Source organism: Rhodococcus sp. P4_C10 (assembly GCF_056402135.1).
Map to the genome: position 1 here is coordinate 226,577 of NZ_JBFUHZ010000016.1, position 55,387 is coordinate 281,963.

Here is a 55,387-nt window from a genome sequence, read left to right on the forward strand (position 1 = left end):
GTGACGAAGTCGAACGTGCCGCCCTGGACCACCGCGTCGGTCCCGGTGCCGCAGGCCGCGACCGACCCGAGCACGGCGAGCGTCACGAGAGCACGCAGGACCGGCGCGGCGCGAAAGCGAGTCATGCCCCGGTCACCCTCGGATCGGACGCCCCCGCGGGCTCCGAGTAGACGATGTCGACGAGGGTGTCGCCCTCGTAGACCAGGGAGGTCAGCGAGGCCAGCGCGCACTGCCGGTTCCGCGGGTCGTGCCAGAGCCGCTCACCCTGCAGGAACCGGCGCAGCGTCCACACCGGAAGCTGGTGGCTGACGCACACGGCCTCGTGCCCGACGGCGGCGACACGCGCGGTGTTGACCGCGGCCAGCATGCGGTGCGCGATCTGCAGGTAGGGCTCGCCCCAGGACGGGGTGAAGGGGTCGCGCAGCTTCCACCAGTGCCGGGGCCGGCTCAGCGCGCCGTCGCCGACGGAGACCTTGAGACCCTCGAAGTCGTTGGCCGCCTCGATCAGGTTGTCGTCGGTGGCCAGCGTCAGTCCGTGCTTGTCCGCGATCGGGGTGGCGGTCTGCTGGGCGCGCTGCAGCGGCGACGCCACCACGTGGGTGATGTCGTGGTTCGCCAGCACCGACGCGACGGTGCGGGCCTGCGCCTCCCCCGTCACCGACAGCCGGTACCCGGGGAGGCGGCCGTAGAGGATCCCCTTCGGGTTGTGGACCTCGCCGTGCCGGAGCACGTGCACGATCGTGCGGGTCGCGGCATGGTCGCTCGACGGCGTCTGGTTCGGGCTGGTCACGTGGTTGCTCCGTGATCTTCAGTGGCGGGGTGGCTGGCGGCGGCCGTGGAACAGCTGCCGGTGAGGCGTCTGGCGGGCGGAGCTACGGGGCGGTGGCCGCGGCCGCGGCCTTTGCGGCGGCCGGCAGCGCGGCCGCGATCCGGTCGAACGCAGCATCGTCGAGGGCCGACGAGACGAACCACGCCTCGAAGGCACTCGGCGGCGCGTACACACCCCGGGAGAGCAGTGCATGGAAGAAGGCCGGGAAGCGCCAGGTGTCGCTCGCCTTGGCCTCCGCGTAGTTGGTCACGGGGCGGTCGGCGAAGAACACGCTCACCATGGTGCCTGCAAACTGGACCTGGTGCCGGACCCCGGCCTCGGTGAGCGCCTCGCCGAGCAGTCGGCCGAGGGTCGCGGAGTTGCGTTCGAGGGCGTCGTACACGGCATCGTCGGTCGCGCGCAGGCTGGCCAGCCCGGCGGCGACGGCCACCGGGTTCCCGGACAGGGTGCCGGCCTGGTAGACCGGGCCGGCCGGGGCGAGGTGGTTCATCACGTCGGCGCGACCGCCGAACGCGGCGGCGGGCAGGCCGCCGCTCATCACCTTGCCGAAGGTGGTGAGGTCGCCGGCGACGCCGTCGAGGCCGTACCAACCGGCGGAGCTGACCCGGAACCCGGTCATCACCTCGTCCATGATCAGCAGGGCGTCGTGCGCGGTGCACAACCGGCGCAGGCCCTCGTTGAAACCGGGCAGCGGCGCGACGGCGCCCATGTTGCCGGCGGCGGCCTCGGTGATCACGCAGGCGATCTGGCCGGGGTTCGCGGCGAACGCCTGGGCGACGGCGTCGAGGTTGTTGTAGGGCAGCACGATGGTGTCCGAGGCCTGCGCGCCGGTGACGCCGGGCGAGGTGGGCAGCCCGAGGGTGGCGACGCCGGAGCCGGCGTCGGCGAGCAGCGCGTCGACGTGACCGTGGTAGCAGCCGGAGAACTTGACGATCTTGCTGCGGCCGGTGAAGCCGCGGGCCAACCGGACCGCGCTCATGGTGGCCTCGGTGCCGGAGTTGACCAGACGCACCTGGTCGACGGACCCGACCCGGTCCACGATCAGCTCGGCCAGCTCGATCTCGCCCTCCGTGGGGGCGCCGAAGGACAGTCCGGTGGTGGCGGCCTTCTGGACGGCCTCGACCACGGCCGGGTGCGCGTGGCCGAGGATCATCGGGCCCCACGAACAGATCAGGTCGACGTAGTCGTTGCCGTCCACGTCGGTGAGGGTGCAGCCGGACGCCTTCGCGATGAAGCGCGGGGTGCCGCCGACCGACTGGAACGCACGGACCGGCGAGTTGACGCCGCCCGGGATGACCGCGCCTGCCCGCTCGAAGAGTTGGGCGGAGGTGGTGGCGGGCCGCGCCGAAGCGCCGGTGGAAACAGTCACGACCCCCAGTGTCCCAGTTATTTCGATCTTGACAAAGGCAGGGTACGAAGCGGAGCCCGCGGAGCGACGCGGGTCACACAGGAGCGGAGCCCTCGGAGCGACCCGGTTCACCCAGGAGCGGAGCCTGCGGAGCGACCCGGTTCACCCAGGAGCGGAGCCTGCGGAGCGACCCGGTTCACCCAGGAGCGGAGCCCGCGGAGCGACCCGGTTCACCCAGGAGCGGAGCCCGCGGAGCGACCCGGTTCACCCAGGAGCGGAGCCCGCGGAGCTACCCGGGGGCACTGTCGCGAAACCCGTGGGAGGCCGGAAATCGTCGGACGGCCGGGTGGCGATGCCAGGATGTCGGCATGGAACCGATGCTTGACTCCTTGCAGTCGCACCGACACGAGCTCTACGACCACTTCGACGTGGCGCAGGTGGCCGCGTCGGCCGACGGCCGGGAGGTGGCCTTCATGGGGCCGATCGCCACCGGTGTCGAGATCGGCGGGTTCGCGGTGATCGAGTTCACGGGCGCACGCCGGGTCGTGGTGCAGGTGCGCGAGGTCCGCATGGTCGAACGGGAGGGCCCGCAGCTGGACTTCGCGGTGCGCGAGCAGATGACCGAGATGGGTGTCGTCTCGGCTCGTGCCCGCCCGCTGATGCGCGCGCTGACCGGGGCCGCGACCACCCTGGGCGAGTTCGACCGCGACGTCTTCGTCGCCCGGCAGGCGGTCGAGCCGTTCGGCGAGCACCCGCTGCGGCCGGCGACCGACGACGAGGTGGCCGCGATCGCCGAGGGACTGACGGGGACAGCCGCGACCATCGACATCGGCGTTCTTCGGCAGGCGCCGAGTGTCCCGGCCAGGCTTCGCGCGACGGGGTTCGCGCGGCACACCTTCATGTGCGGCCAGTCCGGGTCGGGCAAGACGTACACCACCGGGGGCCTCCTCGAACGCCTGCTCGGCCACACCGAGTTGCCGATCGTGGTGCTCGACCCGAACTCCGATCACGTGTTCCTCGGCGCATGTGACCCGGGGGACGATTCGCCGGCCGCCGCGCGCCACCGCCAGGTCGCGACGGGGGTGCACGTGGCGCGGGCACGGGGCTACGGCGGCGCGCACACGCTGTGCCTGGACTTCAGTGATCTCGACCTCGACGTGCAGGCGCTGCTGCTGCGGATGGACCCGATCCGCGACCTCGACGAGTTCCGCGCGTTCCGTCAGGTGTCCGCGACGCTGACCGCGCCGTACTCGATCGGCGACCTGGCGGCGGCCGCCGCGGCAGACCCCGAAACCGAGCGCCTCGCCGCCCGGATCGGCAACCTCCGGATCGGCGAGTGGGACCTGTGGCGGCGCGGCGACGAGCGTTCGGCGGTGGAGTTCGACGTGCGGGCCGCCCGGTGCCTCGTCGTCGACGTCGGGAGCCTGTCGCGGCAGGACGAGCGGACCGCGGTCGCGCTGGCGATGCTCGGCAGGCGGTGGGCCGGTCGCCGGGATCGCGAGCCGGTCCTGCTCGTCGTCGACGAGGCGCACAACGTGCTGCCCGCCGTCACCGAGGACCCGCTGCTGACGGCGACGGCCGAACTCGGCGTGCTGATCGCCGGGGAGGGACGCAAGTTCGGCCTGCACCTGTTCGTCGCCACCCAGCGCCCGGGGAAGGTGCACCCGAACGTGGTCTCGCAGTGCGACAACCTGGTGCTGATGCGGATGAACGGCACCGCCGACCTCGACGACCTGAGCACCCTGTTCTCGCACGTGCCCGCGCCGATGCTGCACCGGGCGACCGGCTTCGGTCTCGGTCAGGCGCTGTTCGCCGGGCCGATCGCGCCGGTGCCGCTGTTCGCCCAGGTGGGCACCCGGGTCAGCCCCGAGGGCGGCGGCGACGTGCCTACCACCTGGGCGTGAGGAGGTCCCGCGTCAGAAGACCGAGGTGGGGCCGTCGACGATGATGCCGTGGCAGGCGCCGGTGGGCAGGCAGAACTCGTTGATCCGCACCATGCCGATCCGGGTGCCGTCGACGACCCGGTAGAAGGAGAAGGTGCGGCCGTCGATGCTGTGTGCCCGCACGTCCGGCATCGTGGTGATGTCCTTGTCGGTGCTGAGCAGGTCGTCCTGGTTGAGGACCGGGTTGACCAGGTACTCGGTGTGGCCCCCGTCGGCGAGCGGGGTGTACTTCGCGACGGCGGGGGCGGCGGTCGCGATCGCGGCGGACGCGGCGAGGATCGCGACGGATCCGGCAGTGGCGGCGACGATGCGGGTGACTGAGCTCATAGTTCACAGATAGAACACGACCGGGGCACCATTCGCCAGCGCAACGAGTACCGATCGGGTCACGGCCCGGCTCGAGTGTGCATCTGCCAGGGGCATCGCCCGAGTGTGTCCGACGGGATCTGCACACTCGGTGCGCGCGGGTCACAGGTTCCCGCGCGCCGCCTGGTCCCGTTCGATGGACTCGAAGAGGGCCCGGAAGTTGCCCTTCCCGAAGCCCAGGGAGCCGTGCCGTTCGATCAGTTCGAAGAACACGGTCGGCCGGTCGCCCAGCGGCTTGGTGAAGATCTGCAGCAGGTAGCCGTCCTCGTCGCGGTCGACCAGGACACCGCGACGCTTGAGATCGTCGACGGGCACCCGCACGGCACCGATCCTGGCCCGCAACTGCGGGTCGTCGTAGTAGGCGTCGGGGGTGTCGAGGAACTCCACGCCCGCGGCGCGCAGCGCGTCGACGGCGCCGAGGATGTCTGCCGTGGCCAGGGCCAGGTGCTGGCAGCCGGGTTCTCCGTAGAACTGGAGGTACTCGTCGATCTGGGAGCGCCGACGTCCCACCGCGGGCTCGTTGAGCGGGAACTTCACGCGGTGGTTGCCGTTCGCGACGACCTTGCTCATCAGCGCCGAGTACTCCGTGGCGATGTCGTCGCCGACGAACTCGGCCATGTTCGTGAAGCCCATGACCTCGTTGTAGAACCGGACCCAGTGGTCCATCCGGCCCATCTCGACATTCCCGACGGCGTGGTCGAGGGCCTGGAACAGCGGCACCGGGACACCGGGGCGGGACACGAATCCGCTGCGGCGCGCGACGAACCCGGGCCGGTACGGCCCGTCGTAGCGGCTGCGGTCGACGAGGGTGTGCCGGGTGCTGCCGTAGGCCGCGAGCGCGGCGACCCGCACCACGCCGAACTCGTCTGCCTCGTCGTGGGGTTCGAGCAGGACGGTCGCCCCGTGCGCGCGGGCGTGCGCGACGCAGCGGTCCACGTCGAGGACCTCGAGGGCCAGGTCGGTCACGCCGTCGCCGTGCCTGCGGTGGTGGTCCGCGAGCGGGCTCGCCGGATCCACCGCGCCCTCGAGCACGAAGCGCACCGAACCGGACTCGAGGACGAAGGACTTGTGGTCGCGGCTGCCGGTCTCCGGGCCGGCGTAGGCGACGAGCGTCATGCCCCAGGTGGCGACGAAGTACTGCGCGCTCTGGGTGGCGTTGCCGCACGCGAACACCACCGCGTCGACGCCGACGACCGGGAACGGGTCCGCGGCGTCGTCGTGGTCCACCAACCCGACCAGCTGACGGAGTTGGTCGGCACCGAGACGCGCGGCGCGTTCGTGCGGGGTCAGCATGCGGTCCGCGAGGGTCATGCCTTCACTGTGATCCGTGCCGGGACGGCGGGCAACGACCGCGATTGACGCTGACCATTCTGTACAGAATGCTGAGAGTTGTCCGACTGTGACCGGACAAGTTGACCAGGGCGAGTGGCCGTGTGCGAGCGAGGTGCCGGGATGAGTATCGACCGACTCGACGCGGACCTGTTGGCGCTGCTGCACGCCGAGCCCCGGGTCGGGGTGCTCGAGGCCTCCCGGCGGCTCGGCGTTGCCCGTGGCACGGTGCAGGCCCGGCTCGAGCGCCTCGAACGCAGCGGCGTGATCGCCGACCTCTCCCCCACCCTCGACCCCGAGGCGCTCGGATTTCCCGTCACGGCCTTCGCCACCCTCGAGATCGTCCAGGGCCAGGGTCACGAGGCCGTGGTCGAGCACCTGACCGCGATCCCGGAAGTGCTCGAGGCTCTCACCATCACCGGCGCCGGCGACGTGCTGGTGCGGGTGGTCGCCCGCACGCATGCGGACCTGCAGCGGGTGATCAACCAGATCGTCGACGGACAGCACGTGCTGCGCTCGTCGACCGCGATCGCGCTGCAGACCCAGATCCCGTTGCGCCTGCTGCAGCTGGCGCAGGCCGCGGCCGGCGCCCGGGACCGCTGAGCCCAGGATGACCCGGGGTCCGCAGGTCGGCGGGGCACCGAGCCGAGCCGGACAGGCAACTGCCCTTGCCGATCCCGGCGCGCACTCCGGACGGCCACACCCCTCGAAGCGACCGTCGCAGACGCTGTCAGGGTAGTACTGACTGCTCGGTAAGTCTACCCAGAGGTAAGTTACGGCGCGGCGTTGCCGGCGGACCCCGCCGCCGGGTCGAACGGCGCGTGCCCGACGGTGCCGAGCCACTCCTCGCGGGTGCTCGGCATCCCGCTGCCGCCGCGGTCGCCGGGGCGCACCGCGAGCACCTGGTTGACGGTGATCCGCCCCCGTTCGAAGGACACGGCGCTGGCCGCCAGGTAGAGCAGCCAGATCCGGGCCTGCTCCGGCCCTGCCAACGCGGTCGCCTCGGCCCAGGACCCGCGCAGGTTGTCCACCCAGTGCCGCAACGTGACGCCGTAGTGCTCGCGCAACGACTCGCAGTCCCGGGTCTCGAGCCCCGAGCGTTCGACCGCACCCTGCACCCGGCTCAGCGGCAGCAGTTCCCCGTCCGGGAACACGTACCGGTCCACGAAGTTCGGCGGCTCGTGGGATGGATCCGCCAGTGGCGCAACGGATGCGATCGCCTGGTTGAGCAGTCGCCCCTCCGGCCGGAGCAGTCGCGCCATGCCCGCCAGGTAGGTGTCGAACTGGGCGTCGCCCACGTGTTCCGACATGCCGATGCTCGCGATCGCGTCGTAGGGGCCGTCGGTCACGTCGCGGTAGTCCTGCAGCCGGATCTCGACGCGGTCCGCGACCCCGGCCTCGGCGACGCGGGCCCGCGCCAGCGTGCACTGCTGCCCGCTCACCGTCACCCCCACCGCACGGACGCCGTAGTGCCGGGCGGCGTGGATGGCCAACGACCCCCAGCCGCAGCCGACGTCGAGCAGGCGCATGCCCGGCCGCAGCCCCAGCTTTCGGCAGACCAGGTCCAGCTTGTCGTGCTGCGCGTCCTCGAGTGTCCCCGCGGTGCCGCGCTCCCAGTAGCCGCAGGAGTAGACCATGCTCGGGCCGAGCAGCAACCGGTAGAAGTCGTTGCCGACGTCGTAGTGCCGGGAGACGACCTCCGCGTCACGCGCCTTGCCATGTTTGGCGCCGCGGCGCCGGATCAGCTCCTCGGCGGGAGGTTTCGGACGGGGGCCGAGCGCGCCGAGCCGCAGGAAGGTACCCGCGTGACCCGCCAGCTCGCGCCACCCGAGCGTGCGCAGGTCCCGTCGGGCCACCCGCCCGATGACGTCCGGGTCATCCAGCAGGGCGAACAGGTCGCCGGTGATCTCGAGGTCGCCCGCGACGTATGCGCGGCCCAGCCCCAGCTCGTTCGGCGACCAGAGGATTCGCCGCAGCGCCCGCCGGTTGCGGAAGGTCACGGTCACGGCGGCGGACTCGGGCCCCGCCACCGACCCGTCCCAGCAGCGGACCCGTACCGGCAGCGGTGCGCCCGCAACGGACTCGAAGACCGACAACAGTTGCGGTGCCGCACTTCTCGACGCGAACACCGACGACGACAACATGAATCGGCCTCCGTTCCGGGGCGAAGCCGAGCGGCGTCGGCAGGAGCGGCGCCGCGCCTGCAGGTGACCACCTCACGGTACCTCCGGACCCAGGACCGGGCCGGGGAACCGCGACGGAGAAAGAATTGCGAACGCGGATACTTCGCCGCGCATTGTCGGCATCCACTGGTCTAGCATCTCAAATCAACCGCATACGCGGATGACGGAGGGATCACATGTCAATTCGCGTGAAGGACGCCGCGGCACTGCTCGGCGTCAGCGACGACACGGTGCGGCGCTGGATCGACGCCGGCACGCTGGTCGCGGGCAAGGACGAGTCAGGACGCAAGGTCATCGACGGCGAGGTGCTCGCCGAGTTCGCCCGCGAGCACGCCACGCCACCACCGGACCCCCTCGGCACCGGCAGCTCCGCCCGCAACCGGTTCGTCGGGCTCGTGACCAAGGTGACGACCGACAAGGTGATGGCCGAGGTGCAGATGCAGTGCGGGCCCTTCACCGTCGTCTCGCTGATGAGCAGCACGTCGGCCGCCGAACTCGGGCTGGTGCCCGGCAAGGTCGCCGTCGCGATGGTCAAGGCCACCACTGTCGTCGTCGAAACACCCGGAGGTACATCGTGACCCGCACCGTTCCCGGCCTGCTGGCGGTGCTGGCCGCCACGGCCCTGGTGGCCGGCTGCGGGGGCTCGTCCGACGACCCGGCCGCCCCGACCACCGGCGCGGCGGTCACCGGTGACGTCACCGTCTTCGCCGCGGCCTCGCTGAAGCCCACGTTCACCGAACTCGGCGCGCAGTTCGAGGAGGCACACCCCGGCAGCCGGGTGCGGTTCAACTTCGCCGGCTCGTCCGACCTGGTGGCACAGCTGAGCCAGGGCGCGCCCGCCGACGTGTTCGCCTCCGCCGACACCGCGAACATGACCAAGTCCACCGACGGCGGGCTCGTCGCCGGAGTCCCCGTCAACTTCGCCACCAACACCCTCACCATCGTCACCGCCCCCGGAAACCCCCGGGGCATCACCTCGTTCGCCGACCTGGCCGAGCCCGGCAACCAGGTGGTGGTGTGCGCGCCGCAGGTGCCCTGCGGCGCGGCGACCGTCAAGGTCGAGCAGGCCACCGGCGTCTACCTCGCGCCGGTCAGCGAGGAGTCCTCGGTCGCCGACGTCCTCGGGAAGGTCACCTCCGGGCAGGCCGACGCGGGCCTGGTCTACGTCACCGACGCCGCCAACGCGGGCGAGAAGGTGACCGCGGTGGCGTTCCCGGAGGCGTCCCGCGCGGTGAACACCTACCCGATCGCCGTCCTGAACGAGTCACAGAACCACTCCGCCGCAGCAGAATTCGTCGAGCTGGTGATCGGACCGGACGGTCGGCAGGTGCTGGCCGAGGCCGGGTTCGCGGCGCCGTGACCAACCGGTCGGCGGGACCGGCTCGGTGACCGGCCTGCGCCGGGGCACCGCGGCGGGGGTGGGCCTGCCCACGTGGTCCTACCTGCCCGCAGCGATCGGCGCGGCCTTCCTGCTGCTGCCGCTGGTGGCGGTGCTGGTCGAGATCGACTGGGCGAACTTCGTCCCGCTGGTCACCTCCGAATCCTCCCGCACCGCACTGACGTTGAGCCTGAAGACCGCCGCCGCGAGCACGCTGCTGTGCATTGTGTTCGGGGTACCGATGGCCCTGGTGCTGGCCCGCGGCCACTTCCGCGGGCGCTCGCTGCTGCACGCCCTCGTGCTGCTGCCGCTGGTGCTGCCGCCGGTGGTCGGCGGCATCGCACTGCTGTACACCTTCGGACGCAACGGCCTGCTGGGCCAGCACCTCGAGGCCTTCGGCGTCCGGATCGCGTTCTCCACCACCGCCGTCGTGCTGGCGCAGACCTTCGTCTCGCTGCCGTTCCTCGTCGTCAGCCTCGAGGGCGCACTGCGCGTGGCCGGTCGCGACTTCGAGCGGGTCGCCGCCACCCTCGGCGCCCGCCCCACCACGGTGCTGCGCCGGGTGACGCTGCCGTTGGTGCTGCCCGGCCTGCTCTCCGGGGCGGTGCTCGCCTTCGCCCGGGCACTCGGCGAGTTCGGCGCCACCATCACCTTCGCCGGCTCGCTGCAGGGCGTCACCCGCACGCTGCCACTGGAGATCTACCTGCAACGCGAGACCGACCCGGACGCCGCGGTCGCGTTGTCACTGCTGCTCATCGTGGTCGCGGCCGTGATCGTGGCCGCGGTCCACGGCCGGCGTCTCACCAGTGGCGCGCCGTGAGGGGCCCGCGGTGAGCGCGCTGTCGGTGCGGGCCCGGATCGAGCGGCGCGGCGTCGACCTCGACCTCGACCTGGCGGACGGCGAGGTGCTGGCCGTCCTCGGCCCCAACGGGGCCGGCAAGTCCACGCTGCTGTCGCTGATCGCGGGTCTGGTGCGGCCCGACCACGGCACCGTCACGCTCGGCGACGCGACCCTCACCGACACGGCCGCCGGCGTGTTCGTCCCGCCGCACGCGCGCGGCGTGGCGCTGCTGTCCCAGCGGCCGCTGCTGTTCCCACACCTCAGCGCCGCCGCGAACGTCGCCTTCGCACCCCGCAGCCGCGGGACGGGCCGGGCGGCGTCCCGCGAACTGGCCCGGCAGTGGCTGCAGGCCGTCGGCGCCGAGGACCTGGCCCGCCGCCGGCCCGCCCGACTCTCGGGCGGCCAGGCCCAGCGGGTCGCGATCGCGCGGGCTCTCGCCGCCGAGCCGCGACTACTGCTGCTGGACGAGCCGATGTCCGCGCTGGACGTGACCGCCGCGCCCGCGGTGCGCCGGCTGTTGCGGACCGTCCTGCGTGAGCAGTCGCGGACCGCGGTGATCGTCACCCACGACCTCCTCGACGCGCTCGCCCTGGCCGACCGGGTGGCGATCGTCGACGCGGGCCGGATCGTCGAGTCCGGCACCGTGCGCTCGGTCCTCACCTCGCCGCGCAGCGCCTTCGGAGCCCGGATCGCCGGGGTCAACCTGCTCGCCGGCACCATGGCGGCAACCGGTTCACTCGAGACGCCCTGGGGCACTATCGTTTCCGGGATCGAGGAGCCCGGCGGCGACCTCCACCCCGGCGCGGCGGCGGTCGCCCTGTTCCGGCCGGCCGCGGTGGCGGTGCACCTCGAACCGCCGCATGCCAGCCCCCGCAACGCGCTCCCCGTGACCATCGCCGAGATGGAGGCACACGGGACGACCGTGCGGGTGCGCGGCGCCGAGAAACCGGACGGCAGCGCCGGTCTCGCGGCGGACGTCACCGCCGCGGCCGTCGCCGACCTCGACCTCGCACCGGGGCGGCGGGTGTACTTCGTGGTCAAGACCCAGGAGGTGGAGCTGCACCCGGCGCTGCCGGCACCCGCCGGCTGAGCCGGGCAACCGTCAGAACAGCTCGTGGTCGCGCCGCCGCACCCTCCGCGTACGCAGCCGGTACCGCCACGAGAAGCCCGGCCACAGTGAGTGATTGGTGCCGTCCGCGGTGACATACCAACTCGCGCATCCACCGGTACTCCAGACGGCGGACGCGAGCCGGTCGTGCAGGTCAGCGTGGTAGTCGGCCTGCGCGTCAGCGCGGACGTCGACCGCACGCGCCCCGTCCCGATCCACCAGGGCCATCGCCGCGAGCACGTGCCGGACCTGCGACTCGATCATGAACACCAGGGAGCTGTGCCCCAGGCCCGTGTTCGGCCCGGTGAGCAGGAACGCGTTGGGCAGGCCCGAGACCGTGATGCCGAGGTGCGTCGCGATCCCGTCCCGCCACCACAGCTCCTGCAGGGTGACGCCGCCCCGCCCGGCGAGCGGCAGCCGGGCCAGCGGGCCCGCCACCCGGAATCCGGTGGCGTAGACGATCACGTCCACCGGGCGCACCGTCCCGTCGGCGGTCACGACGGCGTCCGGGCGGATCTCGGCGATCGGGTCGGTGACCACCTCCGCGCCCGGCCGGCTCAGGGCCGGGTAGTAGTCGTCGGACCGGAGGATCCGCTTGCAGCCGATGCGGTAGTCCGGCGTCAGCGCCCGCCGGAGTTCGGGGTCCGGGACCTGACGGCGCAGATGCCCCCGTGCCCGACGTTCGAGGGGCCGGGTCAGCGCGGGCGGTCCGTTGAGCCCGAGCGCCAGCAGCTCCGCGTTCCAGTAGGTCAGCGCTCGGGCGATCCGCCCGGTCGCAGGCACCCGCGCGGCTGACAGGCGGGACCTGCGTCGCGGCAGCACCCACGGCGGCGTGCGCTGGTAGAGCTGCAGCGCGCCGGCGCGAGCGGCGAGCTCGGGCACCAGCTGGACCGCGCTCGCGCCGGTGCCGATCACCGCCACCGTCTTGCCGGTGAGGTCGACGGTGTGGTCCCACTGCGCCGAGTGGAAGGAAGGTCCGCCGAAGGTCCCGGCGCCGGGGATCCGGGGCAGCGCGGGCTGGTGCAGGGCGCCCGTCCCGACGACCAGGAACTGTGCGACGTACTCGCGGCCGTCCACGGTCCGGACGTGCCAACGCCGGGCGGCCTCGTCCCATCGTCCGCCGCCGACCTCGGCGCCGAATTCGATCTTCGCGCGGACGCCGTACTCGTCGCTCACCCGCCGGAGGTAGTCCAGGATCTCGGGCTGTGAGGCCCGGTCGCCGCCGCGGCGACGGTGCGGCGCGAACGAGTACGAGTACAGGACCGACGGCACGTCGCACTCGCAGCCCGGATAGGTGTTCTCCCGCCAGGTGCCACCGACCTCGTCGGCCTTCTCGAGCACCACGAACTCGCCCTCACCGGCCCGGGCCAGGCCCACCGCCATGCCGAGCCCGGCGAATCCCGCACCGATGACCAGCACCCGGGTGTGCCGGACCGTCCCCGCGCCGAGCCCTGCCTCGTCTGCCTGTGTCATCGAACTCCACCTCTCACCACCAACTTGAACAGTGTTCAAGTTGGGTACCGTTTAACGCAAATCGCCCTGTTCGCAGAGACAACGGCGGACCGGGCGACCGCGCCGCACCCGGCAGGTGCACCACGTGGTCGCTACGGTCGGGGCATGGCAACCACGGCGGATCACCTGCGGACCACCCTCGACGGCCGGTGGCGGGAGGTGCGGGAGAAGGTCCGGGTAGACCTCACCCGCCCCGAGTTCGCGCCGCACTTCACGCCGGACCTCGACGCCGCCCGGGCAAAGACGCTCGAGCAGATGCAGGTTCTCGCCGAATCCGGTTACGCCGCCAACGGTTTCAGCGTCGAGCACGGCGGCACCGGCGACGTCGGCGCGGCGGTCACAAGCATCGAGATGCTCGCGATGTCGGACCTGTCGCTGATGGTCAAGGCCGGGGTGCAGTGGGGCCTGTTCGGTGGCGCCGTCGAGAACCTGGGCACCGCCGCCCACCACGAGGCGTACGTCCGGCCGCTGATCGACCTGGACCTGCTCGGCTGCTTCGCGATGACCGAGACCGGGCACGGCAGCGACGTGCAGGAACTCGAGACCACCGCCACCTACGACGCCGCGACCGGGGAGTTCGTGATCGACTCCCCCACCCCGTCGGCCCGCAAGGACTACATCGGTGGCGCGGCCCAGCACGCCCGGATGGCGGCCGTGTTCGCGCAGCTGTTCACCGCCGGCCCCGGCGAGGAACCGGAGCCGAAGGGCGTGCACTGCTTCCTGGTCCCGATCCGGGACGAGCGGGGCGGCGACCTGCCCGGAGTCACCACCTCGGACTGCGGGTACAAGGGCGGCCTGCCCGGAGTCGACAACGGCCGGATCGTCTTCGACCGGGTGCGGGTACCGCGGGCGAACCTGCTCAACCGGTACGGCGACGTCGCCGCGGACGGCAGCTACAGCTCGCCGATCGAGAACCCGAACCGGCGGTTCTTCACCATGGTCGGCACCCTGGTGCGGGGCCGCGTCACCGTCGGCGGGGCGGCCGGCGCGGCGGCCCGGGTCGCCCTGTCCATCGCCACCCGGTATGCGTTGCAGCGCAGGCAGTTCGACAAACCCAAGAGTAGCGAGGAGGTCCTCATCATGGACTACCTCGTACACCAACGCCGACTGCTGCCGCTGATCGCGAAGTCCTACGCCCTGCACTTCGCGCAGAACGAGTTGGTCACCCGGCTGCACGAGATCCAGAGCGCGCGGGAGGTGGACCCGCAGGAACAGCGCGAGCTCGAGGCCCGCGCCGCCGGGCTCAAGGCCGCGAACACCTGGCACGCCACCCGGACGATCCAGGAGTGCCGCGAGGCCTGCGGGGGCGCCGGCTACCTCACCGAGAACCGGCTCGTCGCGCTCAAGGCCGACACCGACGTGTTCACCACCTTCGAGGGCGACAACCACGTGCTCACGCAACTGGTGGCGAAGGAACTGCTCACCGCCTACGCCGACGAGGTGCGCGGGATGGGTCCGGTGGACTGGATGCGGTTCGCCGCCACCACCGTCGGCGACGTGGTCAAGAAGCGCACCGCGGCGCAACAGATCATCCAGACCATCCTCGACACCCGGCAGGACAACGAGGAGGACGGCAGCCTGTTCAACCGCGGCACCCAGCTGAGGATGTTCTCCGACCGCGAGGAGTACCTGCTCTCCACCGCCGCCCGGCGACTGCAGGGCGCTCAGAAGCGCGAGGACGACCCGTTCGACGCGTTCAACTTCGTCCAGGACCACGTGCTCCGGGCCGCCGAGGCGCACATCGACCGGGTGGTGCTCGAGGCGTTCGTGGCGGGCATCGACTCGTGCCCCGACGGGGCGGCGGCGGACCTGCTCGGCGAGCTGTGCGACCTCTACGCCCTGACGGTGATCGAGGAGGACAAGGCCTGGTTCATGGAGCACCGGCACCTGTCTGTCGAGCGGGCCAAGGCCGTCACCCGCGGCGTCAACGAGCGCTGCCGCACGCTGCGCCCGCACGCGCTGGAACTGGTCGAGGGGTTCGCGGTGCCGGAGTCCACGCTGGGCGCGGCGATGCTCGAGGGCTGACCGTGGACCGGCCGGGCGCGGGCGGGGTTCACCCGAGCTCGCCCGGCCGCAGCGCCCGGGTCCGGACGTCGGAGAGCACGCACCGGACGAACACCTCCCGTTCGACGCTGCCCCGCTGTCCGGACGCGGGGACCACGGCACTGACCGTGCGGTTCTCCAGTTCCGCGTCGCCGACCACCGCGATGTACGGGTCGCGGCGTCGGCGAGACTCGCGGATGCGCGCGCCCAGCGAGCCCGCACCGAGGATCTCGGCGCGGATCTTGTTCTCCCGCAATTCGACCCGCAGCTTGTCCGCCTCGTCGTGGTGTCGCCCGGACACCGGCAGGACGGCCACCTGTCTGGGCGCCAGCCACGGCGGCATCCGGCCCCCGAAGCGCTCGACCAGCAGCGCCACCATCCGCTCCATGGACCCGAGCAGGCCCCGATGGATCATGACCGGGCGGTGCCTGGCGCCGTCCTCGCCGGTGTACTCGAGCCGGAAACGCTCGGGTTGGTTGAAGTCGAGTTGCACCGTCGACAGGGTCTCCTCGCGGCCCTGGCCGTCCACGACCTGGACGTCGATCTTCGGGCCGTAGAAGGCTGCCTCCCCGTCCGCCTCGACGAAGTCGAGGTCGAGCGCGGCGAGCGCACCGCGCAGCTGGTCCTGGGCGCGGGCCCACTGCTCGTCGGTGCCGAGGTACTGCCCGGCCGCGCCGCGGAGCGAGAGTCGGTAACGGCGCTCGGTGACACCGAGGATCCGGTAGCAGCGCTCGATCGCGCCGAGCGCGAGTTCGACCTCGTCACCGACCTGTTCCGGCGCGCAGAACACGTGCGCGTCGTCGAGATTGATCTGGCGCACCCTGCTCAATCCGCCCAGCACGCCGGACATTTCGCTGCGGAACATCGAACCCAGTTCGGAGAGCCGGAACGGCAGGTCGCGATAGCTGCGTCCGCGCGCGGCGAACACCTGCGCGTGGTGCGGACAGTTGGCCGGCCTCAGCAGGAAGCTCTCGCCGCCGATCCGCATCTCCGGGAACATGTCCGCGGCAAACTTGGACCAGTGGCCGGACCTCTCGAAGAGCTCCTTCTTGGCCAGCACCGGTGTGTAGACGCCGCGGCAGCCGGTGCGGGCCGCCTCCTCCGCCGCGAGCGCCTCGAGTTCGGCGCGAATGATCGCGCCGTCCGGCAGCCACAGCGGAAGGCCCGCGCCGACGACGGGTGCGGTGTCGAACAGTTCGAGCTCACGGCCCAGAACGCGATGATCGATTGTCATGGGGTGCCCACTCTCGTGACGCGAGAGGGAATCGATGCCCGAACACGAAAAAAGCCCCGGGACAATGACTCCCGGAGCTCGCTTGGTCGGTCAGCAGATGCTAGACGGCGCGCCGGAAGGTGTCCGGCGTCGTCGTCAGGTGCTGAATGCAAATCACGGTGGGAGCGTACATCCGACTCTCGCGTCGATCAATACCCGGCCGCGCTCGCGCTCACCCGCCCAGCCGGGACTCCAGCTCGGCGCTGGTCGCCAGGAACCACACCTGCCTGCCCCGATTCGACTCGCGCACGAAGTCCGCGAGGGCGCCGCTGCGCCCGATGTGTTCGTCGATGTCGCCGAGGATCACCACCCGCAACCGGTAGTTGACGAACTTCTGCAGCATCTCGCCCGCCAGTCTGGTTCGGAGGTCGAAGAAGTCCGCGGCCAACCGGGTCACGGGTAGCACGACGCACTCGACGTCGGTGCCGTACGTCTGCCCGATCACGTCGAGCGCGTCGGCCTCGGAGCCGATTTCGGGCCCCTCCGGCGGGCACACCCACGTCGACGTCCCCGCGATCACGGCGGCGCTCACGCGGCGCTTCCGAGCACCGCGTCGACCAGTCCGAGCACGTGCGCGGTCGCGCCGAGAGAACCGACCACGATGACCTTGAGTCGCTCGCCGGTCGGGTCGTAGACGGACTCGACCCGCAGCGGGACCTCGCCGTCGTCGCGCGGGCCGGCGGCCGCGGCGGTCACCAGCGTGCCCACCCGGTCCGCCGTCGCCGCATCCACCGACTCCACCTCGACGACGCTCACGGCCTCCGAACGGGCCGGCCGCGCCACGGCGGGCCCGGCCGACGACTGCCCGGTGAACGCCTCCAGATCGGCGCGCGCGATCCGGTACTGCTTGCCGATCCGGACGGCACCGAGGCTGCCGTCGCGGATGTATCCGCGGACCGTCCGCACGTGCAGACCCAGCCGGTCGGCGACCTCGTCCGCGGTGAACAACTCCTGCGCCATGGCTCCCCTCAAGATTACGAAAACAACCGTATCATCCCCTTCGGCAAGGGGCGATACGGTTGTTCAGGTAAGAAAAGGGAGTAAACCCCCGCACTCAGGCGGACAGCTGGTAGCCGGCCTCCTCGACAGCCTCGGCGACCGCCTGCCGCGCGAGCGGGGCGTCACTGGTCACCTCGAGCGCACCGGACGCCAGGTCCACCCGGACGTCGGTGACGCCGGCGATCGCGCCGACCTCCTCGGTGACCGCGGCGACGCAGTGCCCGCAGGTCATGCCGACGACGGCGAAGGTGCTCGGCATCGCCACCCCTCCCCTACGACCGGACCAGCCGGGCGATGGCGTCGGACGCCTCCTTGACCTTGGCGTCGGCCTCGGGCCCACCCTTCTTGGCGGCCTCGACGACGCAGCCGGCCAGGTGCGCATCCATCAGCTTCAACGAAACCGACTGCAGCGCCTTGGTTGCCGCCGACACCTGGGTGAGGATGTCGATGCAGTACCGGTCGTCGTCGACCATGCGCGAGATCCCGGCGACCTGCCCCTCGATGCGACGCAGTCGCTTGAGGAGGTCGTCCTTCTCGGGGGAGTAACCGTTCATGCCCCCAGGGTACCCCCCAAGGGTATTGTCCGCTACCGGCGGCGGACCACGTCGAGGAGCAGCAGTCCCGCGGCGATCACCAGCGCCGCCGCGCCGCCGATCCACGACCCGGAATAGCGGGTGCCCGTGAACGCGGGCGCCCCCTCGACCAGCGGCCCGAACTCCGTGGTGCTCACCCCTTGCCTCCAGCACCACACCGCCAGCGCCAGCGCCAGCACGGCCAGGAACCCCTCCGCGACCCTCAGCATGCGTCCGGTCACCGTCCGCTCCCCTCGTCCGCGGCGGTGCCAGGCACCGCACGCTCAAGCGCCGCCCGCAACCCGTCGCCGTCCCGGGCCCMGGCCCGGACGATTCCGCCGTCGCGCAGTCGCAGCCCGATCCCGGTCCGCCGCTTCGGCACCCCGGACAGCTCGCCGAGAGCGCGCGCCGTCTCCCAGGGTTCCAGGTCCGCGGCGAACGGGTCGCCCGCGGGCAGGATCGCCTCGATCTCGGCAAGCGCCAACGTCTCGGTCCCGCACCGCAGGTCGGTGTCGGTCAGCGCAACGCTCGCGTGCTCCCGGGCCGCCGCCACCTGCAACGCGACCAGACCCGCGAGCAGCGCCGCGCACACCGTCAGTGCCAGCCAGTGCACCCCGGCACCGAAGAAGAAGTCGCCGATCAGGACCACCAGGCACAGCACGGGCCCGACCGCGACCAGCCGCCAACTCCCGCCGGGCTCGGCGAACACCGCCGGCTCAGCCACGGTCGAACCACGCGGTCGCCGACGGCAGGTACACCAGCATGCCCGCCGCCAGCGTCACCACCGCCACCAGCAGCACCGGCGCCTGGCCCACCCCGGTGGGCAGCAGCGCGAGTTCGAGGAACGTGAACACCGCCGACAGCGCCACCAGCGCCCGGCGGAAGCGCCCGTCGCCTGCGCGGGCGGGACCGGCCATCAGCCCGACCGCGAGGCCCACCAGCAGCGCGACCGCGCCGGAGCCACGCAGCAGCAGGATCAGCGAGTCGAGGTCGTCGGGCGCCGCACCGTTTCCGAGCAGCTGATCGCGCAGCGCCGCACCGGAACTGGTGACGGCCAGCAACCCGAAGAGCACCAGCAACGCCGAGCAGGCCAGCCACAGCCAGTACGCCACGGTGACCGGTCGCGGCCGGGTGCGCTCGTCGGTCACCGGTGCTGCTGCGCCTTCACACCCGGCATGAAGTACCGGTTGGAGTCGGCCCGGTGCATCAGCACCACCGCGCCCACCGACAGCACCGCCTGCAGGATGCCGGCGCCGCCCGCGACGACGGCGGCCGCACCGCCCACCGCGCCGAGCCCGAACACCGTCGGGATCGCGACGAACACCGTCATCACACCGATCATGGTGACGAGCATCCTCGCCCAGTTTCGGCCGGCGCGCATCTTGAACACGAAGAGCAGGTACACCCCGGTCAGGATCAGCCCGAGCACCGCGGTCAGCCCGAAACCGATCAGCAGCAGGCCCTCCGCGGTCGAACGGGTGATCTCCACCGTCTCGTCCTGGGCACGGACGTCACGCACCAACTGGTCGGCGAAGTTCGCCCGGTCACCCAGCGCGGTCGCCAGCGTCGCGAAGAGGTTCACCACGCCGAGACCGGCGACGCCACAGAGCAACTGGAACGCGGTGACCACGTCCACGGGCGGCTGCGGCTTCGGCGGCACCGGCGGCGACTGGGGGTACGGGTACTGCTGCTGCGCCGGGTACGGCTGCGGGTACGGCGACTGCGCCGGATACTGCGGCTGCGGATCCTGCGGCGGCTGCGGCGACTGCTGCGGCTGCGGCGACTGCTGCGGCTGCTGCGGCTGCGGCGACTGCTGCGGGTCCTGCGGCGAGGGCGTCGTCACAACCGGGCCGCCACTTCGGCGGCCCAGTAGGTGAGCACGATGTCCGCCCCGGCCCGGCGGATGCACAGCAGCGACTCGTCGATGGCGGCGTCCCGGTCGATCCAGCCGTTCTGCGCCGCCGCGGTGATCATCGAGTACTCCCCCGAGATCTGGTACGCCGCAACGGGAACCGTGGAACGGTCGGCGGTCTCCCGGAGCACGTCGAGGTAGGACATGGCCGGCTTGACCATCACCATGTCCGCGCCCTCGGCCAGGTCCAGGTCCACCTCGCGAAGCGACTCGCGGCGGTTCGCGGCGTCCTGCTGGTAGGTGCGCCGGTCGCCGCTCAGCGACGACCCGACGGCCTCCCGGAACGGGCCGTAGAAGGCGGAGGCGTACTTCGCCGCATACGCGAGCATGCCGGTGTCGAGGTGGCCCGCGGCGTCGAGACCCGCACGGATCGCCGCGATCTGGCCGTCCATCATCCCGCTCGGGCCGAGCAGGTGCGCGCCCGCCTCGGCCTGCGACAGCGCCATGTCGACGTAGCGGACCAGGGTCGCGTCGTTGTCCACGGCGCCGTCCGCGGTGAGGACCCCGCAGTGGCCGTGCGCGGTGAACTCGTCGAGGCAGGTGTCGGCCATGATGACGGTGTCGTCACCGAGTTCGGTGCGCAGCGCCCGCAGACCGCGGTTGAGGATGCCGTCGGGATCGCTGGCCCCGGACCCGGTTGCGTCCTTGTCCTCGGGCCGCGGCACACCGAACAGCATCAGACCGCCGACGCCCGCGGCCACCGCCTCGGTGGCGGCGACGCGCAGCGAGTCCAGCGTGTGCTGGAAGACGCCGGGCATCGAGGAGATCTCACGCGGCGCGTCGATGCCGTCGGCGACGAACATCGGCAGCACCAGATGCCGTGGCTCCAGCGAGGTTTCGGCAACCAGGCGGCGCATCGCCGCGGTGCTGCGCAGGCGGCGGGGCCGCTCGGCGGGAAAGATCATGCCCTCCTTCGTCGGGCTCGTGCGCGGTTGACGGGTCCACCGACCCGGCAACGTCTCCGCGGTCTTCGGCCCGATGCACGCCACCAGGGTGCGCGCGTGCGGCTTGCCCGCGATACCGACCAGGTTCCGGACGGTGGACGACGAGGTGAAGCACACCGCGTCGAACCCGCCGGTCTTGATCATCTCGCGGGTCTCGGCCGGCGGCGGCGCCGCCCGGACGGTCCGGTAGGCGGTGACGTCGTCGATCTCCCAGCCGCGCTGACGCAGGCCCTCGGCGAGGGTCTCGGTGGCGATGTCCGCGCGCGGCAGCAGCACCCGGTTGACCGGGTCGAAAACGTCGTCGTACGGGGCGAACTCGGCCAGCAGGCCCTCGCTGGACTGCTCACCGGACGGCACCAGCTCGGGGTTGATGCCGAACGAGCGCACCTTGTCGGCGGTGGCCTGGCCGACGCAGGCGATCTTCACGCCGGAGAAGGCGCGGGCGTCCAGACCGAATTCCTCGAACTTCTCCCACACCGCGCGGACCGCGTTGGTGGAGGTGAACACCACCCACTGGTAGCGGCCGTCCACCAGGCCCTTGACCGAGCGCTCCATCTGCGCGGGGCTGCGCGGCGGCTCGACTGCGATGGTCGGCACCTCGATCGGGATGGCACCGTGGGTGACCAGCCGCTCGCTCATCTCGCCGGCCTGGTCCTTGGTGCGCGGCACCAGCACGGTCCAGCCGTACAGCGCCCGCGACTCCCACCAGGACATCTTGTTGCGCTGCGCGACGACCTTGCCGACCGTGACGATCAGCGAGCCGACCAGTTCGGAGCCCGCCTCGTTCAGGGTGGCGAGGGTGGCCTCGACGGTGCGCTGCTGGCGGGTGGTGCCGCGGACGGTGATCGCGGCCGGGGTCTGCGGGGCCAGGCCGTGCTCGACCAGAGCGCTCGCGGTCTCCGCCAGGTGCGCGGCACCGGCGTGCAGCACCAGCGGGCCGGGCGCGGCGGCCAGCGCCGCCCAGTCGACCTCGCCGCGGACGTCGGCCTCGGTGTGGCCGGAGCCCAGCGCCATGCCGGCGTAGCTGGGCACCGCCGAACCGGCGGGCAGCCCGGGCAGCACCTCGAAGACCACCTGGGTGCGGGCCACCGCGGTGACCTCGGCGATCACCGAGTCGGTGGTCAGCGGATCGCCGGAGACCAGGCGGACCACGTCGTGGCCGTTCTTGGCCTCGGCGACCAGGGTCTTCGCGACCTCGGCGGGCTCGCCGAGGGCGGGCCGCACCTCGGAGAGGGGGTGCTCCGGGTCGACCTCGACGCCCTTGACCAGCAGCGCCGTGCCGACCAGCGCGGCGACGCCCTTGTCGACGTCGGGATCGGTGAACGCGAGCGTCGCGTTGGCCAGGACGTCCCTGGCGCGGACGGTGAGCAGCGCGGGATCGCCGGGCCCGGAGCCCACGAACAGGATCCGTCCGGGAGTGTTCTTTCGGACTCGGCTCATCGGTTGTTCTCCAGTGCGTTCAAGTGTCGAGCAGTGTGGGGTCGTGCGATGTCAGGTGCTGTGACGGGGTGCTGCGGACCGGGGTGGTGCCTGGCCCGCCTGGGTTTCGACGATCTACACATCGGCGACACCCATCAACTCGCGGGCGCCGAGGTCGAGCAGTTCGCGGGCCAAGGCCCGGCCCAGCTCCTCGGCACGGTCGGGCGGGCCCACCACCGATGCCCGGATCGAGTCCGAGCCGTCCAGTGCGGCCGCGCAGCCGCGGACCGACAACTCGTCGAAGACCCGGCCGTCGTCGTCGATGGACTCGACGACCTCGGCGATCGCGCCGACCGGCGCGGTGCAGCCTGCCTCGAGTTCGGCGAGCAGGCTGCGCTCGGCGACGACGGCCGCACGGGCGTGGGCGTCGTCGAGCCGGGCCAGGATCGCGATCAGTTCCGGGTTGTCCGCCCGGCACTCGACGGCCAGCGCGCCCTGGGACGGCGCCGGCAGCATCTGCACCGGGTCGAGCGTCTCGGTGATCACGTCGAGGCGACCGATCCGGGACAGCCCGGCACGCGCGATGACGATCGCGTCGAGTTCGCCGGACTGGACCTTGCCGATGCGGGTGTCGATGTTGCCGCGCAGCTCCTGGATGTCGAGTCCCAGCCCGAGCGCGCGCAGCTGGGCCCGGCGGCGCGGGGCCGACGTCCCCACCTTCGAGCCGGCGGGCAGCTCACCGAGCACCAGTCCGTCGCGGGCCACCAGCGCGTCGCGCGGGTCCTCGCGGCCCGGCACCGCGGCGATGACCAGCCGCTCGTCGGGCGCGGTGGGCAGGTCCTTGTACGAGTGCACGGCGACATCCACGCGACCGGCGGCGAGCTCCTCGCGCAGTTCCGCGGTGAACACGCCGACGCCGATGCGCTGCACCGGACCCGGCGTGACGTCGCCCTTGGTCTTGACGATCACCAGTTCGGCGGGATGGCCGGCGGCGATCAACGCGTCCCGGACGGTGCCCGCCTGGGTGGTCGCGAGCAGGCTGCCGCGGGTGCCGATCCGCAGGGTCCGCACCCTGGTCTCGCCGGCCGGCTGGGCGGTCGCGGTCATGCCTGCATCCCCTTACGCCAAATCTCTGCACTGTCGGCCTCGTGGCCGGCGGTGAAATCGTCCGCGAGCTCGACGGCCCGGATCTCCATCGGCGCGGCCACGGCCTCCGCCGAACCCGGCGCCAGCTCGAACAGCTCCCGCAGCGCGGCCGCGTACTGGTCTCCGCCGGGCGCGGCGGCGAGCTGCTTGACCCGCACCGTCGGGGCGTGCAGCAGCTTGTCCACGACGCGCCGCACGGTGCGCGCGACCTCGTCGCGCTGCGGGTCGTCGAGGCCCGGCAGCCGGGACTCGAGCCGGAGCAGCTCCGCCTCGACGACGTCGGCCGCGCGCTGACGCAGCGCCGTCACCGTCGGGGTGACCTCCGCGAGCCTCTGACCGGCCAGGTAGGTGGCGAGCTCGCCCGCGACGATCTCGCGTGCGGCGTCGGCGTCGGAGGCCGCGGCCCCGGCGGCCGGGTCCCGCTGCAGCGACTCCATGTCGAACACGGTGACGCCCGGCAGCCCGGCGACGGGTGACTCCACGTCGCGCGGCAGGCCGAGGTCGCAGATCACCAGCGGGCGGTCCGCCTCGCGGCCGAGCTGGGCCAGCGCGCGGTGGGTGTCCGCGAGGGTCACCACGGCGCCGACCGCGCCGGTACAGGTCACCAGCACGTCCGACTGCGCCATCGCCGACGGCAGCTCGCTCAGCTCCACCGTCTCCGCCTCGATGCCGTTTCCGCGGGCGGTCTCGGCGAGGCGCTCGGCGCGGTCGCGGGTGCGGTTGACCACGAGGATGCGTCCGATGCCGGCCCGGGTCAGGTGCGCGACGGACAGCCCGCCCATCGCGCCCGCGCCGAGCACGACCGCGGTCCGGCCGGTCAGCGCGCCGCCGAGCAGCTCGGCGGCCCGGTCCAGCGCCACCGACACCACCGACGCGCCTGCCCGGTCGATGCCGGTCTCGGAGTGCACCCGCTTGCCGACGCGCAGCGCCTGCTGGGCCAGTTCGTGCAGCGTGCGGCCCGCGGCCTGCTGGCCGTCGGAAGTGGCGTAGGCCGTGCGGATCTGGCCGAGGATCTGCTGCTCGCCGATCACCATCGAGTCCAGGCCGCTCGCGACCGCGAACAGGTGCTCGGCCGCGGCCTCGCTGTAGCGGACGTAGGCGTGCTTGGTCAGGTCCGTCAGGTCCAGTCCGGCGTGCTCGGCCAGCAGTTCGCCGACGGCGCCGAGGGCGCCGTGGAACGCGTCGACCACCGCGTAGACCTCGACCCGGTTGCAGGTCGAGACGATCATCACCTCGGAGACGTGCGACGACTCGAGCATCTTGTCGATCAGCTTGGGCCGATCCGTGTCGCCGATTGCGACCCGCTCGAGGACGGACACGGGAGCGCTTCTATGCGAAATCCCGACCAGGAGAACACTCACGGAGCAGCCACCGATCCATTCGTTGTCGAAGTCGAGCTTGTCGCGTCCGGGTCCGTCTCGGCGTTGCGGGCGCTGTGGAACGAGAGAACCTGCATCTCGACGGCCAGGTCCACCCGACGGATCTCGACGTGTCGGGGCACCTCCAGCGGCGACGAGGCGAAGCTGAGGATGCATCGCAGACCGGCCTTCACCAGCTGGTCGCACACCTCCTGGGCCGAGTCGTCCGGGGTCGCGATGACCCCGATCGTCGCGCCGAGGGCGCGGCACGCCGACTCCAGTTCGGCGACGTCGCGCACGACGAGTCCGTCGACGGTACTGCCGATCCGCTCCGGATCCCGGTCGAACAGGCCCGCCATCGTGAAACCGCGGCGTCCGAATCCGCCGTACCGGGCCAGCGCCTGACCGAGGCTGCCGACGCCGACGAGCACCACCCGGTGGCCGCGGTCGAGCCCGAGGGCCTCCTCGATGCGGGCGCGCAGCCGGGACACGTCGTAGCCGACTCCGCGGACCCCGTTGGGGCCCAGGAAGGAAAGGTCCTTGCGCAGCTTCGCCGAACCGACGCCCGCGGCCGTCGAGAGTTCTTCGCTGGAGACGATCAGCGTGCCGTCGTCGGCCATCTGGCCGAGCACCCGGAGGTAGGTCGCGAGCCTGGTGACGGTGGCCTGCGGCAGGTCGCGCACGGTGGCGTCCGAGCGTGCCGCGTCGGCCGGCCGGGCCGCCCTGTCGGCACCGAGTCGAGCGCCCCCCTCAGCTCCCGCGACACCACGGGCAGCGAACCCATGCGGCTGGTGCTGTTCGGTCACTTCGATGGCTCCTCGTCCGGCCATGCACACGGCCGGTCATCAGGTTGATCCGGGGGGACTGGTGACACCACGGTAACTGCTTGTGAAGCTCTGCACAAAGTCGCCGGATCCCGGCAACACCCGCTGCGACCTGCGCAGCGACCGCCCACCGGGGTTCGCAGGTCGGCCTCAGATTGTCAAATCCGAGCGGAGCCTGACCTCGTCGACCTCCCAGTAGCTGTGCTCCCGATCGTCGAGCAGCACCACCGGCAGCCGATCCCCGTACTCCGCCCGCAGCTCGGGATCCGTCGCGGCCGCCTCGTCGACGTCGACGGATTCGAGGACAATGCCGAATTCCTCACACAACGGCAGCAGTTGCTCCCGCGCGGTCTCGCAGGAGCCGCAACCGGCCCGGGTGAGCAGGGTGATGGTGTGTGCCACGGCGGTCATGCGTCCACTGTGCCACCGGCCGCGGGCACCTCCTGCACCGATCTGCGGAGACGGATATCACAGCCGTCGGTTGCCGGTGCGTTCCGCCCGGTGCACCCTCGGTGCTGGGGATAGGGTTACCGCAGAATCGGCGATCACAGGAGGTGCGAGTGCCTGGGCTATCACGGCCGACGGGATCGGGGGTGAGCGCCGGCTGGCTCGGCGGAGCGGTGCCGTTCCGCAAGCGCGGCAGGGTCCCGCTCGGTCCCAGCGACGCACAACTACGGGCCAACCGGGCCGGCGAGGCGAGCGCGGACGCCGCGATCGCGCTGCACGCCGCCGAGACCGAGGCCGTCGCCGCCGAGGCGGGCGCCGGGACCCCGGACACCGCGCCCGCGGTGCCGCTGGACCTGACCGCCGCCGCATTCTTCGACGTCGACAACACCATGGTCCAGGGCGCGTCGATCATCCACTTCGCCCGCGGCCTGGCCGCCCGCAAGTACATCTCCTACGGCGACATGGCCCGGTTCGGCTGGCAGCAGGTCAAGTTCCGGGTCACCGGCAAGGAGAACAGCGGCGACGTCGCGAGCGGCAAGGAGAAGGCGCTGGCCTTCATCGCCGGACGCGAGACCGCAGAGTTCACCCGGCTCGGCGAGGACATCTACGACGAACTGATCGCCGACAAGATCTGGCCGGGCACCCGGGCGCTGGCCCAGATGCACCTCGACGCCGGGCAGCAGGTCTGGCTGGTCACCGCCACCCCGGTCGAGTTGGCGCAGGTGATCGCGAAGCGACTCGGCCTGACGGGCGCGCTGGGCACCGTCGTCGAGAGCGAGCAGGGCAAGTTCACCGGCCGCCTGGTCGGCGACATCCTGCACGGACCCGGCAAGGCGCACGCCGTGCGCACCCTGGCCGTGCGCGAGGGCCTGAACCTCAAGCGGTGCACGGCCTACTCGGACAGTCACAACGACGTGCCGATGCTCTCGCTGGTCGGCACCGCGGTCGCCATCAATCCCGACACCGATCTCAAGGAAGTCGCCAAGACCCGCGGCTGGGAGATCCGGGACTACCGCACCGGGCGCAAGGCCGCGAAGGTCGGCGTGCCGACCGCGCTGGCACTCGGTGCGCTCGGCGGCGCCCTGGCCTCGGTGATCGGTCGTCGCAAGCACTGACCGGCACCCGTGGCGATCCCTCCCCCGCAGGGCGGGGTCGCCACGGGCGGCGTGGCCGGGTCAGCCCATGAACACGTTGCGACGCTTGGCGAGCAACCGGTACAGCGTCTGCTGGATGTTCTCGCGGACGTGGTCGGTGACCTCGAAGAGCACCATCGGGTCCTCCGCGGCGACCGTGTCGTAGGAGTCCGTGACGATCGGCTCACCGAACTCGATGTACCACTTCGACGGCAGCGGGATCAGCCCGAGCGGACCGAGGTGCGGGAAGAACGGCGTCACCGGGAAGTACGGCATCCCCAGCAGCCGGGCCAGCGACTTGATGTCGCCGATCTTCGGGTAGATCTCCTCCGACCCGACGATGGAGCAGGGGATGATCGGGGCGCCGGTCCGGATCGCGGCGCTGACGAAGCCGCCCCGGCCGAAGCGCTGCAGCTTGTAGCGCTCGCTGAACGGCTTCCCGATCCCCTTGAAACCCTCCGGGAACACCGCCGCCACCTCGCCGCCGCGCAGCAGTCGCTCGGCGTCCGGATTGCAGGCCAGGGTGTGGCCCGCCTTGCGGGCGATGTTGCCGACCACCGGCATCTCGAATGCCATGTCCGCGGCCAGCATCCGCAACGGCCGGTGCGCCGGGTGGTGGTCGAACATCGCCACCGAGGTCATCAACCCGTCGATCGGCACCACGCCCGCGTGGTTGGCCACCACCAGCGCGCCGCCCTCGGCGGGCACGTTCTCGATGCCGCGGACCTCCACCCGGAACCACGAGTCGAACAGTGGGCGCAGCAGCGGCAGCCACACGTTCTCCGTGAAGTGCGGGTCGAAACCGAACTCGTCGACCTGGTAGTCGCCGGTGAGGCGGCGGCGGATGAACTCGGCCGTCGCCACCACCTGGTCCGCGACCATCCCCCGCGCGGAGTCGAGCAGCGCGCCGGCCAGCCCCGGTGCATCCGTGTCGGCCGACGCCGGCGGAACCGTGAACAGTTCGGTCGGCTCGGAGGGGGTGACCGGTACGCCGCTGTGCCGGGCACGCACCCGACGCGGCCCGGACTCGCTGTGCAGCGGAATGACCTTCGCCACCTCGTTCGCCTCGTTCGCCGCGTCACTCATCGCGTCGCCCCCGTAGCCCCGACCAGCCGGCCCACGCCGGATTCCACCGAGCGCAGCCATTCCTTGCTGATGACGGGACTGAAGCCCGCGCCCCGGATCGTGTCGTCCATCGCCTGCAGCGACGTCCAGCGCGGCTCGAATCCCAGCTCCGCGCGCATCCGGTGGGTGTCGAGGCCGCAGCCGAAGTGGTAGTAGTCCAGCTGCTCGTTGGTGAAGTCCCGCATCACCGATCCCATCACCGCCCGGCCGAGGGTCCGGAACAGCGGATACGGCACCGGCACCGCGACGCCGCCCGCGCGGCGGATCGCCTGGGAGAGCATCACGACGCCGTCGGCGGCCACGTTGAAGGTGCCGGCCGGCCCGGCCACCGTGGCCCGTTCCAGGGCCGCCAGCGCATCCTCCTCGTGCAGCAACTGCATCCGGGCGTCGCGCCCCATGATGATCGGGACGACCGGCGAGTTCAGGAACTGCGAGACCGTGCCGTGCAGTCGCGGGCCGACCAGCGGCGCCATCCGCAGCAGTGACACCGCGATCTCCGGGCGCCGCCGGCCCAGCCCGCGTGCGTACCCCTCGATCTCGATGGTGTCCTGGGCGAAGGCACCCCGCGGCGGCGTCCGGGCGCTCATCTCCTCGGTGAACTTGGCGGGGTCCTTCGCGCTGCAGCCGTAGACCGCGCTCGAGGACCGCACCACCACCTTGCGGACGTCCGGGGACTTCTGGCACACCGCGAACAGCTGCATGGCGCCGAGGACGTTCATGTCCTTCATCGCGGTCCGGTTGCCGGACTTGGGCGCCTTGTCGATGGTCGCCGCGTGGACGACCGTGTCGACCTTGGCGCCGCGGATCACCTTGCCGATGAGCGGGTTGCGAATGTCCGCGCGGACGAACTCGGCGCGCCCCATCCGGCGGAGCATGTCCTTGCTCGGGGAGACGGCGTCGACCGCGATCACTCGTTCGATGCTCGGATCCTGCGCGAGCCTGGTCACCAGGTAGCCGCCGAAGAACCTGCTCGCCCCTGTCACCAGCACTACCCCGGGGCGCTGCACCCCTCGATCGCCGCCTGCCACCACTCCCACACCCCGTTCGTGATCGACCAACTGTGGCTGACGCCACGACCCGCTCCCCTGCGAGCCTAACCCCGACGACGCCGGGTCCGAGAAAGATTAACGCTACTGAAACACGCCATCCACCTGCTGTTTTACTGACGAAGACGCATTATTTCCAAGGCCGGTCAGAATCGATCGAGACGAATACGACGATTCCGGCAGACCCACCCAGAGACCCGTCACACCGCGGCCGGGCACCCCCGAAACGCGGTAGCCCAGAAAACGCAGTACCGCAGAAACACCGCACCCCGAACGCAGCGATGCCCGCCACCTTACGGTGACGGGCATCGACGGGGCACACGGCCCACACGCCAGATCGGCGTGCCTGCAGCTCGGCGAACTACTTACCGAGCTTCCTACGCTGCACTCGCGTCCTACGAAGCAGCTTGCGGTGCTTCTTCTTCGACATGCGCTTGCGTCGCTTCTTGATAACTGAACCCATGGCGGGTGTCCCTCACGTTCTTCTCTAGCGTTCCTGCGCACGCCGGTTACGTACGCGTGCGTTACGAATCTGGCGCTGTAGCCACCATCCACTAGCCCAGCGCCTGACGACACCGGCTGGCACGACGATTATTCATCGTACCGGTGTCGCCCTGCTCCGCCGAAACCGAGCGTGGCTTACGAGACTTCAGCCCGCGTCGAAATACGACGTCTGCAGGTAGTCGTGCACTGCCTTCGCATGTACTCGAAACGAGCGACCGACCCGAACCGCAGGCAGTTCGCCGCTGTGCACCAACCTATACACCGTCATCTTGGAAACCCGCATCAGGGTCGCCACCTCGGCGACCGTGAGGAACTGCGTGCCACCGAGGACAGGCTGACCGTCTCCGGCCGATCCCTTCGACTTACTTGTAGACACCATTAACTTGTATACCTCCGGCACATGTCGCGCCGCCGGCTTCCCCTCCGGCGGTACAGACACGCACGTGCTAACCGCAGTTTACCGGGACAGATGGTGTTGATGCGACGGGTGTGAGCGAAAACGGGTGTGAATTCCGGATTCGACACCGGCCGGCCTCCCGCGCCTCGGCGAGCCACGGGAGGCCGAGGCCCTATTCGGCCGACACGCCCGCCTTCTCGGTCGGGGCGCCCAGGGCCGCCGACTTCACCTTCGCGGCCGTGAGCGCGTCGTAGAACGCCGTACGCAGCCCGCCCCGCTCGAGTTCACGCACCGCGGCGGCGGTGGTGCCGCCGGGCGAGGTGACCGCCGCGCGCAGCTCGGTCGCCGACTCACCGGACTCCGCCAGCATGGCCGCCGAGCCCACCATCGTCTGCACCACGAGCTCGGAAGCCGTCGCCCGGGTGAGCCCGAGGCTCACGCCCGCGTCGACCATCGCCTCCGCGACCAGGAAGAAGTAGGCCGGGCCGGAACCCGAGACCGCGGTGACGGCGTCGATCTGCGCCTCCGTCACGGTGACCACCTTGCCCACGGACCCGAGCAGCTCCCGCACCGTCTCCAGGTGCTCCGCCTTGGCGAAGCGGCCCGCGGCGATCGCGCTGACACCCTCACCCACCAACATGGGGGTGTTCGGCATCACCCGGACCACCGGGACGCCGGCGGGCAGCTTGTTCTCGTACCGCCAGGTCGGCAGGCCGGCGGCCAGCGTCACGATGAGCTGCTCGCGCTCGCCGTCGAGGTCACCGGCCGCCAGCTGCGCGACCACTGCGTCGACGTCGCCCGGCTTGACCGCGATGACCACCACGTCGGCGCCCTCGGCCGCGTCCGCGACGGTCGTCACCCGGATCGCGTACTGCTCCGCCAGCTCGGCTGCGCGGGCCGGGAACGACTCCGCGACAACCAGGTCCCGAGCCGCGCGCCCGGCCTTCAACAGCCCCGAGATCAGCGCCTCGCCGATCCGGCCGCCACCGATCACTGCAATTCTCGTCATGCCCGCCAGCCTGCCAGCCCACCCACGGGTGTGGCCACGCAGGTCCGCCCATCAGCCCTTCGGGATCATCGCGAGCTGACGGCTCTGAACGACCGTCTGCCCGGTCTGGTCGAGCACCACGTGGTCCTCCTCGAACCAGGTGTCGCCGAGGACGGTGGCGCTGGCCATCACCCGCAGCCATCCGGGTGCCGGGCGCCGGCGCAGGTAGGTGGTGAGCTGGACGGTCGGTGCCCAGCCGAACATGCCCCGGTTCATCGTCACCGGGGCGCTGATGTCGCCGGTCATCAGCGCGAACAGCAGCGCGACGTCGGGATCGGCCTCGTCCTCGGCGAAGGGCCGGACCCACATCCGGTTCACCGGGTCGCCCTGCTCGCCCGCCAGGAACCGCGCGGCGGACGGGTCCACCCGCAGGTCGCATCCCTTGGCCACGTGCACGATCTGACCCATCGGGTGGTCCGGGACGATGTGGACGGCGTCCGCGGGCGGCTCTGCGGACAGGTCCGCCACCGCGAGCGGCACCTGGTGCCGGGGCTCGCCGACGTCCAGGACGCCGAGGGTCACGGCGGCCGAGACGGCGAGACGGTCCCCCTGGTACAGGTCCACGTCGACCAGGCAGACCTGCCGGCCGCGCTTGCGGACGGTGGTGGCCAGGCGTACCTCGCCCGGGTCCGGAGCGCTGACGTAGCTGGCGCTGACCGAGATCGGCTGCATCGCGCCGGCGTCGTCGCCCGACGCACGGATCGCGTCGCGGGCGGCGACGGCGCAGACGGCCATCATGCAGCCGCCGTGGACCTTGGGGCCGATCGTCCAGACCGCGTCGACGACGGCGCCGAAGTTGCCCTCCCCGAGGTCGGTGAGCGTGGTCAGGTCCGCGAACGGCCGGGTGGAGGTGAGGATGGAGGGAGCGCTCATGTGGTGTCCTCTCGGAGCTGTTGCGACGGCTCGGCCGTCAGGGTTCGGGACGCGATGTCCTGGTGGGCGAGGCGGCGCATGGCGGCGAGCACGGGTTCGTAGACCGCGGTCCCGAGCACCGCGTACTCGACCGCGGCCTCCGTGGACCCGACCGGCATGTGCGCGAGGTCGAACTCGGCGATCGCCTGGACGTGCCGGCCGTAGTTGTCGAGGCGTTCGACGGTCATCGGGATGCCGACCGCCTCGACCGCCGCGAGCGCCCGGTCGAGCTGCCCGACTGCCGGGAAACGCGGGTCGTAGACCTGGCCGAGGTGCTCGAGCGCCCACTGCGCCCGGGGGTTCTCCCGCGGGGCCGGGACGTCCGGGTCGGGGTACGGCGGAAGCGCCGCGACGGCCCGGCCGAGCGTCTCGAACAGGTCGTCTCCCGGATTCTCGGTCAGCCGGACGATGACGCGGATCTTGTGGATCGGCAGACCGGCGCCGGCCAGCGCCTTGATCAGCGACAGGCGGCGCAAGTGCCTCTCGTCGTACCGGGACTGGGTCGCGCTGGTCGCCTCGCCGGGCATCAGGACGCCCTCGCGGAGGTAGTACTTGATCGTCGCGAGCGGCAGCCCGGACCGCTCGACCAGCTCGGATACACGCATCGAACCTCCGGACGGGTGGTCGGATCGTCGGCCGTTGACGACCCTGTTGGACAGTTCTAGTATCCAATACTAGATACCGGAGCTATCCATTGCTACGCCGGGTCAATCTGCCACCGATCGAGGAGCCCTGTCATGGATCCCGTTCTCACCGTCGTCGCGGGTGTCACCGTGCTCACCGTCGTGGGCATCGCCTTCGGCGGCACGTTCATGCTCCGCATCGTCACCGGAAGCCGGGGCGCGAACGCCCTGCAGAAGACGATGTTCCGGGCTGGCCACGCGCACGCGGGTGTGCTGGTGACCCTCGGCCTGGTGGTCGCGCTGCTCACCCAGGCCGCCGGCGTGGCCGCGACGTGGTCCGCCGTCGGCTCGATCCTGGTGCTCTCCGCCGCGATCCTGGTGCCGGCGGGGTTCTTCCTGTCCGTGCTCGGCGAGGACCCGCAGCGCCCCAACGCGTGGATCCGCTCGGTGTGGGCCGGGTTCGCGGTGCTGGTGGCGGGACTGGTCGTCGCCGGCGTCGCGACAACCGTCGCCGGCGTCAGCGCACTGGGTTGAGCCGATACCCCCGCCGGGTCGACTGTCAGCACTCGCGCCGGGTTGACCGAATGCCTCCCCGACGCGAGATCGGACGTACCGCGAGGGTGCGTCAGGCGGTGGCGGGCCGCACCGCGAGGTGTTCGCGGGCGAAGCTCAACGACTGACCCAGCATGGATGCCCGCTCGGCGCGAGTCCGCGCGTTCTGGGTGTTGATCTCGAGCACCACCTGACCGTCGAACCCGCTCTCGGTCAGGTGCCGGCACACCTGCGCGCACGGCTGGGTCCCGTGCCCTGGGATGAGGTGTTCGTCCGCTGACGCGCCGCGACCGTCGGCGAGGTGCAGGTGCTTGAGGCCGCTCCCCATCCGCCCGGCCAACTCCAGCGCGTCCATGCCCGCGGTCGCGGTGTGCGAGAGGTCCAGCGTGTAGTGGGCGTGCCCGGTGTCGGTGGGGTCGTACGACGGCGCGAAGGCGGACACCCCGCGACCGGGGCCGCCGCGCTTCTCCAGACGCTGCGCCGAGGCCGTCTTGGTGCCCCAGAACCGGTCCGTGCGCATCGGGAACATGTTCTCCACCGCGACCACCACGTCGCTGCGCTCCTCCAGGTCACGCACCTGGTCCGCGAAGCCGTCCGCGTAACGCCGCTGCCACCGGAACGGCGGGTGCACCACCACGGTCCGCGCGCCGAGCGCCTCCGCTGCCCGCACCGAACGCTCGAGCTTGGCGACCGGGTCCGCTCCCCACACCCGCTGCGAGATGAGCAGGCAGGGCGCGTGGATGGCCTGCACCGGGACCGCGTACTTGCGGACCAGTCGCTTGACCGCGTTCATGTCCTGGCTGACGGACTCCGCCCAGACCATCAGCTCGATGCCGTCGTAGCCGAGCTCGGCCGCGAACTCGAAGGCGGCCTCGGTGTTCTGCGGGTAGGCAGAGGCGGTCGACAGCCCCACCAGAATTTGCCTGTTACCGTTCCGGCCGCCGTCTGTCGCCATGTCTACCCCGTCAACTCGAGCTGAGTACGAAGGCCAGTGGGCCGATCGTCACGAACACCCCGACGATCACCGCGATGAGCAGGCTCACCATGTCGTCGGTCTGGCGCAGGATCCGGACCACCGCGACCAGTCCGGCGATCACCAGCACTGCGAGCACCAGCGCCACCCAGGGCAGCATCTCCCACAGCGTCTCGAAGCCCTTGAACAGCAGTCCGCCCGCGACGACCGCGACCAGCGCCTGCCCGGCCAGCACCGCCCACTGGCGAGCCGGGCTGCCCTCGGCCGCCTCGCTTTCGTCGAACGCGGAGTCGTCCGCTGCGGTGTCCGCTTCGGCCTCCGGTGCGGCGTCGTCGGCAGACTTGCCGCGTCGTGACCTGTGGCCCCCGTCCGCGTCGGTGATTCGCGGGAACTCGCCGGTGGTGTGGACCTGCGCCCGGGCGTCGTCAAGCGTCTCGTTGCGCGCGGTGCGCCCTGCCCCGGATTTCCGCAGCGGTTCGTCCTGGGGCGAGGCCCCGGACAGCAAGGCCGGTTCGCTGCCGGCGAACGGCGTGAACGCGCCCGCCGTGCGGGCGGAGTTCCCGAGCGCCTTCGCCGCCGGCTTCTCTGTCGCGGCCTTCCCTGTCGCCGCCCCGCTCTTGGCCGGGCCGGACTTGCGCGCGGCATCCGCCTTGGCCAGGACGGCCTTGTCCAGAGCCGGGATCGCCTGCGTGTGGTCTTCCTCGGCCGGCGCCGTCGGGGTGGCCGCGCGGGACGCCGCGGGCGTGATCGTCCGCATCTGCGGCATGGCCGCCGTCAGCGGCATGGCCGCCGTCTCGGGCCTGGCCGCCGCCTCGCGCCTGGCCGCCGTCTCGGTCTTGGCCGGCGCCTCGACCTTGGGCGCCGCCTTCGAGTTCAGCGCCGCTTCGAACTTCAGGGCCGACTCGGACTTCGGCGCCGCCACCGGCTTCGCGACCACCTCCGGCTTCGGGGCCGCCACGGGCGGGGCCGGCACCGCGGGCGCCGGCGGCTCCGCCTTCGGGGCCGCGCCGGACCTCAGCGCCGCCTCGAACTTCAGAGCCGACTCGGACTTCGGGGCCGCCGCCGGCTTCGGGGCCGCCTCGGGCGTGGCCGGCAACTCGACCGCGACCGGCGACGCGGGCTCGACCACTGCCGGCGCGGGAGCCGGCTCCGGCACGGCCACCACCACCGGCGCGGGGGCAGGCGGTTCGGGAGGCTCCGGGCGGTCCCGCACCACGGGGATCTCGCCGGTCAGTTCCGCCACAGTGATGCCACCGGCGACGCCACGACGCCGCCGACCGCCACGAGACTCGACCTGCTGTCCGTTGCGGGCAAGAAGTTCCGCAACGGAGATCTGGCCCGTGTTCTCCGAACCCTCGCTCATCGCGCCACCACCAGTTCGCCGCCCATCTCAGTATCCAGTTTGCGCAGGATCAGTCCTTCGCGCAGCGCCCACGGACAAATCTCCAGTTCGTCCACCGACAGTGCCCGCATGGTCGCCTCCGCGATCAGTGCGCCGGCCACGATCTGCTGCGACCTGTCGGCGCTCACTCCCTCCAGTTCGGCGCGGTCGGCGGTCGTCATCCGCGAGATGAACGCGATCAGCTGCCGCAAACCACTCGAAGTCAGTGTCCTACGCACACGCGGTCCGGCGGCGGAGGGCGCGGCGCCGGTGAGTCGGGCCAGCGACCGGAAGGTCTTGGACGTCCCGACCACGCGGTCCGGCGTCCCCGCGGCCCGCAGCTCCTTCGCCGGCTCCACCAGTTCCGCGTCCAGCCAGTCCCGCAGCACCGCGATCCGACGCTTGCCCGGCGGGTCGGCGGACAGCCAGTCCCGGGTCAGGCGGCCGGCACCGAGCTGCAGCGAGAAGGCGACGTCCGGGTCCTCGTCGCCGCCGCTGGTGAGCTCGAGCGAACCGCCGCCGATGTCGAAGTTCATGATCCGGCCGGCGCTCCAGCCGTACCAGCGGCGCACCGCGAGGAAGGTCAGCCGGGCCTCGTCGACGCCCGAGAGCACCTCGAGCCGCACCCCCGTCTCCTCTCGGACCCGCGCCAGCACGGCCTCCGAGTTGTTCGCGTCCCGCACCGCCGAGGTGGCAAAGGCCATCAGCTCGCCGCACCCCGAGGTGGACGCGATGCTGGCGAAGTCGCCGACCGCGGCGACCAGGCGGTCGGCACCGGCCTCGGTGATGTCGCCACGGTCGTCGGTGTTCTCCGCGAGCCGCAGCGTGGACTTGGTTGAGCTCATCGGCGTGGGATGGGCGCCCCTGTGGGCATCCACCACGAGCAGGTGAACTGTGTTGCTTCCGACGTCGAGCACCCCTAAACGCACGTGACCACGGTACTGGGTCTACCGTCGGGCACTGTGACAGCAGGCAATACCGTGCCCTCGGACAAGATGGTGCCGACCCCCGAAGTCGACCTCGACTTCCCCCGCGAGTGGATCGAGTTCGTCGATCCGTCGAACGCGGAGCACGTCGTCGTCGCGGACCTGACCTGGCTGCTTTCCCGCTGGACCTGCGTCTTCGGCACCCCCGCGTGCCAGGGCACGGTGGCCGACCGGCCGGACGACGGTTGCTGCTCGCACGGCGCCTTCCTCTCCGACGCCGAGGACCGGGACAAGCTCGACAAGTCAGTGAAGTTGCTCACCGCGCAGGACTGGCAGTTCATCGACAAGGGCCTGGGCAAGAAGGGCTACGTCGAAGAGGACGACCTCGACGACGAGCCGGCCGTGCGGACCCGGCGCTACAAGGGCGCCTGCATCTTCCTCAACCGACCCGGCTTCGAAGGCGGTATCGGCTGCGCGCTTCACTCGATGGCGCTGCGCAAGGGCATCGAGCCGCTCGAGGTGAAGCCGGACGTGTGCTGGCAGCTCCCGATCCGCCGCACCCAGGAGTGGGTGGACCGGCCGAACGGCGAGCAGGTGCTCAAGACCACCATCACCGAGTACGACCGGCGCGGCTGGGGCGAGGGCGGCGAGGACCTGAGCTGGTACTGCTCCGGTTCGCCCGACGCACACGTGGGCGCGAAGCCGGTGTGGCAGTCCTACGCCCCGGAGCTGACCGAACTGCTCGGCGACGAGGTGTACCAGGAACTGGCCAAGCACTGCCGCCGCCGGGCCGGCCTCGGGTTGATCGCGGTGCACCCCGCGACGACGGCCGCCCGCGAGGCCCGCGGTCGCTGAGCCGGCAAAACCGCGCGCAGCCGGCACCGGGCCGGTAACGCCCACCTCGTCGCCGTCCGACATACCCTGCGAGGGGCACGCCGGTGTTCCCGGTGAGGGGACATCATGTTCAAGCACGTAGTCGCCGTCGCGGCCCTGGCCGCAGGCGCCGCACTGACGCTGGCGCCCGCCGCGTCCGCGGTCAGTCCGGACGACCCGTACGGCTGGAACACCTACAACGACAAGACCAGCACATTCGTCGCGCCGCTGGATCCCGGTGCCTTCACCGACAAGGCAGACAAGGCGATCGTGCTGAGCCCGTTCGGCACCACCCGGACCATCGAGTGCAAGGGCGACGGCCACTATGTGGGTGTCGCCTGCCGGCAGTCGGACCCCGCCGGCGTCCGACACGACCTGGTCCCGGTGATGAAGGCCCCGATGCGCGCCGTGTGGGTCTACAACCCGTTCGACGCCCCCAGCAGCTGACCGCCTGCCGGTCCTGGTCCGCCAGATCCAGCGCGCGGGCCCGGACCGGCCATGACGGGGCACGGGGTCTTGCCGCCCGCGGCCGGCCACGCGACGCCGGAAAGGTCGCCACGCTCGCGTCGAGAGCTTTATCGGTCGGCCTCCGTCCTGTCGGTGAGCCGTGTCGCCTCGCCCGCCGCGGCGTCGAGGTAGTCGCCGAGCGCCGCGAGGTCGTCGAACATCGTCAGCGGGTCCGGGGTTCCCCGTGTCCCCCAGATCGCCCAGGTCCCCCAGCTCCCCGAGCGCTGCTGCCACGCCGAACCCGGTCAGCAGGTCGTCGACGGGCAACTCGTCCGCTGTGTCCGGCTCCTGCGGCGCCGCGCAGCGCTCGCCCGAAACGGGTCGGGCAGGGCCGGGCGGACCGGCCGCCGCACTATGCTCGACCGGTGGAACTTCACCTGGTCAACTACTTCGTAGCGGTGGTAGACCATGGCAGCGTCACCGCGGCGGCGCGGTCGCTCTACATCACGCAGCCGTCGCTCTCGCAGGCCATCCGCACCCTGGAGAGGAACCTCGGCAGCCCCCTCTTCGAACGGGTCGGCAGGCGGCTCGTGCTCACTCCCGCGGGCCGGGACTTCGACGCCGCCGCCCGCCGCCTGCTCGCCGACCTCGGTGCCGCCCGCGACAAGGTCGACGCCGTCCGCGAATTGCGTGCGGGTTCACTGGAACTGGTGACGTACTCGACCTTCGCGATCGACCCGACGGTGGACCTGGTGCGACGCTTCCGCGAGCGGCATCCCCGCATCACCGTGACCATCTTCGACACCGCCGGACCCGAGGGCGTGTTCACCGCGCTCCGGCAGGGGCGGGCCGAGGTCGGCATCAGCAGCCTCGTCGGCGACCACAGCCCCCTGCAGGCGGTGTCGCTCGGCGAACAGGAACTGATGCTCGCACTGCCCGAGGCCCTCGCCGCAACACTGCCGGATCCCGTTCCGCGAGAAGCGGTCCGGTCGGTACCCCTGATCGTCGACCTGGGCAGTGTGCCCGGCAACGGACTCACCCCCGACCTGCTGGCCGAGAACGCGGAGAACGTCGTGGTGGACTCCACCCGCCCCAGCCTGACCTGGGACCTGGTCCGCCTCGGCGCCGGCGCCACCATCGTCTCGCGCGCGGTGGCCGCCAGCCAGTTGCCCGCCGTCACAGTGCGATCCGTGGACCCTCCGCTGACCCAGACGGTCGCATTGCTGACGCGCAAACCGCCGCTGTCGCCGGCCGCGGAGGCGTTCCTGCAACTGGCCGGCGCCCAGGACTGGGGCGAATGACGTGGACCTGAAACAGATCGAGTACTTCCTGGCCGTCGTCGACCACGGCGGGATCGCCGGCGCGGCCCTGACCCTGGGCGTCGCACAGCCGACGATCTCGACCGGCATCCGGAGCCTCGAGCGGGCACTCGGCGTCCCGCTGTTTCACCGACTGGGCCGGGGCATGGTCCTCAGCTCCGCCGGTCGTGCGCTGCTCGGACCCGGGCGTCAGATCCTGCGTGACACGGCCGCGGCCAAGTACAACCTCGCCTCGACCAGTGCGTCGCTGGTCGGACGCCTCGACATCATGGCGATGCCGATGCTGGGCCTGACCGCGCTGGCCGAGACGATCGCCGCGTTCCGCGCCCTGCACCCGCGGGTCATCGTGCACATCAAGGAGTTTCGCGACGACACCGCGCCGGTCGAACTGATCCGGGACGGCCACTGCGAGTTCGTTGCGAGCCACATCCCGCTGCCCGAGGCCGAGGCCCTGCAGTCCCTCACCTTGACCGTGCACGAGTACTGGTTGGCCTACCCGCCCGGCACCGTGCTGCCGCCGGGCCCGGTTCCACTCGCGGTGCTCCCCCGGATCCCGATGGTCTGGTTGTCGGACGACCGTACCGTCGTCGCCCGACGGGTCCAGCACGAGATCCAGAAGGTCGGTGAGGCGCCGCCGAGCGCCGCGATGGTCGAGCACCGCGAGTCCCGGCTTCCGCTCGTCGTCGCGGGAGTCGGTGGCGCCGTGGTCGAACGGTCGACCGCCGAGTCGATGGCCGAGCAGGCGGTCGTGCGGCCCATCGCGCCGCCGCTGAACCGGGCCATGGGCCTCACGTTCGACCCGGACCGACTCTCCGTCGTCGCCCGAGAGTTCCTGGCGGTGGTCCGGGAGCGTTCGCCGTTCTCCGGCCCACCCGGTTAGCCGGCGCCCCCGGCCGCCGGTTGCTGCCGGCCGGACGGCCCCCGGGTCAGACCGCGACCTGCTCGCGCAGTCGCTCGCGCAGCGCAGCCTTGACGATCTTGCCCGTGGGCGTGATCGGAAGCTCGTCCAACAGCACCACCTCACGGAGCTTCTTGTACGGAAGCACCTGTGCGGCAACAAAGTCCATCAGCTCTTCGGGTGTCACCCGTGAGCCGGGCGCCGGTACGACGAAGCCGACCGGCTCCTCCCCGACCCCCGCCGTCGCGCGGCCCACCACAGCGGCCGAGTGCACACCCGGATGCGTGAGAAGCACCTCTTCGATCTCGCGGGGATAGACGTTGTACCCCTTGTAGATCAGCATGTCCTTGATCCGGTCGGAGATGAAGACGAAACCGTCCTCGTCGATGTGCCCGACGTCGCCGGTGTCGAGCCAGCCGTCCACGAACTGCTGGGCGGTCTCGTCCGGCCGGTTCAGGTAGCCGGCGGCCACCTGTGGTCCGCGGACCCACAGCGTGCCAGGCTCGTTCGCGCCCAGCACCGCTCCCGAGCCGTCCAGGGCCCGGACCTGGACCTCGGTGTCGAACATCGGGACCCCGACGCTGCCGTCCTTGGCCGGGTATCGCCCGATCATCGGCGACCCCGTCACCAGCGCGGTCGCCTCGGTCATCCCGTACCCCTCGCCCACCCGGGCCCGGGGGAAGGTGGCACGCAGCGCCGCGAGGGTCGACAGGTCGATCGGTGCCGCGCCGGAGGTGACCAGCCGCACGGAGGTCAGGTCGCGGCGGACGGCGTCCGGATGTGCGGTCAGCGCGTGCCACATCGCCGGGCTGCCGGCGATCGCAGTGACCCGGTGCCGGTCGATCAGCTCGAGCATCCCGGCCGGGGTGAACCTGCCGGCGAAGACGTTGGTGGCCCCCGCCAGCAACTGGGTGTTCATCCCGATCAGCGCATGCGCGTGGAAGAGCGGGGACACCACGATCGACACGTCGGTACCGAGGCCGAAGTCCCAGGACGGTTCGCGAACCCGGTCCGCGAACCCGATCAGCCCGTCGGGCTCGCGCACCAGCGTCAGACCCGACCTCGCCGTCATCGTCTGGGCCAGGTTCGCCACGATGTTGCGATGCAGCACCCGCACGCCCTTCGAGACGCCGGTGGTGCCGCCGGTGTAGGCGAGGTGCGCGACCTCGTCGCCCGTCACGTCGAGGCAGGTGTACTCCGCAGGCGCCCCCGACACGAACTCGTCGTAGTCGACGACGCCGCCCGAATGCGGGGACCGGGTCGCGGACGCACCGGCCAGCCGATGCACGATCGTCAACTCCACCGCGGTGCCCGCGGCGGCCGCGGCGGCGTTCTCGTACTGCGCGGCCTGCGTCACCACGGCGCGGGCGGCGGTGTCGCGCAGCTGGTGCCGCAGCCCGGCGACCGGCTGGATCGGGTTGACCAGGGACACCGTCGCACCGGCCCGCAGCGAGCCGTAGTACGCGACGACGAACTCGATGCCGTTGGTCAGGTGGATCAGCACCACGTCGCCTCGGCCGATCCCGGCGCCGTGCAACGCGGCGGCGAAACATCCGGTACGCGAACCGAACTCCGCGTAGGTCAGGGTCGTGTCGCCGAGCACGAATGCGACCCGGTCCCCGTAGCGCCGGGCCGCGGTCTCCGGCAGCCGGACCGTGGTGACCTCCGGGTAGTCGATGGACCCGGCGAAGAAGTCGGTTCTCGTAATCAGCATTGTTGCTCTCCAATCCCCCGGGGAACTCGGCGAACACGGCGGCCGCGGCTGGTCGGCAGCCGCCGCGGCGAACCGGTCAGGCGCGCTGGCGGTCTCGGGCCGGATTCGCCAGGATCAGGACGAGCACCGCACAGGCCGCGGCGATCGCGCCGAGGATCTGGAACGAGAGGGCGTACCCCTGTGCCGCGGTCGGGGCGTGGTCGACGATGACGCCGGTGGCGTACGGCGCAACCAGGCCACCGGTCGCCATGATCGCCAGGAAGAAGCCGAGCGTGCCTGCCGTCTGGCGCGGCGGGCACAGGTCCGAGATCATCGCGCTGAACAGCGGCATCACCGGGGTGCAGAAGCCGTACCCGACGGAGACCACGACGACCGCCAGCGGCGCCGAACCGATCGAGGGCAGCAGGAACAGCAGCAGTCCGCAGATGAAGACGCCGACGACGGGCATCACGATGCGAACCGTGCGGAGGGAGGCGCCGCGGACCAGCAGCCGGTCGCTGATCGTGGAGATCGAGAGCATCAGGACCAGGCCGACGGTGCTCGGGATCGCGAACATCAGGCCCGCCTGCAGCCGGCTGAAACCGAGACCCAGCTCGAAGTACGACGGCAGCCAGGTGAGGACCACCGCGACCATCGCGTAGCAACTGGTGATGAGGACCGCCGCAGAGATGAACGTCCGGTTGAGGAAGATCTTGCGCCACGGGACGGTGGGTTCGCTCGCCTCGGTCTCCGCCGGCTCGGCCTTCGCCGACTCCCGTCGGATGTACGGACCCTCGCGCCAGGTGAATATCCAAACGACGCACCAGATCAGGCCGGCCACGGCCAGGACGCTCAGCGCGGCGCGCCACCCCAATGTCGCGGTGACCACGGCCAGCGCCGGCGCGATCGCGATCTTCGCGATGGACTGCGCCCCCGCGATCAGCGCACCCGGCAGGCCACGCTTGGACGGCTCGTGCCAGGAGTACGCCGCGGTGAGGCTCAGCGCGGCGGCAGGACCCTCGAACAGTCCCAGCACCAGCCGACTGACGATGAGAACCACGAACGAAGCGGAGACGATCAGTGGCAGTACCGTCAGGGACCAGCCCAGCGCGAGGATCACCAGCGCCCAGCGCAGCGAGACAAGGCGATTGACGGTACCCGCGAAGAACCCGCCGATGGCGAAGGTCAGGAAGAAGAGGCTGCCGGCGAGGCCGATCTGGGACGCGGTGAGGCCCAGGTCCTTCGCCAGCGGCTGCGCGATGATGCCCAGCACTGCCTTGTCGGCGTTGTTGATCGTGCCGAGCGTGACCAGGAGCCCGGTCAGGCCCCAGGCCCGGCGTCGCGTGAACAGGCCACCGGCCTCACCTGGCCGGAAGTCCTGCTCGGCCGGAGTTGCCTCCGACTTGTCGAGCGCCGGGATAGACGTCATGTTGCCCCTCTTCGGTCGCGGGGTGAGCCAATCGCCCGACCCACCCCGTAGTGCCGTGGATCACATCACGTTCTATTCAACGGCCCGTTTCACGCCCGATCAATACGCAGTCGACGAAGCGACCGAACACGTCTGCCTATGGATCCGCGGCGGACGGGTCCGTCGGATCAGCCCTCGAGCTTGTACCCCAGCCCGCGCACCGTGACCAGGTGTTCCGGCTTGGCCGGGTCCGCCTCGATCTTCGAGCGCAGGCGCTTGACGTGCACGTCGAGGGTCTTGGTGTCGCCCACGTAGTCCGAGCCCCACACCCGGTCGATCAGCTGACCACGGGTGAGCACCCGGCCGGAGTTGCGCAGCAGGTACTCGAGCAGGTCGAACTCCTTGAGCGGCAGGGTGACGGCGTCCCCGTTGACCAGCACGGTGTGCCGGTCCACGTCCATCCGCACCGGACCGGCCTCGAGCACGCCGTCGGCGAGCGCCCCGTCCACGTCGTTGTCGGCGCCGCGGCGCAGCACCGCACGGATCCGCGCGATCAGCTCGCGCGCCGAGTAGGGCTTGGTGACGTAGTCGTCGGCGCCCAGCTCCAGCCCGACCACCTTGTCGATCTCGCTGTCGCGGGCGGTGACCATGATGACCGGCACCCCGGACCGGGCCCGCAACTGCTTGCAGACGTCGGTGCCGCTCATGCCCGGCAGCATCAGGTCGAGCAGGACGATGTCGGCACCGGCCCGGTCGAACTCGGCCAGCGCGGACGGGCCGTCGCCGACCACCGTCGCCTCGAAGCCCTCCCGCCGGAGCAGGAACGCCAACGGGTCGGCCAGCGACTCCTCGTCCTCCACGATCAGCACGTTCGTCACCGGTTGGCCTCCAAATTCGTTGCGGCCTGCGGCCGCACAGTGTTGTCGATCGATACGGTCTTGCCTGGTGTAACGGTGGGTTCGGGGATCTCGGGATGCACCGGCGGCTCGTCGTCGAGGAGTTCGTCGTCGACGGCCGTCTCCTGGTGGCCCGGGATGAACAGGGTGAACGTGGAACCGGTGCCCGGCTTGCTCCACAGCGTGATCGAGCCGTTGTGGTTGGCCGCGACGTGCTTGGCGATCGCCAGGCCCAGACCGGTGCCGCCGGTGGCCCGGGCCCGCGCCTTGTCCACCCGGAAGAAGCGTTCGAAGACCCGCTCCTGGTCCTCCTTGGCGATGCCGATGCCGCGGTCGGTGACGGCGATCGCCACCTCGTCGCCGCGGCGGGTGCGGCTGACCGACACCGGGGAGCCCTTGGGCGAGTAGGCGATGGCGTTCTCCACCAGGTTCGACAGCGCGGTGATCAGCAGGGTGCGATCGCCCAGCACCTCGAGCCCGCTCGGCCGGTCCGCGGTCACCTCGATGCCGGCGGCCTCGGCCGTCACCCGCGAGCGGCGCATCGCCTCCTCGACCACCTCGTCGACGTCGACGACGTCGAGGTCCGGCAGCTTCTCGGCGCCCTGCAGCCGGGACAGCGCGATCAGTTCGCCGACCATGTTGCCGAGCCGCTTCGACTCGGTGAGGACGCGCTCGCCGAAGTGTCGCACCGACTCGGGATCGTCGGCGGACTCGAGCAGCGCCTCGGCCAGCAGGCCCATCGCCCCGACCGGGGTCTTCAGTTCGTGGCTGACGTTCGCCACGAAATCGCGGCGGGTGGCCTCCATCCGGACCTGTTCGGAGTCGTCGTCGGCGAAGAGCACCACGAAGCGGCGGTCCTCCTCGCTGAGCAGGCGCGCGATCCCGCGGACGGCGATCTTGCCGCGTCCACGGCCGGAACCGCGCAGGCTCAGGTCGATCTCCACGGTCTCACCGGTGTCGAGGACCCGGTTCGCGGCGACCCAGGCCCGCTCGTCGACCAGCCGGTTGCGGACCAGTCCGAGTTCCTCGGCACGCGGGTTGAACAGGACCACGTCCTGGAAGGCGTCGACCACCGCGATGCCGCTGTGGGAGGCGAGGACGATCAGGTCGAGCACCTGGGACATGGTGAGGCCGGACTGTTCCGCCTCCCGGCGGGCGAAGCGCCGCCGCAGCCATGGGACCAGGACGCCACCGACCAGATAGCCACCGACACCGGCGGCCACGGCCAGCAACACGGCCTGAACGATGTTCACAATTGAATCGTACGGTTCGGTGAACCCCCGCCGAAGCCGGGTGCGGGCATTTCTCCGCACGTCACGGGCATGCCGAGCCCCGTTTCCCGGCTGTTCACCTGGCGTTCGCCCGGACCCTCCGCCGTCACGGGAGGGTCCGGGTCAGCAACATCGTCGGCTACTTCGCGCCCTGGCTGGCGACGGCCGCGGCACCGGCCGCGGCGGCCTCGGGATCGAGGTAGGTGCCGCCCTTGTTGATCGGCTTCAGGTTCTCGTCGAGGTCGTAGCGCAGCGGGATCCCGGTGGGGATGTTCACGCCGGCGATGTCCTCGTCGGAGATGCCGTCCAGATGCTTGACCAGCGCGCGCAGCGAGTTGCCGTGGGCGGTGACCAGGACGGTCTTACCGGCCCTGAGATCCTGGGAGATGGTGTCCTCCCAGTACGGGATGAGCCGCTTGACCACGTCGAGCAGGCACTCGGTCAGCGGGACCTCGCCGATGTCGGCGTACTGCGGGTCGGTGTCCTGGCTGTACTCGCTGCCCGCCTCGATGGCCGGCGGCGGGGTGTCGTAGCTGCGACGCCAGAGCATGAACTGGTCGTCGCCGTACTCCGCCTTGGTCTGGGCCTTGTTCTTGCCCTGCAGGGCGCCGTAGTGCCGCTCGTTCAGACGCCAGTCGCGCACGACCGGGATCCAGTGCCGGTCGGCGGCGTCGAGGGCCAGGTTGGCGGTGTTGATCGCGCGACGCAGCAGCGACGTGTACAGCACGTCCGGCAGCAGGTCGTGCTCCTTGAGGAGCTCGCCGGCCCGCTTGCCCTCCCCGATGCCCTTGTCGGTGAGGTGGACGTCCACCCAGCCGGTGAACAGGTTCAGCGCATTCCATTCGCTCTCGCCGTGGCGGAGCAGCACAAGGGTTCCGGTACTCATGCGGTCAATCCTGACATGGCCGCCGACGGCCACCGTCCGCGGCAGCGACTCCGTTCACGCCGACCGGGCAGCGTTCGAGCCGGCGGCGACTCGGCGGAGAATCAAGCTTGACTGCAATCGCTACTAATGTAGCGTTAAGGACACCGCCCGACCGGACTATCGCAATAGGAGTTGTCGTGGAGCCACAGAAGCGCCCCGGCGGCCGCAGCGCCCGGGTACGCGACACGGTCCGCACGGCCACCCTCGCCGAGCTCACCCTGAACGGCTACCAGGGTTTGACGATCGACAACGTCGCCCAGCGCTCCGGCGTCCACAAGACCACGGTCTACCGCCGTTGGGGCACCCCCGAAGGCCTGATCGCCGACGCCCTCGAACTCGCCGCGTCCGAACCGTGGCCCGTCCCCGACACCGGCGCCATCGAAGGCGATCTCCGCGGAATCACCGACCTTGTCCGCACCGGTTTCGGCGACCCCGAAGCCGGGCCCGTCGCGTCCGCATTCATCGCCGCGGCCACCCAGAATTCGGCGGCCGCGCAGGCTCTCCACCGCTTCTACGCCGCCCGCCATGCCCAATCCGCCGAGGTGGTCCGCCGCGCCGTCGCCCGCGGCGAACTCCCGGCCACCGTCGCCGCCGAGGACCTGATCAGATTCGCGGTGGCCCCGGTCTACTACCGACTCTTCATCGCCCACGAGCCGGTGACCGAACACGACGCGGTCCGCGCCGCCGACGCCGCCCTGGCCGCCGCGCGCGCAGGCCTCATCTGACGGCTCCTGTCACCACGACCGTTCCGACCCCAACCCGCTCGGCGAGTCCGATCGCCACAACAGCTCAGCTCAGGAGGAACACATGACCGGTCAGCAGATTGCCCGCACCATCGATGCCTCATTCGAGATCACCGAATGGGACGAGACCGTCTACGACGAGCCGGACGAGGGACCCAAACTGACCAGGGTGCGGATCAGCAAGCGCTACCACGGTGCGATCGAGGGCTCGGGCGTGGTGTCGGTGCTCACGGCCCAGGGAGATTCCGGCGCCGGCTACGTGGCCTCCGAACGGATCGAGGGCACCCTCGACGGGCGCGCGGGCACCTTCGTCATCCAACACGGCGGCCTGGCCTACGGCACCGAGCAGAGCAGCTTCGGGTCCATAGTCCCCGGTTCCGGCACCGGAGAGCTCGCGGGGATCTCGGGCCACGCGAAGGAAGCTCAGCAGGAGGTCCTCTCGTTGGTCTACACGCTGTAGCCCGCCGGGCGCTGCACCCACCCGCACTGCCGTGACCGGAACACCGGCCGACATCGAACGCATCGCCCTCGACCGCCAGGAGAAGGCCAGATGACCCACGTCTGCATCGACGAGCACGCCGTACCCGGCGGCCCCTACGCGATCACCGTCGGCCCGGACCGCGCGCTCTGGTTCACGCTGGTCCACAGCGGTCAGATCGGCCGCCTCGTCCCGGGCGAGCCACCCACCACCCACCAGCTCGACCCGGACAGTGGGCCGACGGTCATCGTCACCGGACCCGACGGCGCGCTCTGGTTCACGGAATACCGGTCGCACCGCATCGGACGGATCACCACCGACGGCGTTCTCGACGAGTTCGCACTGCCCACACCGGACTGCGGGCCGTTCGGCATCGCCGCCGGACCCGACGGCGCGCTCTGGTTCACCGAGACCGCAGCCGACCGAATCGGACGGATCACCACCGACGGCCAGGTCACCGAGTTCCCCCTCCCGACCGGCGGCGCGTTTCCCTCCGCGATCACCGCCGGCGCCGACGGCGGAACGTGGTTCACCATGAACCAGGCCAACGCGATCGGCCGCATCGGCACGGACGGCGATGTCGCCATCCACCCGCTCCCCACCGAAGCCGCGGGACCCGTGGGGATCACCGGCGGACAGGACGGGACTCTCTGGTTCGTCGAGATCAACGCCGGCCAGATCGGCCGGATCACCCCGGACGGAGCGATCGACGAGTTCCCGCTGCCCGACCGCACCGCCCGGCCGCACGCCATCACCGCCGACGACAACGGCGGCTACTGGTTCACCGAGTGGGGCGCCAACCGCATCGGCACAATCAGCCCGGGCGGTGCGATCGCGGTACACGAACTGCCCACCCCGGGATCCGAGCCTCACGGGATCGCCCTCGGCCCGGACGGTGCGCTGTGGGCAGCCCTCGAAATCGGCGCCCTCGCCCGCCTCACACGCTCGACTCGCACCAACGCCCAGACATCACTCGTCCCGAACGTCCTCCGGGCGCAGTAGCGGGTGATGGCGTGGCCGCGCTGGCAGCGGACGCCCTCGGCCCGCAGACTGGGTGAATGGGTGCCTCGCCGCGCGAGAAGTGGGTGCTACACGTCGACCTCGACCAGTTCGTCGCCGCGGTCGAGGTGCTGCGCCACCCCGAACTGCGCGGCCGGCCGGTGATCGTCGGCGGGCGGGGTGACCCCACCGAACGCGGCGTGGTCTCGACGGCGTCGTACGAGGCCCGCGAGTTCGGGATCGGGTCGGGGATGCCGCTGCGGGTCGCCGCCCGCCGGCTCGTCACCCGCGGCGTCACCGATGCGGTGTTCCTGCCCGTCGACGGCGAGGCGTACACGGCGGCGTCGGGGTCGGTGATGGACACGCTCCGCGATCTCGACGCGGTGGTCGAGGTGCTGGGCTGGGACGAGGCGTTTCTCGGCGTCACCACCGCGGACCCGGTGGCGTTCGCCCGCGAAGCCCAGGCCGCGGTGCTCGCGGCGACCTCGCTGCACTGTTCGGTGGGCATCGGCGACAACAAGCTGCGCGCCAAGATCGCGACCGGTTTCGGCAAGCCCCGCGGGGTGTACCTGCTGACCGCGGACAACTGGTTCGAGGTCATGGGCGAGCGCGGCACGGACGCACTGTGGGGCATCGGCGACAAGACGGCGAAGAAGCTTGCCGCCCTCGGCATCCACACCGTTCGCGAACTGGCCCGCGCCGCCGACGGCGAGCTGGCCGACGCACTCGGCCCCGCCATCGGACCGTGGCTGCACCGGCTCGGCCGCGGGATCGGCGACGAGGTGGTCACCGCCGAGCCCTGGGTGGCCCGCGGCCACGGCCGGGAGACGACCTTTCAGCACAATCTCACCGACCCCGATCAGGTGACGGCCGAGGTGCGCTCGCTGGCCGGGCGGGTCACCGAGGACCTGCGGGCCGAGGGGCGAGCGGCGGTGCGGGTGACGCTGAAGGTCCGGTACGCGCCGTTCGACACGCACACCACCGGCCGCCCGCTGGCCGAGCCGACACTGGACCCGGCGGTGATCGAGGACGCCGCCGCCGCGCTGACCGAGCGGCTGGACCACGACCGCGAGGTCCGCCTGCTGGGCGTACGACTCGACATGACGCCGCCCGACGCACCCGGTTGAGCGGGCGTTCGGTGGCAGCCGGGGAGCGGCCGTCAGTCGAGGCCGGGAACCGCGCCGGGCACGCGTTCGGGTGCGTCCTCGCCCACGGGTGCGCCGTCGGGCTGGACGCCCTCGCCGATCAGGTGCTCGAACGGCTTCAGGTTGGCCAGCGACTCGCCGCGCGAGACCCGCCAGGCCCACTCGCGCCGGATCGAGGAGGCGAACCCCAGCTCGAGCAGGATGTTGAAGTCGCCGTCGGCGGCCTCGAGGACCTGGCCGAGCACCCGGTCGAGTTCGTCAGCGGTGACGGCGTGGGTGGAGATCCGGCCGACCAGGTAGATGTCGCCGGACCGGTCGATCGTGTAGTGCACGCCGTAGAGCCGGCGGTTGCGGCGCAGCAGGTACTTGTAGACGCCCTCGAAGTTCTCGTCGGGGTTGCGGCAGACGAACGCCTCGACCCGCACACCGTGGTTGCCGACGCTGAGCAGGCAGGCCGTCTTGAGCTTGCGCTCCCCCGGCAGCTCGACGACGAACCGGTTCTCGCCCTGCCGGGTGTAGTCCAGTTCCCGCTCGGCCAGGGCGGCCTCGATCAGGCTGACGGTCTCGTTCACGCGCGCACTCCCAGTCGTCGCAGCTTCCACAGTCCGCGGCCGCGGCGCGACGCGAGGTCCGACTGCGGGCGGTAGGCGGCGACGGCCCGCCGGTAGCTCTCCAGCAGCCCGTCCGCGGTGTGCTCCCAGGAGAAGTTCGCGGCGTGCAGCGGCGCCCGGCGCGCCATCTCCGTCAGCCGGCCCGGATCGGTGAGCAGCGACTGCAACGCGTCGGCCCAGTCGTCGGTGCGGTGCCCGGGCACCAGCAGTCCGGTCTCCCCGCCGCGGACCGCGACGCCGAGACCGCCGACGTCGGCCGCCACCACCGGGGTCCCGCAGGCCTGGGCCTCGAGGGCCACCAGACCGAAGGACTCCGAGTAGCTGGGCACCGCGACGAGGTCCGAGGCCCGGTAGACCTGCGCGAGCCGGTCGGGCGGCTGCGGCGGCAGGAACGTCACCCGCGGGGCGATGCCGAGCGTGGCCGCGAGCTCGATCAGCGAGTCGGGGCGGTCGAGCCCGGTGCCCGACGGCCCGCCGACCACCACCACCCGCACCGGCAGCCCCGGTTGACGGGCCATCAGCTCCGCGGCGGCGCGCAGCAGCACGTCGGGAGCCTTCAGCGGCTGGATCCGGCCGACGAAGGTGACGATCAACTCGTCCGGGTCCAGGCCGACCTCGGCGCGGGCCGCGGCGCGGTCGCCCGGCCGGTAGCGCGAGAGGTCGGCGCCGGGCGCCACCACGTCGATCCGGCCGGGGTCGGCGCCGTAGACCTCGACCAGCTTGTCGGCCTCGTCGGCGGTGTTGGTGATCAGCCGGTCGGCCTCCGCGACCACCTGCTGCTCGCCGATCTGCCGGGCGGCCGGTTCCGGGGTGTCGCCCTCGGCGAGCGCCGCGTTCTTGACCGCGGCCAGGGTGTGCGCGGTGTGCACCAGCGGCACCCCCCACCGGTCGCGGGCGAGCCAGCCCACCTGCCCGGAGAGCCAGTAGTGCGAGTGCACCAGGTCGTAGTAGCCCGGCGGGTGGTGCGCCTCCTCGCGCAGCACCCCGGCCGTGAACGCGCACAGCTGCGTGGGCAGGTCGTGCTTGTCGAGGCCCTCGAACGGTCCGGCGACCACGTTGCGCACCAGGACGCCGGGCGCGGCCTCGACCACCGGGGCGTCCGCGGAGGACGTGGCCCGGGTGAAGATCTCCACCTCGACGCCTCGCTCGGCGAGTCGCAGGGCGCTCTGCAGGACGTAGACGTTCATCCCGCCCGCGTCCCCGGTCCCCGGTTGAGCCAATGGGGAGGTGTGGACCGACAGAACGGCCACCCTCCTCAACCGATGGTTATGCGCTGGCGTCACGACCCCATCTTGCCCCCTGCAATCGGGGCCGCCACACCCAGCACCGCACGGCCGCGCGCGGGGGTGCGGTGCTACCGACCGAACGACTGTGACCCAGCTCTCCCCCGGGACTGTCACACTCCAGGTCCCCGCGGTGTCTAGATGGTGAAGACCCACTCGTCGAGGAAGGAAGCGCCATGGCTGCGTCACACGGAATCCGATCCAGCGAAGTCCCACCCAGGCAGGTCGTGGTCGTCGGCGCGGGATACGCGGGTGTGATCGCCGCGAACCGGATCCAGGCCGCGCGCCGCCCCGGCGTCACCGTCACCGTGGTCAACCCGCGGTCCGAGTTCGTCGAACGCGTCCGGCTGCACCAGCACGCGACGGACGGGACGGGCGCCACCACCGCGCTGGCCGGACACCTGGATCCCGCCGTGCGGCTCCGGGTCGCGACCGTCGACCGGATCACCGATTCCGCGGTGGTCCTCGACGACGGCGGATCCCTCGACTTCGACCTCCTCGTCTACGCGGTGGGAAGCCGGTCCGTCCGCGGGGTCGGCGCCGAGCACACGTACACGGTCGGCGACCTCGAGGACGCCGACCGACTCCGGTCCCGGCTTCGGGAGCTGACCGACGACTCGAGCGTCGTGGTCGTGGGCGGCGGGCTGACCGGCATCGAGACCTCCGCCGAGATCGCGGAACGGTTCCCGGGCCTGGCGGTGCGACTGGTGTCCTCCGGTCCGGTGGCCGAGGGCCTGTCCGACCGCGGCCGACGCGGCGTCACCCGAACACTCGCCCGACTCGGCGTCGAGGTGCATGCGGGCCGCCGGATGCTCCGCGCCGAGCCCGGTCGCGTCGTGCTGGCGGACGGCACCGACCTGGCCAGCGACTGCACGATCTGGGCGGGTGCCTTCGGGGTGCCGGACCTGGCCCGGCGCAGCGGTCTGCCGGTCGACGGCGCCGGCCGGTTGCGGACCGACGAGAACCTGGTGTGCCTCGGCCACCCGAAGGTGATCGGCGTCGGCGACGCCGTCGCGCCGCCGGAGCGGGTCGCCGGGCACATCCGAATGAGCTGCCAGGCCGCCATCCCGCTCGGCGCGCACGGCGCCGACACCGTGCTCGCCCTGCTCGACGGCCGGGCGCCGCAGCCGCTGTCCCTGGGCTTCGCGTCGCAGTGCATCAGCCTGGGCCGGCGGGCGGGCGTGGTCCAGCTCGTCCACGCCGACGACAGCCCCCGCCGCGTCGCGCTCGGCGGACGCACCGCGGCGTTGGTCAAGGAACTGATCTGCCGTTCCGCTCGCTGGGGAGTGGGCACCCGCGGGTCCGCCGTCCGGTGGCCGGTCTCCGGTCCCACGCCGGCCCGGCAGACTCAGGACACGTCGGCGTGAGCCCCGCAGACGTGTTCACCGAGTACCGGCCGCTGCTGTTCACCATCGCCTACGAGATTCTCGGCAGCGCCGCGGACGCGGAGGATGTGTTGCAGGACAGCTACCTCCGGTGGTCGGAGGTGGATCCGGCCGGCATCGACAATCCGCGCGCCTACCTGGCGCAGGTCGTCACCCGGCAGGCGCTGAACCAGCTGCGGTCGGCGGGACGCCGGCGCGAGGACTACGTGGGGAGCTGGCTGCCGGAACCGATCCGCACCGGACCCGACGCGTCCGAGGACGCGCTCCTCGCCGAATCGGTGTCGATGGCGATGCTGCTGGTCCTCGAGACGCTCAGCCCCGACGAACGCGCGGTGTTCGTGCTGCGGGAGGTGTTCGGGTTCAGCCATCGCGAGGTGGCCGAGGCGGTCGGCAGATCGGAGGCGGCGGTGCGGCAGACCTCGCATCGCGCCCGGTCCCACGTCCAGTCCAGGCGCAAGCGGTTCGAGCCGAGTTCCGCGGCGGCGCAGAAGGTGGCCGGGCAGTTCCTCAGCGCCGCGGTCACCGGCGACATCCAGGCCCTGATGGACCTGATGGCGCCCGACGTCGTCGAGATCTCGGACGGCGGCGGGAAGATCAGCGCGGCGCGCAGGCCCGTGGTGGGCCGCGAGCGGGTGGCAAAGTTCATGGCCGGCCTCGCCCGGACCGGACCGGCCGACCTGAGGTTCGAGGTGGGACTGTTCAACTCCCTGCCGTCGGTGCTGATCTACTCGGGCGAGCACCTGGACACCGTGGCCATGTTCGAGGTCACCGACGCCCTGGTCTCGGGGATCTACCTGGTGCGCAACCCCGACAAGCTGGCGACTGTCACGCAGGCCCGAACCCTGACCCGCTGAGGACTGCCCGGGCGAACATCCGCACCCGGGTTGTACGCGTCGCACCGGCAATTGCGGGTGCGACGCGTACCTCCGCGGTGCGGATCAGCCCAACGCGTCGACGAACGCGCCGACCTCGGAGACGAACCGCTCCGGGTCCTCGACGAAGGGGCCGTGGTTGCAGCCCTCCCAGAACGACGCGGTGGCACGGGGCAGCAGGTCGACGGCGTGACGGGCCGCGGACACGTCGACCACCGTGTCCGAGGTGCCGTGCAGGACCAGTACCGGCAGGTCCAGCCCGGCCAGCAGTTCGTCGTGACCGACCGCGCGGCCGAACAGGGCCGCCCGCACCCGCGGCCGGGTGGACAGGCTCGCGCCGAACAGGGCCTGCGACTGCGCGCCCTTGCCGTCGGCCTGGCCGGTCAGCGCGGTGCCGAAGCTGCCGAGCGCGCGGATGGCCTCCCCTGGCTCCTCCGACATCGCGGCGGGGATGGCCTCGCGCATCGCCGACCCGACGCGTCCACCCTTCTGACCAGGACCGATGCTGGTGATCGCGCCGACCAGGACCAGCCCCGCCACCGCGTCGACACCGCACTCGGCGAGGTAGTCGCAGATCACCAGCCCGCCGTACGACCAGCCGAGCAGGACCGCGCCGGAGTCCACCGACTCGGCCGCGAGCACGGCGGCGACGTCGCCTGCCCAGACCTTCGAGTCGTCGTAGCCTGTCTCGGGCGCGCCCGAGTAGCCGTGACCGCGCAGGTCGACGGCGATCACCCGGTAATGCTGGGCGAGGGCGTCGAGGACCCTGTCGCCCCAGCAGTCCAGGGACTGCGCCCAGCCGTGCAGCAGCACGAGCGGGCGGGCGTCTTCGGATCCGGTGACGCGGTAGACGATGGACGTGCCGTCGATGCCGGCTGCCTCTCGGATGCTCATGCGTTGCACACTACGAGTGTCGGCGGGCAGACCCGGCACGCGGCACGCGCGTGGGGCAGATTCGTCGCAAATCGGACACCGGGGCTCGGCCCGTCGATGCGGTGCCTGGAGACGCGGCGTCGTCCCTCGTCAAGAACGTCACAGGTAGGGCTTGGTCAGCAACTCCAGGAAATGGCCGGCGGGGTCGAGCGTGTAGAGCCGCTGGCCGCCGTCCTCGTCGCTGATCTCGTTGGCCCTGGTGCGCTGAGGGTCCGCCCAGTAGTCCCGATCAGCGTCCACCAGCCACTCTCGCGCCTCGGCGAAATGACGGTCGGTCACGAGGAACGCGTAGTGCTGCGGAGGGAAGTCGATCGGCGGTTCGGCGAACTGAAGCAGCACGCCGTCGGCGATGGTCAGATTCGTGAACACACCCCAGGAGGGCGCGTCCGCGGCCTCGAGCAGGTGCTTGTAGTAGGCGGCCGATTCGGAAGCGTTCTTGGCCGCGATGATCGTGTGGTTGAAGCGTGCAGGCATGGGGTCTCCAAAGTAGTGAGCAGTGGACGGAGGGAAATCCACGCGCTTCGGAGGTGCCCGGGATCGGCAGTGCTGCGCCGATTGCGCCGTCAGGGATCGACCGGTTCGCCCGTCTGTGTACGGCTCGAAGCCTGACCGGTCATCACGAGTGAACGATAGCCCGGCGCGGCCTCAGTGTGAAGAGGTGGCGGGCAAGGTGATTCGGGCAGGTTCGGCAGCGTGGAACTCAGCCGAGCATCGCGACGATCTCGTCCACGTCGGCGTGCACCGCGCCGATCCGCCCCGCCTCCTCGAGGTGCCGGTCGTCGACGCCGGAGACAGCGTCGGCGGCGATCAGCAC

The 55,387-nt window shown here is 71.4% G+C and carries 60 protein-coding genes (2 of these 60 cut by a window edge); 19 read left to right on the top strand and 41 right to left on the bottom strand.

Translation table 11 applies throughout. From position 1 onward, the window contains the following. The 3 genes from AC1DWC_RS13855 to hemL form a co-directional block, all read right to left on the bottom strand. Positions 1-125, bottom strand: the beginning of a protein-coding gene (locus AC1DWC_RS13855) for a TlpA disulfide reductase family protein (RefSeq protein WP_072842641.1). It extends 481 nt beyond the left edge of the window; 125 of the gene's 606 nt are visible here — the first part of the coding sequence; the start codon lies at positions 123-125; its stop codon lies off the left edge, out of view. Then, entirely contained in the window at positions 122-790 is a 669-nt protein-coding gene (locus AC1DWC_RS13860; RefSeq protein ID WP_072842640.1) for a histidine phosphatase family protein, read from the bottom strand. Before AC1DWC_RS13860 ends, AC1DWC_RS13855 begins: the two co-directional genes overlap by 4 nt. 82 nt (positions 791-872) lie before the next feature. Beyond that, positions 873-2,198: a glutamate-1-semialdehyde 2,1-aminomutase gene (hemL, locus tag AC1DWC_RS13865; RefSeq protein WP_477908824.1), complete on the bottom strand. Its 1,326-nt coding sequence runs from the start codon at positions 2,196-2,198 to the stop codon at positions 873-875. Positions 2,199-2,545: 347 nt separating this feature from the next. Here hemL and AC1DWC_RS13870 point away from each other — a divergent pair, with 347 nt between their 5' ends. Next, a complete protein-coding gene (locus tag AC1DWC_RS13870; protein ID WP_477908826.1) occupies positions 2,546-4,081 on the top strand; it encodes an ATP-binding protein in 1,536 nt (511 codons plus the stop codon). Positions 4,082-4,093: 12 nt separating this feature from the next. Here the strand turns inward: AC1DWC_RS13870 and AC1DWC_RS13875 are convergent, their stop codons facing one another. Together AC1DWC_RS13875 and hppD are read right to left on the bottom strand one after the other, a co-directional pair. Further along, positions 4,094-4,447 (bottom strand): hypothetical protein, encoded by a 354-nt coding sequence (locus AC1DWC_RS13875; protein ID WP_477837884.1) that lies wholly within the window; start codon positions 4,445-4,447, stop codon positions 4,094-4,096. A gap of 141 nt (positions 4,448-4,588) precedes the next feature. Beyond that, a complete protein-coding gene (gene hppD, locus AC1DWC_RS13880) occupies positions 4,589-5,797 on the bottom strand; it encodes a 4-hydroxyphenylpyruvate dioxygenase (RefSeq protein WP_477908828.1) in 1,209 nt (402 codons plus the stop codon). A 141-nt stretch (positions 5,798-5,938) separates the two neighbouring features. On the opposite strand from hppD, the gene AC1DWC_RS13885 reads away from it, so the two are divergent. Beyond that, positions 5,939-6,418: an Lrp/AsnC family transcriptional regulator gene (locus AC1DWC_RS13885; protein WP_072842827.1), complete on the top strand. Its 480-nt coding sequence runs from the start codon at positions 5,939-5,941 to the stop codon at positions 6,416-6,418. 170 nt (positions 6,419-6,588) lie between these two features. Here AC1DWC_RS13885 and AC1DWC_RS13890 read toward each other — a convergent pair whose 3' ends face one another. Then, on the bottom strand, positions 6,589-7,959 hold the full coding sequence (locus AC1DWC_RS13890; protein ID WP_477908832.1) for a class I SAM-dependent methyltransferase: 1,371 nt from the start codon (positions 7,957-7,959) through the stop codon (positions 6,589-6,591). 215 nt (positions 7,960-8,174) lie between these two features. Between AC1DWC_RS13890 and AC1DWC_RS13895 the strand changes: the two genes are divergently transcribed. Genes AC1DWC_RS13895 through AC1DWC_RS13910 form a run of 4 tightly spaced genes read left to right on the top strand, consistent with a single transcriptional unit; the run spans position 8,175 to position 11,307 of the window. Next, positions 8,175-8,576: a TOBE domain-containing protein gene (locus tag AC1DWC_RS13895; protein WP_477837888.1), complete on the top strand. Its 402-nt coding sequence runs from the start codon at positions 8,175-8,177 to the stop codon at positions 8,574-8,576. Continuing rightward, positions 8,573-9,358, top strand: coding sequence for a molybdate ABC transporter substrate-binding protein (modA, locus tag AC1DWC_RS13900; RefSeq protein ID WP_477908833.1), 786 nt, complete (start codon positions 8,573-8,575; stop codon positions 9,356-9,358). The genes AC1DWC_RS13895 and modA overlap by 4 nt, the downstream gene beginning before the upstream one ends. A 25-nt stretch (positions 9,359-9,383) precedes the next feature. Next, positions 9,384-10,196 (top strand): ABC transporter permease, encoded by an 813-nt coding sequence (locus tag AC1DWC_RS13905; protein ID WP_477908835.1) that lies wholly within the window; start codon positions 9,384-9,386, stop codon positions 10,194-10,196. Between the two features lie 10 nt (positions 10,197-10,206). Continuing rightward, positions 10,207-11,307, top strand: coding sequence for a sulfate/molybdate ABC transporter ATP-binding protein (locus AC1DWC_RS13910; protein ID WP_477908837.1), 1,101 nt, complete (start codon positions 10,207-10,209; stop codon positions 11,305-11,307). 12 nt (positions 11,308-11,319) lie between these two features. Here the strand turns inward: AC1DWC_RS13910 and AC1DWC_RS13915 are convergent, their stop codons facing one another. Then, positions 11,320-12,798: a flavin-containing monooxygenase gene (locus AC1DWC_RS13915; protein WP_477908839.1), complete on the bottom strand. Its 1,479-nt coding sequence runs from the start codon at positions 12,796-12,798 to the stop codon at positions 11,320-11,322. A 144-nt stretch (positions 12,799-12,942) separates the two neighbouring features. Between AC1DWC_RS13915 and AC1DWC_RS13920 the strand changes: the two genes are divergently transcribed. Next, positions 12,943-14,862, top strand: coding sequence for an acyl-CoA dehydrogenase family protein (locus tag AC1DWC_RS13920; protein ID WP_477908841.1), 1,920 nt, complete (start codon positions 12,943-12,945; stop codon positions 14,860-14,862). Positions 14,863-14,890: 28 nt separating this feature from the next. Here AC1DWC_RS13920 and thrS read toward each other — a convergent pair whose 3' ends face one another. The 14 genes from thrS to AC1DWC_RS13990 form a co-directional block, all read right to left on the bottom strand. After that, positions 14,891-16,114 (bottom strand): threonine--tRNA ligase, encoded by a 1,224-nt coding sequence (thrS, locus tag AC1DWC_RS13925; RefSeq protein ID WP_477908843.1) that lies wholly within the window; start codon positions 16,112-16,114, stop codon positions 14,891-14,893. 211 nt (positions 16,115-16,325) lie between these two features. Further along, positions 16,326-16,685, bottom strand: coding sequence for a DUF4180 domain-containing protein (locus AC1DWC_RS13930; protein WP_477908845.1), 360 nt, complete (start codon positions 16,683-16,685; stop codon positions 16,326-16,328). Further along, a complete protein-coding gene (locus AC1DWC_RS13935) occupies positions 16,682-17,113 on the bottom strand; it encodes a helix-turn-helix domain-containing protein (protein ID WP_477908847.1) in 432 nt (143 codons plus the stop codon). Before AC1DWC_RS13935 ends, AC1DWC_RS13930 begins: the two co-directional genes overlap by 4 nt. A 94-nt stretch (positions 17,114-17,207) precedes the next feature. Further along, positions 17,208-17,411 carry a heavy-metal-associated domain-containing protein gene (locus AC1DWC_RS13940; protein ID WP_477908849.1) on the bottom strand — a complete coding sequence of 68 codons (204 nt, stop codon included), beginning with the start codon at positions 17,409-17,411 and terminating at the stop codon, positions 17,208-17,210. Positions 17,412-17,424: 13 nt separating this feature from the next. Continuing rightward, a complete protein-coding gene (locus AC1DWC_RS13945; protein WP_072842629.1) occupies positions 17,425-17,706 on the bottom strand; it encodes a metal-sensitive transcriptional regulator in 282 nt (93 codons plus the stop codon). Positions 17,707-17,738: 32 nt separating this feature from the next. Then, positions 17,739-17,966 (bottom strand): hypothetical protein, encoded by a 228-nt coding sequence (locus tag AC1DWC_RS13950; protein ID WP_477908851.1) that lies wholly within the window; start codon positions 17,964-17,966, stop codon positions 17,739-17,741. Next, entirely contained in the window at positions 17,963-18,448 is a 486-nt protein-coding gene (locus tag AC1DWC_RS13955; RefSeq protein WP_477908853.1) for a hypothetical protein, read from the bottom strand. The genes AC1DWC_RS13950 and AC1DWC_RS13955 overlap by 4 nt, the downstream gene beginning before the upstream one ends. Beyond that, positions 18,441-18,872: a hypothetical protein gene (locus AC1DWC_RS13960; RefSeq protein ID WP_477908855.1), complete on the bottom strand. Its 432-nt coding sequence runs from the start codon at positions 18,870-18,872 to the stop codon at positions 18,441-18,443. The genes AC1DWC_RS13955 and AC1DWC_RS13960 overlap by 8 nt, the downstream gene beginning before the upstream one ends. Then, a complete protein-coding gene (locus AC1DWC_RS13965) occupies positions 18,869-19,567 on the bottom strand; it encodes a hypothetical protein (protein ID WP_477908857.1) in 699 nt (232 codons plus the stop codon). The genes AC1DWC_RS13960 and AC1DWC_RS13965 overlap by 4 nt, the downstream gene beginning before the upstream one ends. Beyond that, positions 19,564-22,020 (bottom strand): porphobilinogen synthase, encoded by a 2,457-nt coding sequence (gene hemB, locus AC1DWC_RS13970; RefSeq protein ID WP_477908859.1) that lies wholly within the window; start codon positions 22,018-22,020, stop codon positions 19,564-19,566. The genes AC1DWC_RS13965 and hemB overlap by 4 nt, the downstream gene beginning before the upstream one ends. A gap of 114 nt (positions 22,021-22,134) precedes the next feature. After that, positions 22,135-23,106 (bottom strand): hydroxymethylbilane synthase, encoded by a 972-nt coding sequence (gene hemC / locus AC1DWC_RS13975; protein WP_072842624.1) that lies wholly within the window; start codon positions 23,104-23,106, stop codon positions 22,135-22,137. After that, on the bottom strand, positions 23,103-24,506 hold the full coding sequence (locus tag AC1DWC_RS13980) for a glutamyl-tRNA reductase (RefSeq protein ID WP_072842623.1): 1,404 nt from the start codon (positions 24,504-24,506) through the stop codon (positions 23,103-23,105). Before AC1DWC_RS13980 ends, hemC begins: the two co-directional genes overlap by 4 nt. Next, positions 24,503-25,309 (bottom strand): redox-sensing transcriptional repressor Rex, encoded by an 807-nt coding sequence (locus AC1DWC_RS13985; protein WP_477908861.1) that lies wholly within the window; start codon positions 25,307-25,309, stop codon positions 24,503-24,505. Before AC1DWC_RS13985 ends, AC1DWC_RS13980 begins: the two co-directional genes overlap by 4 nt. A 168-nt stretch (positions 25,310-25,477) precedes the next feature. Next, on the bottom strand, positions 25,478-25,738 hold the full coding sequence (locus tag AC1DWC_RS13990) for a glutaredoxin family protein (protein ID WP_072842621.1): 261 nt from the start codon (positions 25,736-25,738) through the stop codon (positions 25,478-25,480). A 149-nt stretch (positions 25,739-25,887) separates the two neighbouring features. Between AC1DWC_RS13990 and AC1DWC_RS13995 the strand changes: the two genes are divergently transcribed. Then, positions 25,888-26,889 carry an HAD family hydrolase gene (locus tag AC1DWC_RS13995; RefSeq protein WP_477908863.1) on the top strand — a complete coding sequence of 334 codons (1,002 nt, stop codon included), beginning with the start codon at positions 25,888-25,890 and terminating at the stop codon, positions 26,887-26,889. A gap of 60 nt (positions 26,890-26,949) precedes the next feature. Here the strand turns inward: AC1DWC_RS13995 and AC1DWC_RS14000 are convergent, their stop codons facing one another. The 7 genes from AC1DWC_RS14000 to AC1DWC_RS14030 all read right to left on the bottom strand — a co-directional run bounded on the left by AC1DWC_RS14000 (position 26,950) and on the right by AC1DWC_RS14030 (position 32,544). Then, positions 26,950-27,993: a lysophospholipid acyltransferase family protein gene (locus AC1DWC_RS14000; protein ID WP_477908865.1), complete on the bottom strand. Its 1,044-nt coding sequence runs from the start codon at positions 27,991-27,993 to the stop codon at positions 26,950-26,952. Continuing rightward, complete coding sequence (locus AC1DWC_RS14005) at positions 27,990-29,063, bottom strand: NAD-dependent epimerase/dehydratase family protein (RefSeq protein ID WP_477908950.1); 1,074 nt, start codon at positions 29,061-29,063, stop codon at positions 27,990-27,992. The genes AC1DWC_RS14000 and AC1DWC_RS14005 overlap by 4 nt, the downstream gene beginning before the upstream one ends. A gap of 376 nt (positions 29,064-29,439) precedes the next feature. Then, positions 29,440-29,541, bottom strand: a complete 102-nt coding sequence (locus AC1DWC_RS14010) for a 30S ribosomal protein bS22 (protein WP_003402602.1) — start codon at positions 29,539-29,541, stop codon at positions 29,440-29,442. Positions 29,542-29,727: 186 nt separating this feature from the next. Next, positions 29,728-29,961, bottom strand: coding sequence for a helix-turn-helix domain-containing protein (locus tag AC1DWC_RS14015; protein ID WP_072842822.1), 234 nt, complete (start codon positions 29,959-29,961; stop codon positions 29,728-29,730). 190 nt (positions 29,962-30,151) lie between these two features. Further along, a complete protein-coding gene (proC, locus tag AC1DWC_RS14020) occupies positions 30,152-30,988 on the bottom strand; it encodes a pyrroline-5-carboxylate reductase (protein WP_477908867.1) in 837 nt (278 codons plus the stop codon). Positions 30,989-31,039: 51 nt separating this feature from the next. After that, positions 31,040-31,900: a thioesterase family protein gene (locus tag AC1DWC_RS14025; protein WP_477908869.1), complete on the bottom strand. Its 861-nt coding sequence runs from the start codon at positions 31,898-31,900 to the stop codon at positions 31,040-31,042. Then, positions 31,897-32,544 carry a MerR family transcriptional regulator gene (locus tag AC1DWC_RS14030; RefSeq protein WP_477908871.1) on the bottom strand — a complete coding sequence of 216 codons (648 nt, stop codon included), beginning with the start codon at positions 32,542-32,544 and terminating at the stop codon, positions 31,897-31,899. Before AC1DWC_RS14030 ends, AC1DWC_RS14025 begins: the two co-directional genes overlap by 4 nt. Positions 32,545-32,676: 132 nt before the next feature. Between AC1DWC_RS14030 and AC1DWC_RS14035 the strand changes: the two genes are divergently transcribed. Beyond that, the gene (locus AC1DWC_RS14035; protein ID WP_072842614.1) at positions 32,677-33,096 is read left to right on the top strand and encodes a hypothetical protein; all 420 of its coding nucleotides are present in this window, start codon (positions 32,677-32,679) and stop codon (positions 33,094-33,096) included. Positions 33,097-33,187: 91 nt separating this feature from the next. Here the strand turns inward: AC1DWC_RS14035 and AC1DWC_RS14040 are convergent, their stop codons facing one another. The 3 genes from AC1DWC_RS14040 to AC1DWC_RS14050 are packed head-to-tail and all read right to left on the bottom strand — an operon-like array spanning position 33,188 to position 36,397. Then, on the bottom strand, positions 33,188-34,069 hold the full coding sequence (locus AC1DWC_RS14040; protein WP_477837909.1) for a sugar phosphate isomerase/epimerase family protein: 882 nt from the start codon (positions 34,067-34,069) through the stop codon (positions 33,188-33,190). A 10-nt stretch (positions 34,070-34,079) separates the two neighbouring features. After that, a complete protein-coding gene (locus AC1DWC_RS14045; RefSeq protein WP_477908874.1) occupies positions 34,080-35,450 on the bottom strand; it encodes a ribosomal eL19 family protein in 1,371 nt (456 codons plus the stop codon). Then, positions 35,447-36,397, bottom strand: coding sequence for a Ppx/GppA family phosphatase (locus tag AC1DWC_RS14050; protein WP_477837911.1), 951 nt, complete (start codon positions 36,395-36,397; stop codon positions 35,447-35,449). The genes AC1DWC_RS14045 and AC1DWC_RS14050 overlap by 4 nt, the downstream gene beginning before the upstream one ends. Positions 36,398-36,463: 66 nt before the next feature. Here AC1DWC_RS14050 and AC1DWC_RS14055 point away from each other — a divergent pair, with 66 nt between their 5' ends. From AC1DWC_RS14055 to AC1DWC_RS14070, 4 genes are all read left to right on the top strand, one after another. Then, on the top strand, positions 36,464-37,249 hold the full coding sequence (locus tag AC1DWC_RS14055; RefSeq protein ID WP_477908952.1) for a DUF3109 family protein: 786 nt from the start codon (positions 36,464-36,466) through the stop codon (positions 37,247-37,249). A 105-nt stretch (positions 37,250-37,354) separates the two neighbouring features. After that, a complete protein-coding gene (locus AC1DWC_RS14060; RefSeq protein WP_477908876.1) occupies positions 37,355-37,714 on the top strand; it encodes a hypothetical protein in 360 nt (119 codons plus the stop codon). Between the two features lie 425 nt (positions 37,715-38,139). Then, entirely contained in the window at positions 38,140-39,015 is an 876-nt protein-coding gene (locus tag AC1DWC_RS14065; RefSeq protein ID WP_477908878.1) for a LysR family transcriptional regulator, read from the top strand. A 1-nt stretch (position 39,016) separates the two neighbouring features. Then, the gene (locus AC1DWC_RS14070) at positions 39,017-39,913 is read left to right on the top strand and encodes a LysR family transcriptional regulator (protein WP_477908880.1); all 897 of its coding nucleotides are present in this window, start codon (positions 39,017-39,019) and stop codon (positions 39,911-39,913) included. Between the two features lie 46 nt (positions 39,914-39,959). Here AC1DWC_RS14070 and AC1DWC_RS14075 read toward each other — a convergent pair whose 3' ends face one another. The 5 genes from AC1DWC_RS14075 to AC1DWC_RS14095 all read right to left on the bottom strand — a co-directional run bounded on the left by AC1DWC_RS14075 (position 39,960) and on the right by AC1DWC_RS14095 (position 46,094). Next, positions 39,960-41,645: a class I adenylate-forming enzyme family protein gene (locus tag AC1DWC_RS14075; RefSeq protein WP_477908882.1), complete on the bottom strand. Its 1,686-nt coding sequence runs from the start codon at positions 41,643-41,645 to the stop codon at positions 39,960-39,962. A gap of 76 nt (positions 41,646-41,721) precedes the next feature. Continuing rightward, entirely contained in the window at positions 41,722-43,053 is a 1,332-nt protein-coding gene (locus AC1DWC_RS14080; RefSeq protein ID WP_477908884.1) for an MFS transporter, read from the bottom strand. Between the two features lie 167 nt (positions 43,054-43,220). Next, the gene (locus AC1DWC_RS14085; RefSeq protein WP_072842603.1) at positions 43,221-43,910 is read right to left on the bottom strand and encodes a response regulator transcription factor; all 690 of its coding nucleotides are present in this window, start codon (positions 43,908-43,910) and stop codon (positions 43,221-43,223) included. Next, positions 43,907-45,181, bottom strand: a complete 1,275-nt coding sequence (locus AC1DWC_RS14090) for a sensor histidine kinase (RefSeq protein WP_477908887.1) — start codon at positions 45,179-45,181, stop codon at positions 43,907-43,909. Before AC1DWC_RS14090 ends, AC1DWC_RS14085 begins: the two co-directional genes overlap by 4 nt. Positions 45,182-45,338: 157 nt before the next feature. Further along, positions 45,339-46,094 (bottom strand): phosphoglyceromutase, encoded by a 756-nt coding sequence (locus AC1DWC_RS14095; protein ID WP_477908954.1) that lies wholly within the window; start codon positions 46,092-46,094, stop codon positions 45,339-45,341. Positions 46,095-46,261: 167 nt separating this feature from the next. Here AC1DWC_RS14095 and AC1DWC_RS14100 point away from each other — a divergent pair, with 167 nt between their 5' ends. The 4 genes from AC1DWC_RS14100 (at position 46,262) to AC1DWC_RS14115 (ending at position 49,471) form a co-directional block, all read left to right on the top strand. Continuing rightward, positions 46,262-46,849 carry a TetR/AcrR family transcriptional regulator gene (locus AC1DWC_RS14100; RefSeq protein WP_477908889.1) on the top strand — a complete coding sequence of 196 codons (588 nt, stop codon included), beginning with the start codon at positions 46,262-46,264 and terminating at the stop codon, positions 46,847-46,849. 82 nt (positions 46,850-46,931) lie between these two features. Continuing rightward, positions 46,932-47,327, top strand: coding sequence for a DUF3224 domain-containing protein (locus AC1DWC_RS14105; protein ID WP_477908891.1), 396 nt, complete (start codon positions 46,932-46,934; stop codon positions 47,325-47,327). Between the two features lie 90 nt (positions 47,328-47,417). Continuing rightward, the gene (locus tag AC1DWC_RS14110) at positions 47,418-48,347 is read left to right on the top strand and encodes a Vgb family protein (RefSeq protein WP_477908893.1); all 930 of its coding nucleotides are present in this window, start codon (positions 47,418-47,420) and stop codon (positions 48,345-48,347) included. 56 nt (positions 48,348-48,403) lie between these two features. Then, the gene (locus tag AC1DWC_RS14115) at positions 48,404-49,471 is read left to right on the top strand and encodes a DNA polymerase IV (protein WP_477908895.1); all 1,068 of its coding nucleotides are present in this window, start codon (positions 48,404-48,406) and stop codon (positions 49,469-49,471) included. A 32-nt stretch (positions 49,472-49,503) separates the two neighbouring features. On the opposite strand, the gene AC1DWC_RS14120 is transcribed toward AC1DWC_RS14115, so the two are convergent. Both AC1DWC_RS14120 and mshA read right to left on the bottom strand, forming a co-directional pair. Next, a complete protein-coding gene (locus tag AC1DWC_RS14120) occupies positions 49,504-50,061 on the bottom strand; it encodes a type III secretion system chaperone family protein (protein WP_477908897.1) in 558 nt (185 codons plus the stop codon). After that, positions 50,058-51,383: a D-inositol-3-phosphate glycosyltransferase gene (gene mshA / locus AC1DWC_RS14125; RefSeq protein ID WP_477908899.1), complete on the bottom strand. Its 1,326-nt coding sequence runs from the start codon at positions 51,381-51,383 to the stop codon at positions 50,058-50,060. Before mshA ends, AC1DWC_RS14120 begins: the two co-directional genes overlap by 4 nt. A 176-nt stretch (positions 51,384-51,559) precedes the next feature. Between mshA and AC1DWC_RS14130 the strand changes: the two genes are divergently transcribed. Beyond that, complete coding sequence (locus AC1DWC_RS14130; RefSeq protein ID WP_477908901.1) at positions 51,560-52,750, top strand: NAD(P)/FAD-dependent oxidoreductase; 1,191 nt, start codon at positions 51,560-51,562, stop codon at positions 52,748-52,750. Further along, the gene (locus AC1DWC_RS14135) at positions 52,747-53,622 is read left to right on the top strand and encodes an RNA polymerase sigma-70 factor (RefSeq protein WP_477908903.1); all 876 of its coding nucleotides are present in this window, start codon (positions 52,747-52,749) and stop codon (positions 53,620-53,622) included. Before AC1DWC_RS14130 ends, AC1DWC_RS14135 begins: the two co-directional genes overlap by 4 nt. Positions 53,623-53,706: 84 nt before the next feature. Here the strand turns inward: AC1DWC_RS14135 and AC1DWC_RS14140 are convergent, their stop codons facing one another. From AC1DWC_RS14140 to AC1DWC_RS14150, 3 genes are all read right to left on the bottom strand, one after another. Beyond that, entirely contained in the window at positions 53,707-54,534 is an 828-nt protein-coding gene (locus AC1DWC_RS14140) for an alpha/beta fold hydrolase (protein ID WP_477908905.1), read from the bottom strand. A 138-nt stretch (positions 54,535-54,672) separates the two neighbouring features. Next, positions 54,673-55,047, bottom strand: coding sequence for a VOC family protein (locus tag AC1DWC_RS14145; protein WP_477908907.1), 375 nt, complete (start codon positions 55,045-55,047; stop codon positions 54,673-54,675). Positions 55,048-55,273: 226 nt separating this feature from the next. Continuing rightward, positions 55,274-55,387, bottom strand: partial view of a cysteine hydrolase family protein gene (locus AC1DWC_RS14150; RefSeq protein WP_477908909.1) — the end only. It continues 528 nt past the right edge of the window; only the last 114 of its 642 coding nucleotides appear in the window; its start codon lies off the right edge, out of view — the gene reads right to left on this strand; it ends in the stop codon at positions 55,274-55,276.

Coding starts and splice junctions, on each gene's coding strand:
- hppD (WP_477908828.1), bottom strand. CDS start 5,797: ATGACCCTCGCGGACCGCATGCTGACCCCGCACGAACGCGCCGCGCGT.
- AC1DWC_RS14110 (WP_477908893.1), top strand. CDS start 47,418: ATGACCCACGTCTGCATCGACGAGCACGCCGTACCCGGCGGCCCCTAC.
- thrS (WP_477908843.1), bottom strand. CDS start 16,114: ATGACAATCGATCATCGCGTTCTGGGCCGTGAGCTCGAACTGTTCGAC.
- AC1DWC_RS13920 (WP_477908841.1), top strand. CDS start 12,943: ATGGCAACCACGGCGGATCACCTGCGGACCACCCTCGACGGCCGGTGG.
- AC1DWC_RS13875 (WP_477837884.1), bottom strand. CDS start 4,447: ATGAGCTCAGTCACCCGCATCGTCGCCGCCACTGCCGGATCCGTCGCG.
- AC1DWC_RS13935 (WP_477908847.1), bottom strand. CDS start 17,113: ATGGCGCAGGAGTTGTTCACCGCGGACGAGGTCGCCGACCGGCTGGGT.
- AC1DWC_RS14045 (WP_477908874.1), bottom strand. CDS start 35,450: ATGAGCGAGGGTTCGGAGAACACGGGCCAGATCTCCGTTGCGGAACTT.
- AC1DWC_RS14000 (WP_477908865.1), bottom strand. CDS start 27,993: ATGAGTGACGCGGCGAACGAGGCGAACGAGGTGGCGAAGGTCATTCCG.
- AC1DWC_RS14080 (WP_477908884.1), bottom strand. CDS start 43,053: ATGACGTCTATCCCGGCGCTCGACAAGTCGGAGGCAACTCCGGCCGAG.
- AC1DWC_RS14105 (WP_477908891.1), top strand. CDS start 46,932: ATGACCGGTCAGCAGATTGCCCGCACCATCGATGCCTCATTCGAGATC.
- AC1DWC_RS13890 (WP_477908832.1), bottom strand. CDS start 7,959: ATGTTGTCGTCGTCGGTGTTCGCGTCGAGAAGTGCGGCACCGCAACTG.
- AC1DWC_RS13990 (WP_072842621.1), bottom strand. CDS start 25,738: ATGACCGCCGTGGCACACACCATCACCCTGCTCACCCGGGCCGGTTGC.
- hemC (WP_072842624.1), bottom strand. CDS start 23,106: ATGACCGCGACCGCCCAGCCGGCCGGCGAGACCAGGGTGCGGACCCTG.
- AC1DWC_RS14025 (WP_477908869.1), bottom strand. CDS start 31,900: ATGAGCGCTCCCTCCATCCTCACCTCCACCCGGCCGTTCGCGGACCTG.
- AC1DWC_RS13940 (WP_477908849.1), bottom strand. CDS start 17,411: ATGCCGAGCACCTTCGCCGTCGTCGGCATGACCTGCGGGCACTGCGTC.
- AC1DWC_RS14055 (WP_477908952.1), top strand. CDS start 36,464: ATGGTGCCGACCCCCGAAGTCGACCTCGACTTCCCCCGCGAGTGGATC.
- AC1DWC_RS14115 (WP_477908895.1), top strand. CDS start 48,404: ATGGGTGCCTCGCCGCGCGAGAAGTGGGTGCTACACGTCGACCTCGAC.
- AC1DWC_RS14035 (WP_072842614.1), top strand. CDS start 32,677: ATGGATCCCGTTCTCACCGTCGTCGCGGGTGTCACCGTGCTCACCGTC.
- proC (WP_477908867.1), bottom strand. CDS start 30,988: ATGACGAGAATTGCAGTGATCGGTGGCGGCCGGATCGGCGAGGCGCTG.
- AC1DWC_RS14140 (WP_477908905.1), bottom strand. CDS start 54,534: ATGAGCATCCGAGAGGCAGCCGGCATCGACGGCACGTCCATCGTCTAC.
- AC1DWC_RS13870 (WP_477908826.1), top strand. CDS start 2,546: ATGGAACCGATGCTTGACTCCTTGCAGTCGCACCGACACGAGCTCTAC.
- AC1DWC_RS14030 (WP_477908871.1), bottom strand. CDS start 32,544: ATGCGTGTATCCGAGCTGGTCGAGCGGTCCGGGCTGCCGCTCGCGACG.
- hemB (WP_477908859.1), bottom strand. CDS start 22,020: ATGAGCCGAGTCCGAAAGAACACTCCCGGACGGATCCTGTTCGTGGGC.
- AC1DWC_RS13885 (WP_072842827.1), top strand. CDS start 5,939: ATGAGTATCGACCGACTCGACGCGGACCTGTTGGCGCTGCTGCACGCC.
- AC1DWC_RS14040 (WP_477837909.1), bottom strand. CDS start 34,069: ATGGCGACAGACGGCGGCCGGAACGGTAACAGGCAAATTCTGGTGGGG.
- AC1DWC_RS14145 (WP_477908907.1), bottom strand. CDS start 55,047: ATGCCTGCACGCTTCAACCACACGATCATCGCGGCCAAGAACGCTTCC.
- AC1DWC_RS14130 (WP_477908901.1), top strand. CDS start 51,560: ATGGCTGCGTCACACGGAATCCGATCCAGCGAAGTCCCACCCAGGCAG.
- AC1DWC_RS13895 (WP_477837888.1), top strand. CDS start 8,175: ATGTCAATTCGCGTGAAGGACGCCGCGGCACTGCTCGGCGTCAGCGAC.
- AC1DWC_RS14075 (WP_477908882.1), bottom strand. CDS start 41,645: ATGCTGATTACGAGAACCGACTTCTTCGCCGGGTCCATCGACTACCCG.
- AC1DWC_RS13915 (WP_477908839.1), bottom strand. CDS start 12,798: ATGACACAGGCAGACGAGGCAGGGCTCGGCGCGGGGACGGTCCGGCAC.
- AC1DWC_RS14015 (WP_072842822.1), bottom strand. CDS start 29,961: ATGGTGTCTACAAGTAAGTCGAAGGGATCGGCCGGAGACGGTCAGCCT.
- AC1DWC_RS14010 (WP_003402602.1), bottom strand. CDS start 29,541: ATGGGTTCAGTTATCAAGAAGCGACGCAAGCGCATGTCGAAGAAGAAG.
- AC1DWC_RS14060 (WP_477908876.1), top strand. CDS start 37,355: ATGTTCAAGCACGTAGTCGCCGTCGCGGCCCTGGCCGCAGGCGCCGCA.
- AC1DWC_RS13945 (WP_072842629.1), bottom strand. CDS start 17,706: ATGAACGGTTACTCCCCCGAGAAGGACGACCTCCTCAAGCGACTGCGT.